Source organism: Bradyrhizobium australiense, from assembly GCF_013114825.1.
In the GTDB taxonomy this organism is placed as follows: Bacteria; Pseudomonadota; Alphaproteobacteria; order Rhizobiales; family Xanthobacteraceae; genus Bradyrhizobium; species Bradyrhizobium australiense.
In genome coordinates, this window is the sequence record NZ_JAAVLX010000005.1 from 115343 (window position 1) to 173013 (window position 57671).

At 62.9% G+C, this 57671-nt stretch carries 45 protein-coding genes and 1 pseudogene (2 of these 46 running past the window's edge); 30 read left to right on the top strand and 16 right to left on the bottom strand.

Going from position 1 to position 57671, the window contains the following annotated elements:
• The 7 genes from HCN58_RS16700 to HCN58_RS16730 form a co-directional block, all read left to right on the top strand.
• Positions 1 to 33, top strand: the 3' end of a protein-coding gene (locus HCN58_RS16700; protein ID WP_171580495.1) for a mannose-1-phosphate guanylyltransferase/mannose-6-phosphate isomerase. Its footprint begins 1380 nt before the window's first position; 33 of the gene's 1413 nt are visible here — the last part of the coding sequence; the start codon falls outside the window, past its left edge; it ends in the stop codon at positions 31 to 33.
• 161 nt (positions 34 to 194) lie between these two features.
• Positions 195 to 1211 (top strand): Gfo/Idh/MocA family protein, encoded by a 1017-nt coding sequence (locus HCN58_RS16705; protein ID WP_171580496.1) that lies wholly within the window; start codon positions 195 to 197, stop codon positions 1209 to 1211.
• Positions 1212 to 1240: 29 nt separating this feature from the next.
• Positions 1241 to 2392: a DegT/DnrJ/EryC1/StrS family aminotransferase gene (locus tag HCN58_RS16710; protein WP_171580497.1), complete on the top strand. Its 1152-nt coding sequence runs from the start codon at positions 1241 to 1243 to the stop codon at positions 2390 to 2392.
• 95 nt (positions 2393 to 2487) lie between these two features.
• Positions 2488 to 4038 (top strand): murein biosynthesis integral membrane protein MurJ, encoded by a 1551-nt coding sequence (gene murJ / locus HCN58_RS16715; RefSeq protein ID WP_171580498.1) that lies wholly within the window; start codon positions 2488 to 2490, stop codon positions 4036 to 4038.
• Positions 4039 to 4197: 159 nt separating this feature from the next.
• A complete protein-coding gene (locus HCN58_RS16720; protein ID WP_171580499.1) occupies positions 4198 to 5034 on the top strand; it encodes an outer membrane protein in 837 nt (278 codons plus the stop codon).
• 196 nt (positions 5035 to 5230) lie between these two features.
• Complete coding sequence (locus HCN58_RS16725) at positions 5231 to 7540, top strand: xanthine dehydrogenase family protein molybdopterin-binding subunit (protein WP_171580500.1); 2310 nt, start codon at positions 5231 to 5233, stop codon at positions 7538 to 7540.
• Positions 7541 to 7660: 120 nt separating this feature from the next.
• Positions 7661 to 8110, top strand: a complete 450-nt coding sequence (locus tag HCN58_RS16730) for a c-type cytochrome (RefSeq protein WP_171580501.1) — start codon at positions 7661 to 7663, stop codon at positions 8108 to 8110.
• Between the two features lie 73 nt (positions 8111 to 8183).
• Here HCN58_RS16730 and HCN58_RS16735 read toward each other — a convergent pair whose 3' ends face one another.
• On the bottom strand, positions 8184 to 8603 hold the full coding sequence (locus HCN58_RS16735; RefSeq protein WP_171580502.1) for a CHRD domain-containing protein: 420 nt from the start codon (positions 8601 to 8603) through the stop codon (positions 8184 to 8186).
• A gap of 158 nt (positions 8604 to 8761) precedes the next feature.
• On the opposite strand from HCN58_RS16735, the gene HCN58_RS16740 reads away from it, so the two are divergent.
• Positions 8762 to 9694, top strand: coding sequence for a c-type cytochrome (locus tag HCN58_RS16740; RefSeq protein WP_171580503.1), 933 nt, complete (start codon positions 8762 to 8764; stop codon positions 9692 to 9694).
• A 22-nt stretch (positions 9695 to 9716) separates the two neighbouring features.
• Here the strand turns inward: HCN58_RS16740 and HCN58_RS16745 are convergent, their stop codons facing one another.
• Both HCN58_RS16745 and HCN58_RS16750 read right to left on the bottom strand, forming a co-directional pair.
• The gene (locus HCN58_RS16745; RefSeq protein WP_171580504.1) at positions 9717 to 10514 is read right to left on the bottom strand and encodes a J domain-containing protein; all 798 of its coding nucleotides are present in this window, start codon (positions 10512 to 10514) and stop codon (positions 9717 to 9719) included.
• 616 nt (positions 10515 to 11130) lie between these two features.
• Positions 11131 to 11376, bottom strand: coding sequence for an Lrp/AsnC ligand binding domain-containing protein (locus HCN58_RS16750; protein ID WP_065730617.1), 246 nt, complete (start codon positions 11374 to 11376; stop codon positions 11131 to 11133).
• Between the two features lie 132 nt (positions 11377 to 11508).
• On the opposite strand from HCN58_RS16750, the gene thiD reads away from it, so the two are divergent.
• From thiD to HCN58_RS16775, 5 genes are all read left to right on the top strand, one after another.
• On the top strand, positions 11509 to 12306 hold the full coding sequence (gene thiD / locus HCN58_RS16755; RefSeq protein WP_171580505.1) for a bifunctional hydroxymethylpyrimidine kinase/phosphomethylpyrimidine kinase: 798 nt from the start codon (positions 11509 to 11511) through the stop codon (positions 12304 to 12306).
• Positions 12307 to 12543: 237 nt separating this feature from the next.
• Positions 12544 to 13356, top strand: coding sequence for a UDP-2,3-diacylglucosamine diphosphatase (locus tag HCN58_RS16760; RefSeq protein WP_171580506.1), 813 nt, complete (start codon positions 12544 to 12546; stop codon positions 13354 to 13356).
• On the top strand, positions 13353 to 14411 hold the full coding sequence (locus HCN58_RS16765; protein WP_171580507.1) for a glycosyltransferase family 4 protein: 1059 nt from the start codon (positions 13353 to 13355) through the stop codon (positions 14409 to 14411). The genes HCN58_RS16760 and HCN58_RS16765 overlap by 4 nt, the downstream gene beginning before the upstream one ends.
• Before the next feature lie 52 nt (positions 14412 to 14463).
• On the top strand, positions 14464 to 15453 hold the full coding sequence (locus HCN58_RS16770; RefSeq protein ID WP_171580508.1) for a threonine ammonia-lyase: 990 nt from the start codon (positions 14464 to 14466) through the stop codon (positions 15451 to 15453).
• A gap of 179 nt (positions 15454 to 15632) precedes the next feature.
• Entirely contained in the window at positions 15633 to 16859 is a 1227-nt protein-coding gene (locus HCN58_RS16775) for a Vgb family protein (RefSeq protein ID WP_171580509.1), read from the top strand.
• A 66-nt stretch (positions 16860 to 16925) separates the two neighbouring features.
• Here HCN58_RS16775 and HCN58_RS16780 read toward each other — a convergent pair whose 3' ends face one another.
• Complete coding sequence (locus HCN58_RS16780; protein WP_171580510.1) at positions 16926 to 18551, bottom strand: caspase family protein; 1626 nt, start codon at positions 18549 to 18551, stop codon at positions 16926 to 16928.
• A 171-nt stretch (positions 18552 to 18722) separates the two neighbouring features.
• On the opposite strand from HCN58_RS16780, the gene HCN58_RS16785 reads away from it, so the two are divergent.
• On the top strand, positions 18723 to 19757 hold the full coding sequence (locus HCN58_RS16785; protein ID WP_171580511.1) for an AI-2E family transporter: 1035 nt from the start codon (positions 18723 to 18725) through the stop codon (positions 19755 to 19757).
• Here the strand turns inward: HCN58_RS16785 and HCN58_RS16790 are convergent.
• The 3 genes from HCN58_RS16790 to HCN58_RS16800 all read right to left on the bottom strand — a co-directional run bounded on the left by HCN58_RS16790 (position 19754) and on the right by HCN58_RS16800 (position 23741).
• Positions 19754 to 21532 (bottom strand): metallophosphoesterase family protein, encoded by a 1779-nt coding sequence (locus tag HCN58_RS16790; RefSeq protein ID WP_171580512.1) that lies wholly within the window; start codon positions 21530 to 21532, stop codon positions 19754 to 19756. The two genes, HCN58_RS16785 and HCN58_RS16790, sit on opposite strands and share 4 nt — an antisense overlap.
• Positions 21533 to 21570: 38 nt before the next feature.
• Positions 21571 to 23133 (bottom strand): AbgT family transporter, encoded by a 1563-nt coding sequence (locus HCN58_RS16795; protein WP_171580513.1) that lies wholly within the window; start codon positions 23131 to 23133, stop codon positions 21571 to 21573.
• An 89-nt stretch (positions 23134 to 23222) separates the two neighbouring features.
• The gene (locus HCN58_RS16800; protein WP_171580514.1) at positions 23223 to 23741 is read right to left on the bottom strand and encodes a DUF1269 domain-containing protein; all 519 of its coding nucleotides are present in this window, start codon (positions 23739 to 23741) and stop codon (positions 23223 to 23225) included.
• A gap of 526 nt (positions 23742 to 24267) precedes the next feature.
• Between HCN58_RS16800 and glsA the strand changes: the two genes are divergently transcribed.
• The 5 genes and pseudogenes from glsA to HCN58_RS16825 all read left to right on the top strand — a co-directional run.
• A complete protein-coding gene (gene glsA, locus HCN58_RS16805; RefSeq protein ID WP_171580515.1) occupies positions 24268 to 25266 on the top strand; it encodes a glutaminase A in 999 nt (332 codons plus the stop codon).
• Positions 25267 to 25339: 73 nt separating this feature from the next.
• Positions 25340 to 26992, top strand: a complete 1653-nt coding sequence (locus tag HCN58_RS16810; RefSeq protein ID WP_235983674.1) for an MFS transporter — start codon at positions 25340 to 25342, stop codon at positions 26990 to 26992.
• A 410-nt stretch (positions 26993 to 27402) separates the two neighbouring features.
• Positions 27403 to 27966 carry an HdeD family acid-resistance protein gene (locus HCN58_RS16815; protein WP_171580516.1) on the top strand — a complete coding sequence of 188 codons (564 nt, stop codon included), beginning with the start codon at positions 27403 to 27405 and terminating at the stop codon, positions 27964 to 27966.
• 161 nt (positions 27967 to 28127) lie between these two features.
• On the top strand, positions 28128 to 29501 hold the full coding sequence (locus tag HCN58_RS16820; protein WP_171580517.1) for a metal-dependent hydrolase family protein: 1374 nt from the start codon (positions 28128 to 28130) through the stop codon (positions 29499 to 29501).
• A gap of 213 nt (positions 29502 to 29714) precedes the next feature.
• A pseudogene (locus HCN58_RS16825) lies at positions 29715 to 30342 on the top strand (linear amide C-N hydrolase); the annotation flags it as partial.
• A 152-nt stretch (positions 30343 to 30494) separates the two neighbouring features.
• On the opposite strand, the gene HCN58_RS16830 reads toward HCN58_RS16825, so the two are convergent.
• Both HCN58_RS16830 and HCN58_RS16835 read right to left on the bottom strand, forming a co-directional pair.
• Positions 30495 to 30701 (bottom strand): hypothetical protein, encoded by a 207-nt coding sequence (locus HCN58_RS16830; protein WP_171580518.1) that lies wholly within the window; start codon positions 30699 to 30701, stop codon positions 30495 to 30497.
• A 49-nt stretch (positions 30702 to 30750) separates the two neighbouring features.
• Complete coding sequence (locus HCN58_RS16835; protein ID WP_171580519.1) at positions 30751 to 32040, bottom strand: hypothetical protein; 1290 nt, start codon at positions 32038 to 32040, stop codon at positions 30751 to 30753.
• A 76-nt stretch (positions 32041 to 32116) separates the two neighbouring features.
• On the opposite strand from HCN58_RS16835, the gene HCN58_RS16840 reads away from it, so the two are divergent.
• Positions 32117 to 33316, top strand: coding sequence for an MFS transporter (locus tag HCN58_RS16840; RefSeq protein WP_171580520.1), 1200 nt, complete (start codon positions 32117 to 32119; stop codon positions 33314 to 33316).
• Here HCN58_RS16840 and dgcA read toward each other — a convergent pair.
• Positions 33286 to 34281 (bottom strand): N-acetyl-D-Glu racemase DgcA, encoded by a 996-nt coding sequence (gene dgcA, locus HCN58_RS16845; RefSeq protein ID WP_171580521.1) that lies wholly within the window; start codon positions 34279 to 34281, stop codon positions 33286 to 33288. The two genes, HCN58_RS16840 and dgcA, sit on opposite strands and share 31 nt — an antisense overlap.
• A 138-nt stretch (positions 34282 to 34419) precedes the next feature.
• Here dgcA and HCN58_RS16850 point away from each other — a divergent pair, with 138 nt between their 5' ends.
• The 3 genes from HCN58_RS16850 to HCN58_RS16860 all read left to right on the top strand — a co-directional run bounded on the left by HCN58_RS16850 (position 34420) and on the right by HCN58_RS16860 (position 37332).
• Positions 34420 to 35553, top strand: a complete 1134-nt coding sequence (locus HCN58_RS16850) for an MlaE family ABC transporter permease (RefSeq protein WP_171580522.1) — start codon at positions 34420 to 34422, stop codon at positions 35551 to 35553.
• A 2-nt stretch (positions 35554 to 35555) separates the two neighbouring features.
• Positions 35556 to 36326, top strand: coding sequence for an ABC transporter ATP-binding protein (locus HCN58_RS16855; RefSeq protein WP_171580523.1), 771 nt, complete (start codon positions 35556 to 35558; stop codon positions 36324 to 36326).
• Between the two features lie 118 nt (positions 36327 to 36444).
• Positions 36445 to 37332: an MlaD family protein gene (locus tag HCN58_RS16860; RefSeq protein WP_171580524.1), complete on the top strand. Its 888-nt coding sequence runs from the start codon at positions 36445 to 36447 to the stop codon at positions 37330 to 37332.
• 24 nt (positions 37333 to 37356) lie between these two features.
• Here HCN58_RS16860 and HCN58_RS16865 read toward each other — a convergent pair whose 3' ends face one another.
• Positions 37357 to 40014 carry a putative bifunctional diguanylate cyclase/phosphodiesterase gene (locus HCN58_RS16865; protein ID WP_210266038.1) on the bottom strand — a complete coding sequence of 886 codons (2658 nt, stop codon included), beginning with the start codon at positions 40012 to 40014 and terminating at the stop codon, positions 37357 to 37359.
• Between the two features lie 337 nt (positions 40015 to 40351).
• Entirely contained in the window at positions 40352 to 45613 is a 5262-nt protein-coding gene (locus HCN58_RS16870; RefSeq protein ID WP_171580525.1) for an apolipoprotein A-IV repeat region-like domain-containing protein, read from the bottom strand.
• A 387-nt stretch (positions 45614 to 46000) separates the two neighbouring features.
• Between HCN58_RS16870 and HCN58_RS16875 the strand changes: the two genes are divergently transcribed.
• Positions 46001 to 46378 (top strand): Hpt domain-containing protein, encoded by a 378-nt coding sequence (locus tag HCN58_RS16875; protein WP_171580526.1) that lies wholly within the window; start codon positions 46001 to 46003, stop codon positions 46376 to 46378.
• A 136-nt stretch (positions 46379 to 46514) separates the two neighbouring features.
• Positions 46515 to 46835, top strand: a complete 321-nt coding sequence (locus tag HCN58_RS16880; RefSeq protein WP_028348595.1) for a 2Fe-2S iron-sulfur cluster-binding protein — start codon at positions 46515 to 46517, stop codon at positions 46833 to 46835.
• A gap of 14 nt (positions 46836 to 46849) precedes the next feature.
• On the opposite strand, the gene HCN58_RS16885 is transcribed toward HCN58_RS16880, so the two are convergent.
• Both HCN58_RS16885 and HCN58_RS16890 read right to left on the bottom strand, forming a co-directional pair.
• Positions 46850 to 47314: a hypothetical protein gene (locus tag HCN58_RS16885; RefSeq protein ID WP_171580527.1), complete on the bottom strand. Its 465-nt coding sequence runs from the start codon at positions 47312 to 47314 to the stop codon at positions 46850 to 46852.
• 13 nt (positions 47315 to 47327) lie between these two features.
• Positions 47328 to 47783 (bottom strand): acyl-CoA thioesterase, encoded by a 456-nt coding sequence (locus tag HCN58_RS16890; RefSeq protein ID WP_171580528.1) that lies wholly within the window; start codon positions 47781 to 47783, stop codon positions 47328 to 47330.
• A gap of 159 nt (positions 47784 to 47942) precedes the next feature.
• Between HCN58_RS16890 and HCN58_RS16895 the strand changes: the two genes are divergently transcribed.
• Positions 47943 to 48971, top strand: coding sequence for an NAD(P)/FAD-dependent oxidoreductase (locus HCN58_RS16895; RefSeq protein ID WP_171580529.1), 1029 nt, complete (start codon positions 47943 to 47945; stop codon positions 48969 to 48971).
• Between the two features lie 124 nt (positions 48972 to 49095).
• Positions 49096 to 49704 (top strand): DUF2147 domain-containing protein, encoded by a 609-nt coding sequence (locus tag HCN58_RS16900; RefSeq protein WP_171580530.1) that lies wholly within the window; start codon positions 49096 to 49098, stop codon positions 49702 to 49704.
• On the opposite strand, the gene HCN58_RS16905 is transcribed toward HCN58_RS16900, so the two are convergent.
• Together HCN58_RS16905 and HCN58_RS16910 are read right to left on the bottom strand one after the other, a co-directional pair.
• Entirely contained in the window at positions 49701 to 51689 is a 1989-nt protein-coding gene (locus HCN58_RS16905; protein ID WP_171580531.1) for an SGNH/GDSL hydrolase family protein, read from the bottom strand. The genes HCN58_RS16900 and HCN58_RS16905 overlap by 4 nt on opposite strands.
• Before the next feature lie 97 nt (positions 51690 to 51786).
• Positions 51787 to 52842, bottom strand: coding sequence for a lysylphosphatidylglycerol synthase transmembrane domain-containing protein (locus tag HCN58_RS16910; protein WP_171580532.1), 1056 nt, complete (start codon positions 52840 to 52842; stop codon positions 51787 to 51789).
• A 385-nt stretch (positions 52843 to 53227) separates the two neighbouring features.
• Here HCN58_RS16910 and HCN58_RS16915 point away from each other — a divergent pair, with 385 nt between their 5' ends.
• From HCN58_RS16915 to HCN58_RS16925, 3 genes are all read left to right on the top strand, one after another.
• A complete protein-coding gene (locus tag HCN58_RS16915; RefSeq protein ID WP_171580533.1) occupies positions 53228 to 53734 on the top strand; it encodes a YciE/YciF ferroxidase family protein in 507 nt (168 codons plus the stop codon).
• A gap of 150 nt (positions 53735 to 53884) precedes the next feature.
• Entirely contained in the window at positions 53885 to 55324 is a 1440-nt protein-coding gene (locus tag HCN58_RS16920) for an MFS transporter (RefSeq protein WP_171580534.1), read from the top strand.
• A gap of 188 nt (positions 55325 to 55512) precedes the next feature.
• Positions 55513 to 57671: the 5' portion of an EAL domain-containing protein gene (locus tag HCN58_RS16925; protein WP_171580535.1), read on the top strand. Its footprint extends 244 nt past the window's final position; only the first 2159 of its 2403 coding nucleotides appear in the window; the start codon lies at positions 55513 to 55515; the stop codon falls past the right edge of the window.

Below are 57671 nucleotides of genomic sequence, written 5' to 3' on the forward strand. Positions count from 1 at the left end.
ATCCGCATCGAGGACGACTACCAGCGCAGTTGAGCCGACCGTAGTTTACCAGGCGGGCAGTTGTAATTCTTTGAATCAAAACGTGTCCGAAAACCGTCGATCGCGTTCGCCACATCTGTGATGGCGTGCTAGAGAACCGCCGGGGATACTACCGGCGCAAATCTGCCTGAATTCTGCTTGGGGGTCGACGAATCATGAGTTCCAAAAGGTCCGCATTTGATGCGAAGGCCGACGTAAAACGCGGCCTGCGCGTCGGCGTGGTCGGCGCGGGCGTGATGGGCAGCAACCATGCCCGCGTGCTGGCCGGTCTGCCCGGGGTGACGCTGGTCGGCATCGTCGATCCGTTGCCCGAACACCGCGCGCGCGCCACCGCGCTCGCCGGCTGCCGCGCCTTCGCCGAGCTCGACGAGCTGTTTGACGAGGGCGTCGATGCCGTGACGATCGCGGCGCCGACCCATCTCCATCACGAGATTGCGCTCGCCTGCATCACCCGCAACATCCACATCCTGGTCGAGAAGCCGGTGGCTTCAACCGTCGAGGAAGGGCAGGACATCGTCAATGCCGCGCGCAGCGCCGGCGTGACGCTGATGGTCGGCCATGTCGAGCGCTTCAATCCGGCGGTCGCCGCGATCAAGCAGGCGATCTCGGGCGAGGACATTCTTTCGATCGGCATCACCCGCGTCGGTCCGTTCCCGCCGCGCATGTCAAATGTCGGCGTCGTGATCGATCTCGCCGTGCACGATATCGACCTGATCCGCTGGTTCACCGAGTCCGATATCGTCGAGGTGCAGCCGCAGCTTTCCAGCGCAGTCGCCGAGCGCGAGGACATCGCGCTCTTGCAATTCCGCACCGCCTCCGGCGTGCTTGCCCATATCAACACCAACTGGCTGACACCGTTCAAGGCGCGCAGCGTCACGGTCGCGACGCGTGGCAAATATGTGATGGGCGATCTCCTGACGCGGCAGGTCACGGAGTGCTTCGGCTTCAAGCCCGACGGCAGCTACTCGATGCGGCATCTGCCGGTCGGCCATGACGAACCGCTGCGTGCCGAACTGATCGCATTTCTCGATGCCGTCCGCACCGGCAATGTGCCGGCGGTTTCCGGCGACGAAGGCGTCGCCAGTCTCGAAATCGCGATCCGCTGCCTCGAGCAGCCCGCCAAGCCCGCCGCCTCCGCTGTGCGCATGGGGCCGCGCCGCATCGCCGGCTGAACCTCTCACTCTGATTTCTGCAAGGCTCCATGAACCAGCACATGCGTCCAGAACCAGTTCCCTTCTATGACCTCGCGTCGCAGCGCCGCCGGCTCGGCGCATCGATTGATGAAGCGATCTCGCGTGTGACGAGCCATTGCCTCTTCATCAATGGTCCGGAAGTGGCCGTGCTGGAGAAGGCCTTGGCCGATTTCTGCGGCGCCAAGCATGTCGTGAGTTGCGCAAGCGGGACCGATGCGCTTCTGATGGTGTTGATGGCCAAGGAAGTCGGCCCGGGGCACGCCGTCCTGTGTCCGTCATTCACATTCTGCGCGACCGGCGAGGCAGTCGCGCTGACCGGCGCGACGCCGGTGTTCGTCGACGTCGATGAAGCAACCTTCAATATGGATGCCGCCTCGCTCAAGCGCGGCATCGCGACGGCCAAGCAGCGCGGCCTGAAGCCCCGCGCCGTGATCCCGGTCGACCTGTTCGGCCAAAGTGCCGACCACGATTCGATTGCCGAAGTTGCCTCGGCCGAAGGCTTGTTCGTGCTCGATGACGCTGCGCAGGGGTTCGGTGCGAGCTACAAGGGCCGCCGTATCGGCTCTTTGGGACTTGCCACCGCGACCAGTTTCTTCCCGACCAAGCCGCTCGGCTGCTTCGGCGATGGCGGCGCCATCTTTACCGATGATGACAAGCTTGCCGAGACGTTGCGCAGCATTCGCGTTCACGGGCAAGGCGCCGACAAATACGACAACGTACGCCTTGGCTTGACCGGACGTCTCGACACCATGCAGGCGGCGGTGCTGATCGAGAAGCTAAAGATATTTGACGACGAGATCGCGGCGCGCAACCGCGTCGCGGGGCGCTATGCGCGGGGTCTCGGCAATTTCGTAACGGTGCCGCGGTTGGCTTCCGGATGCGCATCGGTCTGGGCGCAGTATACCATCCGACTGCCGAAGGGGACCGACCGCGACGGTTTTGCGGCAGCGCTGAAGGCGCAGGGCGTTCCGACGATGGTCTATTATACGAAATCGATGCATCAGCAGACGGCTTACCGAAATTTTCCGGTTGCAGAGGGCGGGCTTCCAGTGAGCAAAATGCTATCGGACGACGTCATCAGCCTGCCGATTCACGCCTATCTTGACGAGCCGACGCAGGATCGCGTCATCGAGGCGGTACGCGGCGCGCTTCAGGCATAATTCCGAAAAATGGCATTCCGGTTTTCTGACCGAATCATGCCTGAACGGTCAGCTGCCTGATTTCCCCGTCTCGCGATATGCGCTAGAAGCGGCGCATGCTCAGACGCATCTTCACCGTCGGCGGTTACACGCTACTTTCGCGGTTGACCGGATTCGCGCGCGATATCATGCTTGCCGCGATTCTCGGCGCAGGTCCCGTCGCGGACGCGTTTTTCGTGGCGCTGCGCCTGCCCAATCATTTTCGTGCGATCTTCGCCGAAGGCGCCTTCAATGCCGCCTTCGTGCCGGCCTATGCGCATCTGCACGGCAAGAGCGAAGCGTCGGCAAAGCTGTTCGCCGATCGCATCTTCACGCTGCTGTTTGCCGCCCAAGTCGTGCTGCTTGTCGTGGCCTGGGTGTTCATGCCGGAAGTGATCGCCATCCTGGCGCCGGGGTTCAAGGACGATCCGGCGCGCGGCGAACTGGCGATTTCGCTGACGCGGATCACGTTTCCGTATTTGCTGCTGATCACGCTGGTGACGCTGTACGGCGGCATGCTCAACGTGATGCATCGGTTCGCCAGCGCTGCCGCCGCGCCGATCTTTCTGAACCTGTCGATGATGGCGACGCTGGCACTGGCCGCGTTCTTTCCGGGCGCAGGCTACGCCGCCGCATGGGGCGTTCTGCTCGCCGGCATCCTTGAATTCGTGCTGCTGGCTGGTGATGCGGCAAGGACCGGAATCCTGCCGAAATTCGCTTCGCTCAAGTTCGACGAAGACGTGCGTGCGTTCTTTCGGGCGCTGGGGCCTGCGACCATCGGCTCGATGGGAACACAGATCGCGTTGTTCGCGGATACGATCATCGCGACCTTTCTGCCGGCGGGCGCGCTTTCGGCGCTGTATTACGCCGACCGTCTCAACCAGTTGCCGATCGGCGTGATCGGGATTGCGATCGGCACCGTGCTGCTGCCGGAAATGTCGCGGCGGCTCACGGCGAACGATATTGCCGGTGCATCAGCCGCGCAGCGGCGGGCGTTCGAATTCTCGCTGCTGTTCTCGGTGCCGTTCGTCGCCGCCTTCCTGACCGTGCCTGATGTGATCATGCGCGCGATGTTTGCGCGTGGCGCGTTCTCAAAGGCGGATGCGGTGGCCGCCGGCGCCACATTGGCAGCCTACGCAATCGGACTCATCCCGTTCGTGACCATCCGCAGTGCGGTGGCGACCTTCTATGCCCGCCACGACACCGCGACGCCCGTGAAGGCGGCGCTGACCGGCGTTGCCGTCAACGTGGCGCTGAAGCTCGCGTTGATGGGCGCGCTGGCGCAAATCGGCCTGGCGCTCGCCACCGCCATCGGGGCCTGGGTCAATCTTTTGCTGGTGCTCGCCTTCGCGGTGCGGGCGGGCTATCTCGAACTCGACCGCGCCTGGATCTCGTCGCTGGCCAAATTTGCCGCGGCCGGTGTCGTGCTCGGCGCCGCGCTGTGGGCCACCGCGCGATTCGCGAATGTCTATTTCGCGCAAATGCACGTCTTCCGCGAAGAGACCGGGTTGCTGTTGCTGATCGTGACCGGTGCATTCGTGTACGGGGTCGCGATCCTCCTGCTGTTCGGCAGGGGATGGTTGTTCACGCTGGTTCGCGACCGGCAATCTGCTCGTAAGCGACTGTGAATACAGAGCAAAACCAAATTTGGCATATGTGGCCGTATTCGGGCATTTTTGCAACAAGTGCCAGAAAAGCGCCATCCACGGCCGATCAGGGCATGATTGGGGTTCCACACCGCGCTAGAACATTACCCAGATTCAACCAGTTCATTTCGAGAGGCTTTCATGCGCGCTTCGATTTTCAAAGCAATTGCGGCTTCCGCTCTCGCAGCCATGGCTGCGACTTCCGCCGCATCGGCGGCCGATCTTGCGGCGCGTCCCTACACGAAGGCACCTGCGATGGTGGAGCCGATCTATAATTGGACGGGCTTCTATATCGGCGGCAACGTCGGGTACAGCTGGGGACGCTCCAGTGACACCTCGACGCTGACCAATGGCGCCGGAACGGTGCTCTTCACCAGCGCCGATCGAGCCAACATGGATGGCGTGATCGGCGGTGGTCAGATCGGCTATAACTGGCAGGTTCAGAATTGGGTCTGGGGCCTTGAGGCGGACATCCAAGGCTCCGGCCAGAAGGGCGGCCGGGACTTCCTCTGCCCGACCGGTGTCTGCACGCCGCCCTTCGGCGTCATCGCCGTTTTCCCGGGACCGGCCGTTCCGGTCAGCCTCGATCAGAAGCTTGAATGGTTCGGCACAGTCCGTGGACGGGTGGGCGTGCTCGCAACTCCGCGGGTGCTGTTCTACGCCACCGGTGGTCTGGCATACGGAGAAGTGAAAACCACTGAGACGATCGGGTTGGTGCCGGTCACTTTCTCAAATTCGGATATCAGGGTCGGATATACAGTCGGCGCAGGTGTCGAGGGCGTCATCGGCGGCAACTGGACTGCCAAGCTGGAATACCTCTGGGTCGATCTCGGCAGGACGACGGGCTCGTTCGTGACCACGATTCCTGCCTTGGGCGGCGGCGTCCTCACCAGCAACTACAGCTCTCGCATCACCGACAACATCGTGCGTGTAGGCCTCAACTACAAATTCGGCGGCCCGGTGGTCGCGCAGTATTGATCTCGGCTTAGCCTTCTCCCCAAATCGAAAGCCCCGGCATCGTCCGGGGCTTTTTTGTTGTGCAGGCGCGAAAAGGGTCGTGGTGCGCGGCGATGCGCTTGCGCCGGTGTTGTGGCTATTCGGGCGAAAGCGGTTTGCGCTGGGCCGGCAACCGCTGCAATATGGCGCCGCTCGAAAACCGGGAATTGGAGATACGATGGCAGCTCCCATCAAGTTCGGCGTCGGTCAAAGCGTTCTTCGCAAGGAAGACGACGCGCTCATTCGCGGCAAAGGCCGCTATACCGACGACCATTCGCCGCAGCCGGCGTTGCATGCGCTGATGCTGCGCTCGCCGCATGCGCATGCGAAATTCACCCTTAACGTCACCAAGGCCCGCGGGATGCCGGGCGTGTCGTTGATTCTGACCGCGGCCGAAGTCGCCGATCTCGGTGATCTGCCGTGCCTGTTCAACCTGGAAACCGATCCGTTCACCGGCCCGCCATACCCGATCCTCTGCAAGGACGAGGTTCGCCATGTCGGCGACGCCGTGGCTTTCGTGGTCGCCGATACCATTGACCAGGCGCGCGACGCGATCGAGGCGATCGACGTCAAATGGACGCCGCTTTCATCGGTCATCGGCGTCGTCAATGCGGTGAAGCCGGGCGCGCCCCAGGTCTGGCCCGACAAGCCCGGCAACGTGCTGTTCGACGTGTCGATCGGCGACAAAAAGGCGGCTGAGGCGGCCTTTGCCAAGGCGCATGCGGTTGCCGAGATATCGATCGTCAACCCGCGTGTCATCACCAACTTCATGGAGACGCGCGCTGCGGTCGCCGAATACGACGCCAAGCGCGATCACCTGACGCTGACCATCGGCAGCCAGGGCAGCCACCGCCTGCGCGAAATCCTGTGCGGCATGGTGCTGAAGATTCCGATGGAAAAGATGCGGGTGATCTGCCCCGACGTCGGCGGCGGCTTCGGCACAAAACTGTTTCCCTATCGCGAATACGCGCTGATTTCTGTGGCGGCGCGCAAACTGCGCAAGACTATCAAATGGACCGCCGATCGCTCCGATCACTTCATGGGCGACGCGCAGGGCCGCGACAACGTTACGACTGCGAAGATGGCGCTGGCCGAAGACGGCAGGTTCCTGGGCATGGATGTCGATCTGATGGGCGACATGGGCGCCTATCTCTCGACCTTCGGGCCCTACATCCCCCATGGCGGCGCCGGCATGCTGCCCGGTCTCTACGACATCCAGGCCTTCCATTGCCGCGTGCGCACCGTGTTCACCAACACCGTGCCGGTCGACGCCTATCGCGGCGCCGGGCGCCCCGAAGCGGCGTATGTGGTCGAACGTCTGGTCGATGCGGCGGCGCGCAAGCTTGGGATGACGCCGGATGCGATCCGGCGCAAGAATTTCATTCCGCCGAAGGCGATGCCTTACAAGACTGCAACCGGCAAGGTCTACGATTCCGGCGACTTCACCGCGCATATGAAGCGCGCGATGGAAGTCGCGAATTGGAAGGAATTTCCCAAGCGCGCCAAGGCGGCGAAGAAGCAAGGTCTCGTGCGCGGCATCGGCATGTCCTGCTATGTCGAGGTATGCGGCACGATGGGCGAAGAGACCGCCAATGTCGCGCTCGATCCCAACGGCGACATCAACATCCTGATCGGCACCCAGTCGAGCGGGCAGGGCCACCAGACTGCCTATGCGCAGCTCGTTGCCGAGCAGTTCGGCGTGCCGCCCGAGCGCGTCCATATCCTGCAGGGCGACACCGACAAGATCGCCACCGGGCTCGGTACCGGCGGCTCGGCATCGATCCCGACCGGCGGGGTCAGCGTCGAGCGCGCCACCCGCGAACTCGGCAACAAGCTAAAGGAGATCGCGGCGGAAGCGCTGGAGACCAGCGCCGGCGACCTCGAGATCAGCAATGGCGTCGTGCGCATCGCCGGCACCGACCGCTCGATCAGCTTCGCCGACCTCGCGAAGCGTCCGGACATCGATCCCTCGAAACTGAATGCGAGTGCGACGTTTGCGCAGGCCGACGGCACCTACCCGAACGGCACGCATCTCGCCGAGGTCGAGATCGATCCCGCCACCGGCATCATCAGAATCGTCAATTACGTCATCGTCGACGATTTCGGCGTCACGCTTAATCCGCTGCTGCTGGCCGGCCAGGTGCATGGCGGGGCGATGCAGGGCATCGGTCAGGCCTTGATGGAGCAGGCGGTCTATAGCGCAACCGACGGCCAGCTCGTCACCGGCACCTTCATGGATTACGCGGTGCCGCGGGCTTCCGACGGCCCGTCATTCCACTTCGAAACACACAACGTGCCGTGCACGACCAATCCGCTTGGCGTCAAGGGTGCGGGCGAGGCGGGCGCGATCGGCTCCTGCCCCGCGGTGGTCAACGCGATCATCGAGGGGCTGTGGCGCGAGTACAAGATCGATCACATCGACATGCCGGCCACCGCCGAGCGGGTCTGGATCGCAATCCGCGAGGCGCAGCGTCATCACAATCTCTGAAATTTTGCCGCGCATGGGGGAATAAAGCCCCATGCGCGGGATTCGAACGAGAGATGGCCGCGACCGCACCTACGGTCGCGGCGTCGTTTTGGAAACTCTTGCGAGACGGAGAATTGGCCGATGAAGCGGATCGTGATTGCCGTGGGGACCTTGTTGCTCGCGACCGGCGTCGTGCTTGCACAGCAGGATGTAGCCGTCCGGCAGCAGAACCAGATGAAGTCGCAGGGCAAGGCCATGTACGGCGTCATCCTCAAGATGGTGAAGGGCGAAACGCCGTACGATCAGGCCGCGGTCAACGCCGCCCTCACGGCGCTCGAGGCCGACGTGAGCAAGATTCCCACCGCCTTTAACGTGAATCCGAAGGAAGACGTGGTAAATGCCAGCTTTGGATCGTCGCAGAAGATCTGGCAGAACAAGGCGGATTTCGACGCGAAGGTGCCGCCTGTTAGCAAGGCGATCGCGGATGCCAAGGGAACGGCCAAGGACGCCGCCAGCCTGAAGGTCGCGTTCGACGCCATCCAGGCGAAGTGCACCGACTGCCACGAGACCTATCGCATCAAGCTCAAGTGATTCATTAAGCAGCTAAACAAAAGGGGGACGGACGTTTGAAACGTCCGCCCCTTCGTCGTTCAGGCGGTGAGGCTTACTTGGTCACCTGACCGCGGATTTCGCCGCCCGGATTGGCTGCGGTGTGGATGTTGATGTAGTACTTGCCGGCCATAAGATCGGCGGCCTGCGCATCGGTGAGCGTGGCGCTGCCCTCGACCGGGCTCGATGTCGCATTGGGAATGGCGACTGCGACACCGGCGTTCTTGCCGGCTTCGGCGGGACCATGGAAATGCGCGGCAGTGGCAGGGCCGGACAGGCCGGAGTAGTTCAATTTCCAGCTCAGCTTCTTGCTGGCGGGATCGTAGTCGAGCTCGGCGGTGCCCTTGCCGGCACTGGTGTTCGGCGGCACTTCGGCCTTGCCGTCGAGCGTCGCCTTCATCTTGTCCGCGAAGGCTGAGCCGGCAAATAACACCGCTACACCGAGCGCGAGCGTGGCAATCATCGTCTTCGACATGGCGTTTCTCCCTGTTGACGTCGACAGTCTCAAAACAACATTTTCCCGGATTTATTCCCTGAACGCGGCCAAACGCCCGAAAATTTGATGGCAGCTTATGACGTAAAGTGCGGCCATACTGGCCACTGATTTTGCAAACCGTGACAATGGATCGGTGAATGCTGCGACGAACTCTCCTAGGGCTAATTTTGGTAGGCGCCGCGGGCGCCAGCATCGTCTGGTGGCTGACGATCCCGGCGGTCGTTGCCCCGGTTTCGCTTTCTTCCCGCACGCCGAACCTTGCCAATGGCCTCACAACGTTCAATGCCGGAGGCTGTTCCTCCTGCCACGCCGTTCCCAACCAGCCCGATCGGCTGAAACTGGGCGGCGGGCTCGCAATGCGATCGCCGTTCGGGACGTTTTACGTTCCCAATATCTCGCCTGATCCTACCTACGGTATCGGCCGATGGAGCGAAGCGGATTTCGTGACCGCGGTGCTCAAGGGTACTTCGCCGGAAGGCGTGCATTATTTTCCGGCATTTCCATACGTGTCCTACCAGAACGCGACCGTCGACGACGTTCGCGACCTCTTTGCCTATCTGAAGTCGCTTGCGCCGGTGGCCGGCAAGCCGCGCGACCACGACGTGCCATTTCCGTTCAATATCCGCCGCAATGTCGGCATCTGGAAATGGCTGTTCATGGACGACAGGCCTTTCACGGCGGACCCTTCGCGTTCGGCGTCATGGAATCGCGGCGCCTACCTCGTCAACGGTCTCGGCCATTGCGCCGAGTGCCACAGCCCGCGCAACTTCCTCGGCGGCATCGTCGAGGCGCAACGCTTCGCAGGCGGGCCCAATCCGGAAGGTGAGGGCTGGGTACCCAACATCACCCAGAAGACATTGGCCGAGTGGAGCGCGAAGGACATCGCCTACTTTCTCGAAACCGGGCAGACGCCGGACGGCGACACCGCCGGCGGCCCGATGGCGCGCGTCATCAGGAACACGTCGCAATTATCGCCGGAGGATCGTGCCGCCATCGCGGAATATCTGAAGTCGCTGCCGCCGGTCGAGGGACCGCCGCGGCCGAAGAAGAAGGACGCAGAAAAGTCGTGACGGAAAATAACGTCGCGCGCCGTTAGGGCGTCAGAGCCGCGGTAATCGGCTCGCGCCTTTCCGGCAGGGTGGGCACGATCGTCAACGGCTTGCGCGGCACGGGCGGCGACGTGGCGCTTTTGCTCCGTCGCAAATCCGTAGCACGCTTGGTGGCCGCGATGTCGGCCAACGGGCGATCGGAATCGGCCATGCGGTACAGCACCAAGCCGCGATCGAAATAGGCGGCGGCGAAGCGCGGATAATATTGAACACCCAGATTGTACGTGGCGAACGCCGGTACAGGCTCGAAGCGGCCGAGGGCGGCGGTGGCCAATTCCTTCGCTGCGGAGGCCAGTGCGACCGCTCCGCCGGTTGAAGCCTCTCCATCACGCTGGATGCGTACTTCGTCCTGCGCCGGAGCATCGGGCTGCGCGGCCGCAACTTCTTGCGCGCCGCTGGCAGTTCTGTCGGCCAGCATTTCGGCGGCGCCGGGCGGCTTTGAAAACAACCCGAACACGGTGTAGCCGCCGACCAGCACCGCGGAAATGACCGTTGCCGCCATCGTGTTGGAGGCGACCTTTCGTACGGTCTCGTAGGTGCGGATCGCATTCGTGGCAGGTGGCTGCAGCGCAATGGCCAGTAGTTCATCGTAGGTCGCGCGCTGCTCGGCATCAGTCAGGATATCATAGGCGCGCACCAATTCCCTGAATCTCAGCGCAGCATCGGGATTGTCGGGATTGACATCGGGATGGGTCGACTTCGCGGCCTTGCGGAACGCCTTCCGCAATTCCTCCGCGTCATCGCTCGGAAGCGCTCCGAGCAAATCGTACAGCGTCCCCATGGTGGTACTCGCGACTGTTTCCCCCTCGGAACGTGCCCCGCCGCGGAGCTTCCGATTGACGACGCCCTAGGTAATGAAAAATATCAAGGCGGTAGGATGATCCTCTTATGGCAAAAGCATGCCATGGTTAACGCCGTTAACCATTTGGGTCGCTCAATTGGCGTGGGGAGGCGGGCAGGGCCAGACCTATCGTCCGCGCCAGGACGCCGCGTAAAGCGCGATGTAGGTTGAGGAGGCACGCTCCAATCCCCGTCATCTCCGGGATGAACGCAATTGCGTTCACCGTGGGAGCGCGAAGCGCGTCTCGAAGGATGAAAGCCCGACTGTGGCCGATTCATTCCTTCGAGCTCACTTCGCGCGCACTTTATAAGCGCGAGTGCGCTTATTCCTGAGATGACGGATTTGGATTAAATGCGCCGCTTCGACTCAGTGTCGCTCGCGCTAAGCGAGCCGCGCAATCCCAAGATCGTGACAACCCCGTTCAACACACGCATTCGCCGGCTCCCTCGGAAATCGCGCACCAGCGCATCGATGCTTCTCTTGAACAATGCGACGTCGCCCCGGCGCGGCCATGCGTGGGCGTAGGATTTCGAAAGGCGGGGAGGCGGGTCGATGCCTAACCCGTGCCGAACGCCTTGAAGGTGATGATGGTATGGGTGTCCTGGATGCCCGGAATCACCTGCACCTTCTCGTTGACGAAATGGCCGATGTCGGTGTCCTTGTCGACGTAGAACTTGACCAGCAGATCGTAATCGCCGGCGGTGGAGTAGATCTCGGAGGCGATCTCGGCCTCCGCGAGCGCATTGGCGACGGCATAGGATTGGCCGAGCTTGCATTTGAACTGGACGAAAAAAGGAACCATCGCTGTCGTCTCCGAATTGGTTGGTCCCAATAGGCCAAAAACCGTCGATAATGGCAAGCCAGCTTGCTGCCCATGCCATGGCGCGGTAGGACAATCCATGGCCTTCAACCTACGATTTGCGCGAGTCTTGCGATGACGCCGATCGCGCTGACCATCGCGGGCTCCGATTCCTCTGGCGGGGCCGGCATCCAGGCCGACCTGAAGACCTTTGCCGCACTCGGCGTCTACGGCGCCTCCGTGATCACGGCGCTGACCGCACAGAATACCCTGGGCGTCAGCGGTATCCATCAGATGCCAGCGGAATTCGTGACCGCGCAAATCGATGCGGTGTTTTCCGATCTCGACGTCGGAGCGGTCAAGATCGGCATGGTGGCGCAGGCATCAGTTATCGACGCCATCGTTGCCGGCCTCAAGCGCTGGTCGCCGAAGCATGTCGTGGTCGATCCCGTGATGGTGGCAACCTCCGGCGACCGGCTGCTGGCTGCGGAAGCGGTCGAGGCGCTTAGGACAAAACTGATTCCGCTTGCTTCGGTCATTACGCCCAATTTGCCGGAAGCCGCCGCGCTGCTCAACGAACCGGTGGCTGCGGGTGAGACCGCCGTCGAAAGCCAGGGCAGGCGATTGCTGGCGATGGGATGCAAGGCGGTATTGATCAAGGGCGGCCACGGGGAGGGCGCCGAGAGCACCGACTATCTGGTTGGCGCGAACGGCACGATCGTGCTGGCCGCGCCGCGTGTGGCAACGAAGAATACGCACGGCACCGGCTGCTCGTTATCGTCGGCGATTGCGGCGGAGCTCGCGAAAGGTGAGGCCATGGAAACCGCCGTGCGTAACGCGAAGGCGTGGGTCAGCACTGCGATTGCGGCGGCAGACCGGTTCAGCGTCGGGCATGGCCATGGTCCCGTGCATCATTTTCACAGATTTTATTAGCTGTCGTCGCGTAGCCCGGATGGAGCGAAGCGCAATCCGGGTACGGTCAATCCGCATGTAAGACGGGCCCCGGATTGCGCTTCGCTCCATCCGGGCTACGCATACATGCTCCCGTGTCGCTTGCCTGTCGCATCGCGCTGCTATCCGCGAGAGAAGGGCGCGGCATTGATTCTCGTGGGGCTATCGGTCGCGTGAACAGTCATCGCCCTGTCACAGAAATCTGTTAGGTGCACAGGTATGGGCAGTGACTCCTTGAGTGAAGAGAGCCCCGAACGGCGCTTTCGTACCTTGTTTATCTCCGACGTCCATCTGGGAGCCCGCGGCTCGCAAGCCGACCGTTTGCTGGACTTCCTCAAGAGTCACGACGCCGACACCATCTATCTCGTCGGCGATATCGTCGATGGTTGGGCGTTGAAGTCGAGCTGGTACTGGCCGCAATCGCACAATGACTTCGTGCAGAAGATGCTGCGCAAGGCGCGCAAGGGCGCCAAGGTCATCTACGTGCCGGGCAATCACGACGAGTTCCTGCGCAACTATTACGGCACGCATTTCGGCGGCATCGACGTGGTGGAAAACACCATCCATGCCGGCGTCGATGGCAAGCGCTATCTCGTCATCCACGGTGACATCTTCGATCTCGTCGTGCAGAACGCGCGCTGGCTCGCGCATCTCGGTGACAAGGCCTACGACTTCGCCATTCAGATGAACCGGCTCGTCAACTTCTTCCGGCGCATGTTCGGCGTGCCCTATTGGTCGCTTTCGCAATGGGCGAAGCTGAAGGTCAAGAACGCCGTGAACTACATCGGTGCGTTCGAAAAGACCTTGGCTGGCGAGGCGCGACGGCACGGCGCCGACGGCGTCATCTGCGGCCACATCCACTATGCCACCATCCGAGATGAGCACGGCATCCGCTACATGAATTGCGGCGACTGGGTGGAAAGCTGCACCGCGCTCGCCGAGCACGAGGACGGCCGGTTCGAGATCATCACCTGGACCGATCCGCTGCGAAGGACGGCGCCCATTCCCCGTGTCGCGGCGCGCGCTGCATGACGCATATCCTGGTCGCGACCGATGCGTGGCATCCCCAGGTCAACGGGGTGGTGCGCACGCTGACTGCGATGGCTGAGGCGGCCAGGGGGCTTGGCGTCGAGGTGAGTTTCCTGACGCCGCAATCGTTTCGCACGTTTGCGATGCCGAGCTACCCCGACCTGCGGCTGGCTCTGCCGCTCCCCGGCAAGATCGCGCAACTGATCGAGCAGGCAAAGTCCGACAGCATTCATATCGCGACCGAAGGCCCGATCGGGCTTTTGGTGAGGCGCTATTGCCGCAAGCGCGGCCTGCCGTTCACCACGAGCTTTCACACCCGGTTTCCGGAATATGTCTCGGCGCGCTCGCCGATTCCGGAATCCTGGGTTTGGCGGGCGCTGCGTGCCTTCCACCGGCCGAGCCGGGCAGTGATGGCGGCGACGCCGGCGCTGGCGGCCGAGTTGCGTATGCGCGGTTTTCGCAATGTGGTGCTGTGCTCACGCGGCGTCGATACCTCGCTATTTCATCCGCGCAGCGTCGATCTCTGTTTACCGATGCCGGTCTATCTCAGCGTCGGCCGTGTCGCGGTAGAGAAGAATCTCGAAGCCTTCCTCGACCTCGATCTGCCCGGCACCAAGCTCGTCGTCGGCGATGGTCCAGCGCGAATGGCGCTGGAGCGGAAATATCCGGACGCGGTGTTTCTCGGCGCGCGCCACGGCGAGGAATTGGCCGAAATCTACGCGGCAGCCGATATTTTCGTCTTTCCCAGCAAGACCGACACGTTTGGCCTGGTGCTGCTGGAAGCGCTGGCCACCGGGCTGCCGGTCGCAGCTTTCCCGGTCACCGGTCCCCGCGACGTCATCGGCTCGGCGCCCGTCGGCGTCCTCAACGAGGATTTGCGCACCGCCTGCCTGGAAGCACTGCAGATATCGCGGCAAGCCTGCGTCGAATTCGTCGCTGGCCACACTTGGCGGGCCTCAGCACGGGTTTTTGTCGAACAAGCCCTGTATAGCCGCGCGGTCGAGCCGGCAGGCGAGGTGGCCGAATTTGTGGCGGAAGACCCGCATTTCGCCGCCTGACATCACCTGAAACTGTATTGCCCGCCGGTCGTCTTGCGCGATACAAGTGTGCATGACGGAAAAAGCCTCAACGGCACCGGTCGGTGCCGCAGATATCGATGCGGCGGCGCGGGTTGTAGCCCCGTTCGCGGTGCGGACGCCACTGCTGTCGTTCCCCGTTCTCAACGAGCGCGTCGGGACCAAGGTCTTTCTGAAGCCCGAAATGCTGCAGCGGACCGGATCGTTCAAGTTCCGCGGCGCCTTCAACAAGCTGGCCTCGATCCCGCAGGACAGGCGCGGTGGCGGGGTGGTCGCATTCTCTTCCGGCAACCACGCCCAGGGCGTGGCGGCGGCGGCGCAGATCCTCAACATGCAGGCGACCATCGTAATGCCGGCGGACTCTCCGGTCACCAAGCGCGAGCGCACCAAGGGCTATGGGGCGGAAGTGGTGCTCTACGACCGCGACAAGGAAGACCGCGAAGCGATCGCCAACGGCATCGCCGACAAGCGCGGCGCGACGCTGGTGCGGCCCTATGACGATCCCTTGGTGATCGCAGGGCAGGGCACTGCGGGCCGGGAAATCGCCGAGGACATGACGGCGCTCGGGCTCGTGCCCGATATCGTGGTCGCGCCAGCCTCCGGCGGCGGGCTGATCGCCGGCGTCGCGACGGCGGTGAAGGCAAAATTTCCGCAAGCGCAGGTGATTGTCGCCGAGCCCAAGGACTACGACGATCACGGCCTCTCGCTCCGCGCTGGGCACCGCGAGGCGCATCACGCCGCGGGCCGCACCATCTGCGACGCGCTGATGGCGGCGATGCCGGGCGAACTCACCTTCTCGATCAACAGCAAGCTGCTCGCGAATGGCGTGACCGCATCCGACGAGGAAGTTGGCGCGGCGGTGGCCTATGCCTATCGGGAATTGAAGCTGGTGGTCGAGCCCGGCGGCGCCGTCGGCCTCGCCGCCTTGCTGGCCGGCCGCATCGATGCCAGGGGAAAGAACGTCGTCATCGTGCTTTCCGGCGGTAACATCGACGCGGACCTGTTCGCCAGCCTCGTGGCCTGACCAGAACGCAGACGTCGGCACAATTTCAGCATCGCCGCGAACGGACTCCTGCGCGCTCCCGCCGTTCAATAACGATTGAACGGCAGAACCTTGACGGATGCGACAACGACAGCGAGGTTGCGCGCAACGAAGGTCTTTGAAAAGATCTGGATCGAACCAGGTCTGCCGGGAGAATGGCAATGCGGGCCGCGCTGACTGTTTTGTCTCTCGTGGTCGTGTTCGGTACGCCCACTGCTCACGCCCAGTACACCGCGAAGGAATGGCCCGAAGGGCCGAGCAAGGCAAGGTTCGCTGCGGTCTGCGATAGTTGCCACGACATCAACCGCATCCGCGTCGGCTATACGGCGGAGGGCTGGCTCTCGGTCGTGCGCATGATGCAGAACGTGAACGCGCCGGTTCCCGCTGAAGAGTGGGGTGCCATGACCGATTATCTCATCAAGAATTTTCCCGAACGGCCGCGGCCACCGGCCGCCATCATCGACGGCCCGGTGAAGGCCGAGATCAGGATGTGGGATGTTCCAACCCTCGGCTCGCGCCCGCACGATCCGCTTGCGGCGCGGGACGGTTCGATCTGGTGGACCGGACAGCTCGCCAACAAGCTCGGCCGGCTCGACCCGAAGACCGGCGCCATCCGGGAATACACGCTCAAGTCGGCGTTCACAGGGCCGCACGGGCTGGCCGAGGACAAGACCGGCAATATCTGGTTCACCGGCAACAGCGCCGCGTTGATCGGCAGGCTCGATCCGTCGACCGGCCTCGTCTCCGAATACCCGCTGCCGGATCCCAGCGCAAAGGATCCTCACACGCTCAATTTCGACCAGAGTGGAATGCTGTGGTTCACCGTCCAGCAGGCGAATATGATCGGGCGGCTCGATCCTGCAACCGGCGAAATCAAGCTCGTGACCTCGCCGACGCCGAAGTCGCGGCCCTATGGCCTCAAAATAAACGGCCAAGGGATGCCTGTTGTCGTCGAGTTCGGCACCAACAAGATTGCAACCATCGATCCCCAGACGATGGCGATCAAGGAATATGCGCTGCCGAACCCGGCCGCCCGGCCGCGGCGGCTTGCGATCGATCCCGACGGCATGGTCTGGTATGCCGATTTTTCGCGCGGCTATCTCGGGCGGCTTGACCTTGCGACGGGCGACGTGAAGGAGTGGCCTTCGCCGAGCGGCGCGAAGTCGGAACCTTACGGCATCGTCTTCACGAACAAGGCGGTGTGGTACAGCGAGTCCGCGGCCAAGCCAAACACGATCGTGCGGTTCGATCCGGCGACCGAACAATTCCAGAGCTGGGCGATTCCCGGCGGTGGCGATATCGTGCGCAATATGGATGTCGCACCCAACGGCAATCCGGTTATCGCGGACAGCCTGACGAACCAGATCGGGCTGGTCGACATCAAGTAGGAGATCAAACAGAACCGGGCAGCGCAGGCGCTCTGCCCGGATTTTGGCTGCACGAGGCTGTTTGAGTTAGCGCCTGAAGCCGCCCATCCTCCCGAACGAACTGCGGGCCGGACTCGCGGCGAAGCGCTGGCTGAAATTCCCGCCGCCCATGCCGCCGCCGAAACGGCGCGGCGCGGTGTTGAAAACCGGCCTGGAGGTGTTCACGGGCCTGTTGACGATCCGGATCGGATGGCTGTTGATCCTGCCGGGCAGTCTCGTGACCTTGCCGGGGTTGCCGCTGTTGCCGGCATTGACGGGGAGGGAGTTGATCTTGCCAGGCAGGGTCGTGACCTTGCCGGTGTTGCCGTTGTTGTTGCCGCCATTGGCCGCGTTGATTTGCGACATACCCTTGGCGGGAAACGTGACGATCTTCGACGGCACCGGCCTGTGACCATGGGCGCCGAGATTGCCATTGAGGTTGCCCTTGGAAATCCCAGGGATGGGCGAGTTGCCAATGTTGCCCGGCTTGAACGTCGGCGACTGCTTCGCCAGATGCGTGAACTGCATCAGCGGCACGGCCTTCGGCGCGACCTGCAGCTTCAACGCGGACTTGGCGTATGGGCTGTTGGAATAATTGTCATGGAACGTCTTGTAGGCGAATGGCGAGTTGGCGATTACCGCTTTGTGCCACGCCGTCGCCACCCGCAAATTGCCGAGCAGCAGACGGATATGGTCGCACAGCGGATCGTGCGGGTAGAGTCGGATGAATTCTTCATAGTACTCGGGCGAGCCTTCCGACAGCACGTAATCGTAGGCCTGGCGTACCGAACGCGACGGCAGATTCGCGGTGGTCTGCATGATCGGGCGGCGATCCGGCGCGCGGCCTGCGGCGACCGCGGTATCGCCGAAGAAGTAAAAGTCGGAGGTCAGCGACGAACTTTCCCACGGCGTCTGCCTACCGGAGGTGGTGTTGTTCACTTCGAGCCGGACGCGCTTGAACAACTGCTCGATCGGAAGATTCGGCTCGCGTGCGACATTCAGGAAAGCTGAAGTATACGGGCTGTGGTTGCCGTCGCCGTCCTGCGCCTCCATACCCGGCGCGGTCGAGTAACCGACGATCGAGCCGTTCGGCGCATCGACGATGGCAAGGCCTCGCCCGGCGTCGTTGATCTCGGGGAACGGATTGTTGCGGCAGGCATCGAGCACCACGATGCGCATCCGGCTCGGGATCGATTCCAGCGTGCCCATCATGTCGACCAGCCGGACCGAATTGCCATCAAGATCGGAGGGCGAAGCGATCTTCGCATCGACCGGAAGCAGATAGTTCTCACCCGCCACCTGCACGCCGTGACCGGCATAGTAGATCATCGCGACGGTGCCGGGGCCGCGCTCGGCGACCCTGGCGGAGAAGTCCCGCACGACTTTGACCATGTCGCTGCGCGTCAGGTCGGTGGCCTGGGTGACCTCGAAACCGGCAGAGTTCAAAAGCTGCGCCATGGATTGCGCGTCGTTGCCGGGATTGGCGAGCTTTGGCGCGATCTGGTAATTCGAATTGCCAATCACCAGTGCGACGCGCTGGTCCGCCGGCGGCGCTTGCATGCCGTTGCGGATGTCGACATTCGGGGCTTCCGCCAACGCCGCACCAGTAACGGCGAAACTCAACAGGCTTGCCAGCAGGCTGGCACCCAATAGCGATAGCTTAAAACGGGACATGGCTGCCTCCTCAGGCGGACCTCGTTGCGAGATTTGCTGCTGGGACGCTAAGCCGGGTGCGGGTTGTCGTACGTGACCGCGATCACGGTTGCAGCGCACGGCGCTTCCACGCTTGCCGCCGCGCGATACGGCTGACAATCTCGGGTTGCTGAACGGTCGAAGGAACCCAAAATGAGCTTCGGGCTAAAGACCACCACAGGAATTATCGCGGCGGTGCTGGTGACGGCGGCGCTGGCTCAGGCGAGCAAGGTGTTCGCGCCGCTTGCGGCGGCATTGTTCACTATCGCGATTGTGTGGCCGATCCAGAAGCAGTTGCAGTCCTGGATGCCGAAGCTTGCCGCGCTGGCGATCACTATCATCGCCACCGTGGCAATCTGCCTCGGCTTCGCCTCGCTGGCGGCCTGGGGATTTGGTCGGGTAGGGCAGTCACTTGTCGCCGACCTGGCGCGCTACCAAGCCCTTTATGCGGCGACGGTAGATTGGCTGGACGGCCACGGCGTCTCGGTTGCCGGCTTGTGGGCTGAACATTTCAACGTAAGCTGGCTGTTGCGCGCCACGCAATATGTCACCGGGCGGGTGAACACGACGCTCAGCTTCTGGGTGATTGCGCTGGTTTACGTCATGCTCGGGCTTCTCGAAGTCGAGAACATCAGACGAAACATCGAGCGGCTGGATAACCGTACCGCAGCACGCGTGCTGCTCGACGGCAGCGCGGCGACCGCGGCGAAATTCCGACATTACCTCTTGGTGCGGACGCAAATGAGCGCTGTCACCGGCCTTTTGGTCGGCAGCTTCGCCTGGATTACCGGGCTGCCATTCGCGTTCGAATGGGGCGTGATCGCTTTCGTGCTGAACTATATCCCGTTCATCGGCCCGTTCGTGGCGACGCTGTTTCCGACCTTATTGGCGATGACGCAGTTCGAGAGCTGGCCGGCGGTGCTCGGCGTTTTCATCTGCCTGAACATCATTCAGTTCGCGGTCGGCAGCTACATCGAGCCGCGGGTGGCCGGCAGTCTATTGTCGATCTCGCCCGTGGTGGTGCTGTTTGCGATCTTCTTCTGGACGTTCCTGTGGGGCCTATTCGGGACTTTCATCGGCGTGCCCATCACGCTCGCCATACTGACCTTCTGTGCCCAGCATCCATCGAGCCGATGGATTGCTGATCTGCTCGGCGGACCGGACCCGGAGAAACCCGGCAAGCTCTAGCCGGCTGTCTCTCCCTCAATCACTACGCGCTCCGGCGGCAACAGGTCTAGCCGCCCATCGGGGCCGGCTATCAGCGAATGAATATAGAAGTATGTCGCGGCAGCGTCGCTTCCGCCCATCACCGGCGACGGAGCGGAGATGATCTTTAACCCGCCGCATGCGCCGATCCAGTCGATGTGACGGTGGCCATGCATCACGACGGCGCGATCTCCCAGCTCCTCCAATCGGCGGACGAACCAAGTGCCGTTGATCAGCGCCGTTCCGATGCGCTCGGAAAATGCTTTCACCGGCATGGGATATTCCAGCAGGTGGTGGTGCAATGCGACGATCCAACGCGCCCGCGGAAAATATCCGATGGCTGTCTCGAGGCGATGCGCCTGTTCGACGGATACCAGTCCGAGCGCGTTGGTGAAGGAAAAGTGGGTCTTTGCATTTGAGTTCAAAATAGCTATTCCGAGACCATCTTCCGGTTCCGGCGGCAGGATCATCGGAAACTGGTCGTCGAAGAGGCTGCGCAGCGCGGCGGCACGGCGCAAACCTCCACACTCCGCGACGGCCACCATCGCATCGCAGTACGGCGCCAGCGCCTGTCGCAGCGTAGCGGCCGGTCTTCCCTTGGCATCGACGACGTGCACCCGTTCGCCTTGCACGGACACCATCGCCGACAGAGTCCGGATTTGCCGCAGCCGCTTTCCCGTACTGAACGGCAGGTCGAGCCGGGCCGGATTGGCGCGGTCGACGATGTTGACGTCGTGGTTGCCTGGCAACAGGATCGTGCGCGCGGCAAGCTCCGGGTAGCGCGACAGCGCTTCTAGGACCAATGCCCATTCGCTGGCGCGACCGGCGTCGGTCATGTCCCCTGTGACCAGCACGTGGTCGAGCGGATTGCTGGCGTGGATGGCAGCGAGGCGCGCGAGGATTCGGTCGAGCCGGCCATTGCCGCGCGGACCTGCCCGTCCGCTTTCGATGCGAAACCCGTACTGTTCGCCGACCACGTGCAGATCTGACAGATGCGCGACGCGCCAGCTCCGACGTTCGGATGGCGCGGCATCGAACACGGCAAGATCGACCGGTTGAGGCATGCTGGCATCGGCAAAACCCCAAACCAGCGATGCGACCGCCAGATAGCCCGCCATCAGTACGACGGCATTCGCAAGCGTGGGCACGGCGAGCCGATGCAGCAAGAGCAGATCGCTCCAGTTACCAGCCCAACGCGACGCAGGCCAGGCGAGTATCGCGATCACCGCCGCACATGCGGATAACATGATACCGGCGCCAACCGAATTAGCGCTGCGCAAGCGAGCCCGGCCGGCAGGGGTGACGTTTTTCCCTACGATCAGTTCCGTCAGATGACGCAAGGCTTCGCGCGCAAACGCATAGCCGGGCTGGACCGCGAGCGCATTGAGCGACCAGAAATTGATCTCGGCGATCCGAAGCAGCGGGCGCCATCCGATCCATCCCACCGCGACGATTGCGGCCAGCAACAGCGCCGTGCCGACCTCAGTCAGAGCTGCAAGCTGTTCCGACAAGCTGGAAAACCAGGCCGAGACGAGCAACGGCGCCAGACCGAGTAGCACCGACGGCAACAACAGCAAGACCGTCCAGGCGAACAAGAGCTTCGGCAAGCTGATTTCGACCAGCAGGCTTCCGGCAATTGTGAGCAGCGACCGCTGTCCCGGACTGGCGGCATCGTCCTCGACATCGCCATCGCGCGGATCGACCAGCATGTTCTCTGCGGCCTTGAGGACGTGTCGCTCGGAGATCGGCTTCGTCATTACTCAATCCCGCATCCTGCCGCTCGCGCCGTCTCCGGCTAAACGCCCCAGGGGAGGCCCAACAGGTACCACGCGACAAAAAGAACTATCCAAAGCGCTGACATCCAGAACACGTAAGGCAGCATCAGAGCGATAACGGTGCCAACGCCCGCGTGTCGGTCGTACTTCTGGGCAAACCCGACGACGAGCGCGAAGTAGGGATTGAGCGGGGTGATCGAGTTCATCGGCCCGTCTCCGACCCGGTATGCAGCCAGCACTGCCGCCGGATCGACGGCCAACTGCACGAATAGCGGGACGAACACCGGTGCAAAGATCGCCCATGTGGCGATAGCCGGCGTGAAGACCAGATCGAGGACGGCAACCACGACAATAAGTCCCAGCAACAGCCACAGCGGTCCGATGCTCGCATCCTTCAGGATATCGGCCATCTTGACCGCAAGCAGCGTCGGAATGTTGCTGTAGGTGAAGTAGTCCACGAACTGGCTGATGACGACGAACAGCAGGATCGTGCCGCCCATTCCGGAGACCGCCTTGGTCATGGCATCGATGACGTTGGTTGCCTGCCTGATCGTTCCTGCGCCGATGCCATAGGCGATGCCGGTCACCAGGAACACCGTCATGACGAGGCCGATCAGCCCGTTCATAAAGGGTGAATTGCCGACCAGCGCGCCGGTCGCGGGATCGCGGAGAGGGGCCCATGGCGGCAGCGTCAGCAGGCAGAACAGCAGTATAACTGCCAGCAGCCCCGCGCCGGCATAACGCAGTCCACGTGTTTCCTGAGCGGAGAGCCTCCCGCCCTCGTGCGGCGGCAATGTTGCGCTTGCCTGGTCCTCGCGATAGGCGCCCAGGCGCGGCTCGATGATGCGCTCGGTGGTGAGCGCAATCACGATCGTCAAGACGACGACCGATACGATCGAGAACCACAAATTGGCCGTCACCTCGATCGACAGCGACGGGTTGACGATGTGGATGGCGTCGTTGGTCAGTTCGGTGAGAACGGCATCGAGCGGCTTGATCAGCATGTTCACGCTGAAGGCGCTGGCCACGCCGGCGAAGCCGAGCGCAAGTCCCGCCAGCGGATGCCGGCCGACGCTCATTAGCGCCGTGCCGGCCAGCGGGATCAGCACGAGATAACCCGCATCCGAGGCAACGCTCGACAGGATGCCGACGAAGGCGAGAATGTAGGAAAGCGTCCAGGGCGGTGAGACTACAACGAGTTTGCGGATGCAAGCGTTGACCAGCCCCGACTCCTCGGCGACGCCGACGCCGATCATCGCGATGATCAGCAGTCCAACCGCGCTGAAGCCCATGAAGTTCGGCACCAGCCGCGTGTAGATGTGCCGGATGCCCTGGGCCGTCAGCAGGCTGTTGGCGCGGGCGGTCACGGTTTCCATGCCGTGGGTCGCCGGATTGATGACCTGGTAGGAAATCGAAGAGTCGAACAAATAGAGCAGGTGCGACGCGATCACGGCAGTGGCGATCAGGATCAGGAAGATCAGAACCGGGTGGGGGACGCTGTTTCCGATCCGCTCGATGGCATCGAGGACGGCCGGCGTGGTTGCCGTGGTCGTCTCAGCGCTTGCTTCGGCTGCGCGGCGCATGGAAGCCGTCCTTTCCGAGCGCGTCCTTCGAGTCCGGCCAAGCTATCGTCACCGCCGCCGGCCGGGCCTACGGGCCTCGTCCGTCAGAGCTAGGCGGCGTTCGTCTGTGTTGACTGCTCGGCACTCGCCTTTGCGAGCGCTTCGCGGAGCTTCTGCTCCTTGCTGTCATCCAGCGACGTCTTGAGCACGGTACCGCCAGCATCCTGGATCTCGCGCAGCACCTTGTCAGCGGTCATGTTCTTGACGAGCACGAACAGCGCAGCGTTGCCGGGCTGCAGGCTTGTCGAGAGTTCCTTCATGAAGGCGTCATCAATCCCGTAGTCGGATAGCGCACCGCCGAGCGCGCCGGACGCCGCACCCAGGGCGACGCCCAGTATGGGATTGAGAAAGAGCACGCCGATCAACAGTCCCCAGAAGCTGCCGGAAACAGCGCCAATAGCCGTCGTGTTGACGAGCTGGTTCAGTTTGACGGGGCCGGCTTCCGTCTTCGTCGCAATCACGGCATCGCTAATCGTAATCAGATATTCCTTCTGCAGCTTGAACAGGCGCTGCCGTACTTCTTCTGCTTTTGCTTCGGATGGATAGATGATTGCGATCAGATCTGACATCTCCGTATCCTCCAACTTGATGTGATGGATGGTCCGAGCCATACGCGGCGTTCGAGGGATCGACACCTCTCTGCAGCAGTGGAGCGAAAAACGCTTCTATCGGGAAATCGGCCGACGAGGACGATCCCGCATAGTCGTGCTTTGCCAACGGCAGGCAGCTTCGCCCGGCAGCGTACGGCATGGTGTGACCGTATCACAACCTGCGAGCGAGCGGATCACGGTTCGCTGATCGCGCTCATCAAACCGTGACGACTCTCGGTCAAATTGGTCGCTAATTCGCGGAGGTTTGTCGATGCCGCGCCATTGGCGTTCTCGCGATTTGTCACAAAATTTTGTAGCGAAACACACCCGACGCAAACGTACTTTAAGGTTGTGTGATTGACTCGATGCACTTTCGAGCGTTACGGTGCGTGCAAGTCAGAAGAAGCTGAGGCGGTCAGAGCAGATCGCTTATCAGCGTGTAACTCGTGTTGCCGAACGGCTCGATCATCTGGGCGCAGCATGTCGAGTCGGATGGAGGAGTCTGATGGACTCACCCTCGATTTCGGAACCAATCGAACGCCCGTACATCTCGACAGGACACCTGCCAGAACCCGAACTGGTGCAGAAGCTGGTATCGGACGCCCACCGGCGTTTCAAGTCGAACGGAGATGGACAGAACTCACAAGTCTATCCGGCGCTCGCGCGGGTTCCGCGAGAACTGTTCGGGGTTTGTGTCGTGGGGACTAGCGGGCGCGTCTACGAGGCCGGCGACACCGAATATGAATTCTCGATCATGAGCGTGTCGAAGCCGTTCGTGTTCGCGCTCGTCTGCGAGACGATCGGCCCGGAAGAAGCGCGCGAACGGCTCGGAGCGAATGCAACCGGACTACCATTTAATTCCCTGGCAGCTATCGAGCAGGGCGGTGGCCGCACCAACCCGATGGTCAACGCGGGCGCGATCGCGACCACCAGCCTCGTCCCCGGACTGACGGTGGATGGCAAATGGCAATTCATTCACGACGGGTTGTCGCGGTTTGCCGGGCGCAAGCTCGCGCTCAACGAAGAAGTCTACGCGTCGGCTTCGCAAACGAACTATCGCAACCGCAGTATCGCCCGGCTGCTGCAGAGCTACGACCGCATCTATTGCGACGCCAAGCAGGCGACCGATCTCTATACCAGACAGTGCTCGCTGAATGTGAGCGCGCGGGATCTGGCTGTGATGGGCGCGACGTTGGCGGACGGCGGCGTCAATCCCGTTACCCGGCAGCGCGTGGTCGATGCCGCGGTCTGCCACTACGCGCTGACCGTGATGATTACCGCCGGCCTGTACGAAACATCGGGCGACTGGCTGTACGACATCGGCCTGCCCGGCAAGAGCGGGATCGGCGGCGGCATCGTCGCGGTCTCTCCGGGGAAGGGCGGTTTCGGCACCTTCGCGCCGCCGCTCGATGCGGCCGGCAACAGCGTGAAGGGGCAGCTCGCGGCGAAATTCCTATCGCAGCGGCTGGGAATGGATCTGTTCGTATCGCAACCGGAAAACTGAAGCAGATGCAAAGAGCGGCTTGATTGAGCTGATGGTTTGATCGATCCGGAACCGAGCAACTCGGGAGAACACCATGGCGACGCACTCGATGTCGATCGGAGCAGTCCGGGAAGAAGCGCGGGAGTCATGGGTGCCGATGATCGCGATCGCGCTCGGCCAGATGATCATGTCCTTCAATGTCGCTTCGCTGCCGGTCGCACTCGGCGGGATGGTGAAGAGTTTTGGGGTGCCACCGACGACGGTCGCCACCGGCATCGTGGCCTATTCCATGCTGGTGGCCGGCTTCGTCATGCTGGGTGCAAAACTCGCGCAACGGTTCGGCGCGTTGCAGGTGTTCCGCTTCGCCGTCGTCCTGTTCTGCGCGTCGCAGATATTGATGACATTCAGCCCCACGGCGACTTTGATGATCACCGCGCAGGCGCTTTGCGGCGCGGCCGGCGCCGTGATCGTGCCGTCACTGGTGGCGCTGATCGCCGAGAACTACACGGGGCGCCAGCAGGCGACGGCGGTCGGGGCGCTCGGCTCTGCCCGCGCGGCGGCCGGCGTGCTGGCGTTCATTATCGGCGGCGTGCTCGGTACCTATATCGGCTGGCGCCCCGCATTCGGAATCCTCATTGCCGTTTCTGCCATCGTTTTTCTGTTGAGCTTCCGTCTCAAGCGCGACTACGGCCGCCCGGATGTACATATCGATCTCTTCGGTGTGGTTCTGGCCGCATCGGCGATCGTTCTCATCAGTTTCGGCTTCAACAATCTGAACGGATGGGGGCTTGCGCTGGCCACCGCCAATTCGCCGTTCGACGTGCTTGGCCTTTCGCCGGCGCCGATCATGATCGTTCTGGGCGTCGTGCTCGGGCAGGCATTCCTGATGTGGACACATCGACGCCAGACCGCCGGGAAGACCCCGCTGTTGGCGCTCGAGGTGATCGACTCGCCGGAGGAACGCTGCGCGGTTTACGCGCTGTTTGCCGTGGTCGCGCTGGAGGCGGCGCTTAATTTCTCGGTCCCGTTGTACATTCAGATCGTGCAGGGCCGTTCGCCGCTTGCGACCGCTATCGCAATGATGCCGTTCAATTTGACGGTGTTCTTCACGGCGATGCTTATCGTCAACGTCTACGACCGGCTGACGCCGCGGCAGATCGGCCGCTACGGCTTCATGCTGTGCACGGTTGGTCTGGTTTGGTTGGCCGTTGTCGTGCGCAACGACTGGAGCGAGGTTCCTGTCCTGATCGGCCTGGTTCTGTTCGGGATCGGGCAGGGCTCGCTGGTGACGCTGTTGTTCAACGTGCTGGTCACCGCCTCGCCCAAGGAGCTCGCAGGCGACGTCGGGTCGCTACGCGGCACCACGCAAAATTTGGCCGCTGCGGTTGGAACGGCGGTGGCGGGTGCGCTTCTCGTCGGCCTGTTGAGCACGATTGTGCTCAGCAACATCGCAGCCAACCCGGTGCTGCCGAAGGAAATCCAGAGCCAGGTCGATCTCGACAACATCACCTTCGTCAGCAACGACCGGCTGCGGAGTGTGATGGAAGGAACGACCGCGACGCCCCAGCAGGTCGAGGAAGCAGTGCGCGTCAATACCGAAGCGCGGCTGCGCGCCCTGAAGATTGGCCTGCTGATCATGGCCGGCCTTGCGTTGCTGGCGATCATCCCGGCGGGCCGGCTTCCGAACTACCTGCCGGGCGAGATACCGAGCGATGCGCCGACAGGTAATCGAGTGAGATCGAGCTGACTGAATGGTAGGAGGCTCGAAGGAGAACAACAATGGATGGAATTGATCGCCGCAGCGCGCTGCGGAGTCTGCTCTACGGTGTTGTAGCCGCAAGCGTGGGTGTGGACCTGCTAGCAAATTCGGCCGAGGCGATGCCACTCGCCATGGAGAAGGGGCTCGGAAAGAAGGCGGACGATCTCAGGGAAAAAGCCGAGCCCGTGCAGATGCGGCCGCCACACCGGCCCATTCACCGTCGCCACTGGCGCCATCGTCGGCGTCCCCGCCGCGTCTGCTGGTGGCATCGCGGTCGCCGTGTGTGCCGGTGGCGATGACGATCATTGAACCGGCAAGCGCGGCGTCGCCCCAAGTCTGAACTTCGGGCGAACCGCCAGCTACCCTCGCGGCTTCGCTCCAAAATGAAGGAGGCTGACATGACCACAATTGACAACAGCTCGCCGATGGGCGTCACCAACCTGCCTGCGCCGCCCTTCTGGGTCTGCGTTCTGCTTGGACTCGGCATGATTCTGGCCGGCTTCCTGGTTCTCGGCGACGTCATGCTTGTCACCGTGATCAGCACGATTTTTATCGGCTGGGTTTCGATCGTCGCCGGCGCCTTTGAGATCGTCCACGCGTTCTGGACCAAGGGATGGGGCGGCTTCGTATGGCAGGTGCTGCTCGGCATCCTGTACATCGCCTTTGGCGTCGTGCTGGTAGGCCAGCCGGTCGCCAGCGCCTTGATTCTCACCTACGTCCTCGGCTTGGTGTTGCTGATCTCCGGTTTCGTTCGCATCCTGCTCGGTATCAGCCATTGGCGCGAGGCGGGATGGATCATGCTGCTGTCCGGCGCGTTCGGCGTGCTGGCCGGCCTCGTGATCCTGACGGGATTTCCGATGACGGGCTTTTGGGTCCTCGGATTCCTCCTCGGCGTCGACCTGATATCGCACGGGATAGGGTGGCTGGCTTACGCATGGCAGCCCACCACCCGCAGCGCATAGCTCCTCCCTGCCTACTAGAGCGAGATTGCTTTTCTTCGAATTGTTATCTCGCTCTTTTTTCTGTTTGAGCATGACGTCCGGGCAAACACCTCCCAAATCGCTCGTAACGGTCGCGATGTTTCTGGTGCCGAAACCCCTGCGTTGTTCAGCCGAGGCCTTCCATGTCCTGGCATCGAGTCGTCAAAATCCTCGCAGTCGCTGCGTCGACGGCATTGAGCCTCACGGCGGGTTTACTCCGTGTGCAAGCTCAGCAAGGCGCGGCTGTGCTGTTTCAGAACGTTCGTATCTTCGATGGAAGGAGCGATCTACTTTCAGGGCCGTCCAATGTCTTGGTGAGGGACAACAAGATCCAGAAAATTCTCCCGGCGGCGACCACGTTCAATACTGCGCAAACGGTCGTCATTGACGGCGAAGGACGCGTGCTGATGCCCGGTCTGATCGACGCGCATTGGCACGCGATGATGGTGCGGTTGACGCCGGCCGCCTCCATGGGAGACGTCGGTTACAACAATATCGTGGCGGCTGACGAAGCCGCGGACACGCTGATGCGAGGGTTCACCACCGTTCGCGATCTCGGAGGACCCGCCTTCGGACTGAAGCGTGCCATCGATGACGGTCTGGTAGCTGGTCCGCGCATCTATCCCTCGGGCGCCATGATCACCGTCACCAGCGGTCATGGCGACTTCCGCCAATTATCCGATCTACCGCGAACAATCGGGGGGCTGCTCAGCCGCATGGAGCAAATCGGCGGCAGCATGGTTGCGGACAGTCCGGACGAGGTTCGCATACGCGTGCGTGAGCAGCTCATGCAAGGCGCGTCCCAGGTCAAGCTCACGGCGGGCGGTGGCGTCGCGTCGCCATTCAGCCCGCTCGATGTATCCACTTTCACCGAGGCCGAGTTGCGCGCGGCCGTCGAGGCCGCTGAAAACTGGGGCACTTACGTTGTCACGCACGCCTATACGCCGGTTGCGATCCAGCGATCGATTGCGGCCGGCGTCAGATGCATCGAGCACGGCCATCTGATGGATGACGCAACCGCGAAACTCATGGCCGAGAAGGGCATTTGGCTGAGCACACAACCTTTCTTCGATGATGAGGACGCCACCCCGTTGCCATCGGGCTCGGAGGAGCGGGCGAAGCAATTGCAGGTCATTAGCGGTACCGACACCGTCTATGCCCTGGCGAAAAAATACCGGCTCAAGACGGCCTTCGGCACCGACATTCTGTTTTCCCGTGAATTGGCGAGGCGCCAGGGCGCTCAATTGGCAAAACTGACTCGCTGGTACAGTGCTGCCGAGGTGCTGAAGATGGCGACAAGCGTCAACGCAGAACTGCTCGCTCTCTCCGGACCTCGCAATCCCTATCCCGGCAAGCTCGGAGTTGTCGAGGAGGGGGCGTTCGCTGACTTGCTGCTGGTGGACGGCAATCCAATCGACAACATCAAGCTGATCGAGGATCCCGCCAGGAATTTCCTCGTCATCATGAAGGACGGGAAAATTCACAAGAATCTCGTTGCCAGCGGCAAGCTAAACTAGCTGACGTTCCAGGAACGGCGTCGCGGCGCGTAGTGAAGCCGGTGCTAACAGGTATCCCGAACGGGGACCCACGGCCGCTTGACCGCGGTCACCTCCAGGCGGAACGGCAGCATCGTGACCGGCTGTCAGTCGCGCTCGGGAATTGGAGGATCGTTACAGGAGAGTATCATGCCTACACGCAACAAATCGCTCGCGGCAACTCTGTGCGCGAGCATGTTGGCCGGTTCCATAACTCTGCCCTTGATCCACGCTGAGGCCTGTACCCGCGTCGTCTATCTGGGGGCGAACGATGAAGTGATCACAGACCGATCAATGGATTGGAAACCGATATTGCCACCAATCTCTGGATATTCCCGCGGGGCATGGAGCGCAGCGGAGAAGCCGGGCCGAACTCGTTGAAGTGGGTTTCGAAGTACGGCAGCGTGATAGCCTCTGCCTTTGACATTTCGACATCCGATGGATTGAACGAAGCGGGACTGTCCGCCAATATTCTGTGGCTTGCTGAATCCGAATACCCGGTTTTCGATCAATCAAAGCCAGGACTTTCCATCGCGGCATGGGCGCAATACGTCCTCGACAATTTTGCGACGGTCGAAGAAGCGGTCAACGTTCTTCGACCCGAGCCGTACACGATCGTCACCGATACCATTCCCGGCGACACGCGGCTGGCGACCCTTCACTTATCGATGTCAGACGCTTCCGGTGACAGCGCGATAGTTAAATACATCGGCGGCGAGCAGGTCATTCATTATGGACGCCAACTCACGTTATGACCAATTCTCCGGCCTTCGATCACCAATTGGCTCTCAATGCGTATTGGAAGGAGATCGGAGGCGCGGTCAAGGACGTGAATTTTACACCGGAGACGAGCAAGGTCATGAAGCTCGATCTTGGGAAGGATCAACGAAACGCCTTTGCTGGAACGCCGTGAATCATTTCAAGGAGACGGCACCGTTCAAATTCCAGGGTCTGTAGCGTCCGCGACATGCCCGCCTAGGATCGACGCATCGTCGCCACCTTCAGGTGGACCGGCACTATCGTGACCGACATCGGCGATTGCCCGATGCTTTCGCCGTCGACGTCGGCGCGGACCATGCGGTCGCTGTCGATGGTGATCCGCGTCGGCGTGGCGCCGCGAGACTTTTGGATGCGCCAGATAGCTGCCGTCGCCGAGGTTGGCGAAACATTCCGCAGGTGCAACAAAATGCTGCAGACGCGTCATGGAAGCCGGTAAGCAGGCGGCAGCGCGTTACGAAAAGAACGCGATTTTCTCGGCCTGGCTCATGCGCCGGATCGGCGCCAGCGGGTCGTTAGCCGCCGCGACCGGCTTTCGCAGCATGCCGCTCGCAATGAGGGTCGAGCCTAGCGACACTTCCACCGCCGGCACGAGCGGCGCTGCGGCGACGGGCGGTGGGGTTGGTTGAACGGCCCGTTGGATCGGCGGCAGTGACGGGGAAGCGACCGGTTCGGGAGCTTCAGCGACGATCTTAGGAGCGATTGTCGCCGGCTCCGCTGAACGGACCTGCTCGGCTATCGCTTCGGCGATCTCCTCGTCGCTGATTGGATCCGGCGCGCCCATCTCCATCGCGATCATGTCGAGGACCGCCTCGTCGTGCGCATCGGCGTCCTGCGCATCAGCGCTCTGGGCATCGGCGTCCTGGACGGAGTTATATTGGAAGGTCCCGTGTTGGGCGGCCCCGACTTGCGCAGCGGCATCTTGGATCGAGGCCTCTTGAGCCGTGGCGGTTTCGGCGGCTAGCGGCGTTTCCGCTTCCGTCAGCATGGCTTCCGCCGCGGCAAGCACGGCCTCCGCGGATGCGGCTATCGAAGCGAACGGCGTCTCGGCAGCTTCCCGCGCCGGCGCCATTTCTTGCGCGGCTGGGGAGGGCGCCGCTGCCTCGGGCTCGGCAGCCGGCGCGCTTTCGTCCCCGAGTTCCACAAGCCGGCCCTGGAGGGCGGCAAAGGCGGCACGCAGCGCTGCTCTCGCCTCCTCGGAGGAGAACTGTTCGGTGCCCTTCTCGATGACGGTGACTTGCGAATCGATCAGGTCGCAGATTCGCCCGTCATTGCCGATTTCTCGCAACCGCCAGGCGATTTCGCGCAGCACCCGCGCACCCTTGCGGACCGGCGCCAGCCGCTGCTCAAGCGCGAGGCTATCGAGCGCCTCGACCGCCGATTCCTCGGCTGCCTCGACGGCGCTGCGGATGGCGGCAAGCGCCTCGGTCAGGCGCTCTTGCGCCGCGGCAGCCGCGGCGACGGCCTCGGCCGCCTGCTGCGCGGAAAGGCCTTCCTCCCGCTGCAAGTTTGCTTCCCGCTGAAGGGTCTCTTCCCTCTGGGCGGTGAGGCTTTGCTCGATCCGCGCCACCGCGTCCAGCACCATGCGGGTGTCGGCATTGCGGTTGCGCTTGGCGTATTCGGTCAGGAACCAGCGGCCCCGCGAGGTCTCCATGAAGGCTTCGGCGATTGCAGCATAGTCCTCCTCGCTCGGCAGCGCGGCGCGTGCTGAGATCGGCGAAAGGGCAAATGCTTCGTCGGCCATGTCAAACTCTTCGCGCAAATCGGCGCGCATTGCGATAACGAAACAACACGATATTGACCGAATCGCAATTGAATTGATGCCAAGCGAATCACAAATCCCCATCGCTTCTCAAGGTGCATCGAAGCGATTCGCGACCCGGGTGGCGCTGTTTTACGGCACGCTGTTCGGCATGACCGGCACCCATCTCCCGTTTTTCACGGTATGGTTGAAGGCGGTCGGGATCGATGCGTTTTGGATAGGGCTGATCACAGCCGTGCCCCCGGTGAGCCGATTTACCGCGCTTCCGGTGGTGACGGGCTTTGCGGAACGGCATCAGGCCTTGCGCAGCGGGATCATCGTAACCGCCTTTGCCACCGCGTTGGGCTTTTTCATCCTGGGCACCCAGCATTCGCCGGTGCTGGTGTTCCTGATCTACGCCCTGACGTGCTGCCTGTGGACGCCCATGGTGCCGCTGACCGATGCCTATGCGCTGCGGGGCGTGAAACGCTATGGCCTCAACTACGGACCGTTACGGCTGTGGGGCTCGGCCGCCTTCGTGCTAGGCGCGCTGGTCTGCGGCATGCTGTTCGACCTCATCGCCGCTCGAAATCTGATCTGGATTATCGCCGGCTCTGCCGCGCTCGGGGCGCTTGCCAGCCTCGCGCTCGAGCCGCTGGACGACGTCAAGGCCGCTCGCCCGGCCGCCGGCGATGCGAGCGCGCTGCTGCGTGACGGCGGCTTCATCGCGATCATCGTGGCGTCGGCGCTGATCCAGGGCAGCCATGCCGCCTATTACATTTTTGCATCGATTGCCTGGCAACAAGCCGGGTTCGACGGGCTGACGATTGCAGTTCTGTGGGTGCTCGGCGTGTTCGCCGAGATCGCGCTGTTCGCCTTGTCGCCGCGATTCACCCTGCAGCCGTCAATGCTGGTGGTGATTGCGGCGCTGAGCGCGGCCACGCGCTGGGTGTTAACGGCGCAGGACCTGCCGCTCGCTATCCTCGCGATCGTTCAGCTCGCGCATGCGCTGAGTTTTGGGCTGACGCAGGTCGGCATCATGGGATTGATGCTGCATCACGTGCCAGGACATGTGATGGCGCGCGCGCAGGGTTATCTGACCGCCTGCGGCGGTATCGTCGCGGGCATCGCCTCGGTCGCGTCGGGCACGATCTACGAGACCTGGGGACAGGGGATCTATTACATGATGGCGGCAATGGCCGCTCTCGGCGGGCTGGTGGTCTGGCTGGCGCGGAAGCGGCTCTCGCATCAGCCCCACAAGCCCGCTTCCGGCGGATAGACCAGGCTGCCGTCATAACGCAGGCCGCCGTGGCGGTCGCGCTCCAGCAACAGGGGGCCGTCGAGATCGACGAACCTTGCCTGTTGCGCGAGCAGCATGGCTGGCGCCATCGCCAGCGAGGTCGCGACCATGCAGCCGATCATGATCTCAAAGCCGAGGGCTTGGGCGGCATCCGCCGTTGCGAGTGCCTCCGTCAGCCCGCCGGTCTTGTCGAGCTTGATGTTGACGGCGTCATAGCGCGCGCGCAGGCCTTCAAGCGAGGCGCGGTCATGCACACTTTCGTCGGCGCAGACCGCGATCGGGCGCTTGATGCGCGCCAGCGCCTCGTCGCGCCCGGCCGGCAGCGGCTGCTCGACCAGCGTGACGCCGGCATTGGCGCAGGCGGCGAGGTTGTATTCGAGATTGTCCGGCGTCCAGGCCTCGTTGGCATCGACGATCAGTTCGGATTCCGGAGCGGCCTTGCGGACCGCTGATATCCGCGCGTCATCGCGATCACCGCCGAGCTTGATCTTTAGGAGCGGCCGATGCGCGGCCTTTGCGGTTGCCGACGCCATCGCCTCCGGCGTGCCGAGCGAAATCGTGAAAGCAGTGGTGCAGGGGCGCGGCGGCGGGCGGCCGAGCAGGGTCCAGACCCGCTGGCCGGAGCTCTTGGCCTCGAGGTCCAATAGCGCGCAATCCAGCGCGTTCCGGGCAGCGCCTACGGGCATCGCAGCCTGCAGGGCCACTCGGTCCAGTCCCCTGGCAAGCGGTTCCTGCATGGCATTAAGTGCTTCCAGCGTCGCTTCCGGAGTCTCGCCGTAACGGGAGTAGGGCACGCATTCGCCATGGCCGGTCTGGTCGCCTTGGCTCGCGGTGGCGACGACAGTCACGGCCTCGGTCTTGGCGCCCCGGCTGATGGTGAAAGCGCCTGCAATGGGCCAGCGTTCAATACTGACGGCAAGCTTTCGAGATAGGCTGGAAGTCATTTTAAAATCTGGCAATTTCCTGAACCGCGAGCTTGCCCGCCGCTACCAACTATGGCTGGTTAGGGACAGATTCGACAAGGCAATACGGCATGCGAAACCCAGCCGTTCTGCATCGGTATGGGCCGAGGGGTGGGCATTTTGAGCGGCGACCCGACATTGGAGCGGATAGCCAGGGGCAACGGGCTGGCGCTGTGCGCGGCTGGCTCCTGGACGGCCCGCTTTGCGCCGGCGCTGGAACGAATGGTTGCGGAGGCCGAGAAGCTCAGCGGCACTCGCCCCGACATTTTCATCGACATCTCGCAGGTATCGAAGCTCGACACGTTCGGCGCCTGGCTGATCGAGCGGTTGCGCCGCAGCCTGAACCATGGCGGCATCGAGGCCCAGATCGCCGGGCTTTCGGCCAATTATTCGAGTCTGGTCGACGAGGTGCGCCGGGTAAAGGCCGAGCCGATCGTCGAGACCGACAGGGTGACGATCACGGGCATGCTGGAGCAGGTCGGCCGCAGCGTGGCCGGCATCGGTGGCACCTTGATCGGGTTGATCGACATGCTGGGCGCGGTGCTCGCCGCGGCCGCCCATGTCCTCGTTCGTCCCCGTAATTTCCGCCTGACCTCGACCATCCACCACATGGAGCAGGTGTGCTGGCGCGCGGTGCCGATCGTGGTGCTGATCACGTTCCTGATCGGCTGCATCATCTCGCAGCAGGGCATTTTCCATTTCCGCAAGTTCGGCGCCGACATCTTCGTGGTCGACATGCTGGGCGTGCTGGTGCTGCGCGAAATCGGTGTGTTGCTGGTGGCGATCATGGTGGCGGGACGCTCGGGCTCGGCCTACACCGCCGAGCTCGGCTCGATGAAGATGCGGGAAGAAATCGACGCGCTGCGCACCATGGGCTTCGATCCGATTGAGGTTTTGATCCTGCCGCGAATGCTGGCGCTGGTGCTGGCGCTGCCGATTCTGGCGTTCCTCGGGGCGATGGCCGCACTTTACGGCGGCGGGCTGGTGGCGTGGCTCTATGGCGGCGTCGAACCCGAGGCCTTTCTCCTGCGCCTGCGCGACGCCATCTCGATCGATCATTTCGTCGTCGGTATCATAAAGGCGCCGGTGATGGCGGCCGTGATCGGCATCGTGGCCTGCGTCGAGGGACTGGCCGTGCAGGGCAGCGCTGAATCGCTCGGTCAGCACACGACATCTTCGGTGGTGAAGGGGATCTTCTTCGTGATCGTGATGGACGGCGTGTTCGCCATCTTCTTCGCGTCGATCGGAATGTGACCATGGCGGGCGAGATTTCCGACGCGATCATCCGGGTCCGCGACATCACCGTGCAGTTCGGCAAGACGCGCGTGCTCGACGGGCTCAACCTCGACGTCAAACGCGGCGAAATTCTGGGATTTGTCGGCCCGTCGGGCGCCGGAAAATCGGTTCTGACGCGCACCATCATCGGTCTCGTGCCCAAGCTTAGTGGACGCATTGAGGTGTTCGGCGTCGATCTCGACGCGGCGAGCGCCGCCGAGCGCCGCGGTGTTGAGCGCCGCTGGGGCATCCTGTTTCAGCAGGGGGCGCTGTTTTCCTCGCTCACCGTGCGGCAGAACATCCAGTTTCCGGTGCGCGAATATCTCAACGTCTCACAGCGGCTGCTCGACGAGATCATGGTGGCCAAGCTCGGCATGGTCGGCCTGCGGCCCGAAGTTGCCGACCGCTATCCGTCTGAGCTTTCGGGCGGCATGATCAAGCGCGTGGCGCTGGCGCGTGCACTCGCCCTCGATCCCGAACTGGTATTTCTGGACGAGCCGACCTCGGGGCTCGATCCGATCGGGGCCGGTGACTTCGACGAGCTGGTGCGCACCCTGCAGCGTACTTTGGGCCTGACCGTTTTCATGGTAACCCATGATCTCGACAGCCTATATACGGCCTGCGATCGCATCGCGGTTTTAGGGAACGGTAAGATCATTGCCGCAGGATCGATTGCCGATATGCAGGCCTCGCAGCATCCCTGGTTGAGGCAATATTTTCACGGCAAGCGCGCCCGCGCTGTGATGGGTTAGAGCGTGCTCCCCAAAAGTGGGCATCGGTTTTCGGTTCAGATCATGCTGCAAACAAGCGATAAACGACGGGTCTGATCGGCGAAGCTGAACAGATCCTGATTTCGGAGTACCTTGAGTTATGGAAACGCGGGCGAACTACGTCCTGATCGGGGCCTTCACGCTAGCGGTGATCGCCGCCGCATTCGGCTTCGTGCTGTGGTTTCAGAGCCTGCACGCCACAAAGCAGCGCAGCCCGATCCGCATCGTGTTCGAAGGCCCGGCGTCCGGGTTGCGCAATGGTGGCAGCGTCAACTTTAACGGTATTAGAATAGGGGAGGTCGTCTCCGTCAAACTCGACAACCCGCGGCGCGTAGTCGCACTGGCGATGGTCGAGAACAATGCCCCGATCCGGAAAGACACGCTCGTGGGGCTCGAATTCCAGGGGCTGACAGGTGTCGCGGCGATCTCGCTGAAGGGCGGCGAGGAGACCGCGCCTGCCGTACCGCTCGACGAGGACGGCGTCCCTATGCTGACCGCCGACCCGAGCGCGCTGCAGGACGTCACGGAGTCGATCCGTGCCACATTGCAGAACGTCAACCGGCTTGTCGCCGATAATCAGGAGTCGGTGAAGAACTCGCTGCGGAATCTCGAAACCTTCACGGCAGCGCTCGCGCGCAATTCCGAGAAGATCGACAATGTGATGCTCAGGGTCGATAGCGTAATGGGCAAGGCCGACAGCCTGATGCTCGGGCTCAACACGATCGCGGGCGGAGCCGCCGGCGGCGAGCTGAATCTTATGGTGAAGTCGATCAAGGAACTGGCCGAGGATTTCGACAAGCGGTCGGGCGCGCTGATGGCCGACGGCCGCCGCACCCTCTCCGACATCAGCCGCGCCGTGAACAATTTCGACCGCAATCCGACCCGGGTGATCTTCGGCGGCGGCAACAGCCAAGCGGCCGCGCCACCGCCGGCAGCACCGGCAGCAACGGCGGCCCCGAGGGCGCCGAGCGGGCAGAAGCGGCAGTAGAACCGCGAGTCCGCGGCGGACTTCTCAGCTAGCCGTCTTGAGCAAGGGGCCCGCGCCGGCTTTCATGTACTCGGCGTACAGCTCAGCCTTGTGCGGGCGTCCGATCAAATAGCCCTGTAGATCGTCGCATCGCTCGCGCATCAAGATCGAAAGCTGTTCGTTGGTTTCGACGCCTTCGGCAAGCACCGGCACATTGAAGCCGTGAGCGAGCCCGATCACGGCGCGCACGATCGCCAGTGAGGGCGCATTGGACCCCAGCGACATGACGAAGGAGCGGTCGATCTTGATGCGGTCGAGCGGAAACGCCTGCAGATAGGACAGTGACGAGTAACCGGTCCCGAAATCGTCGAGCGCGATCATGACGCCAAGTGATTTGAGAGATTTGAGGGTCTGGCTCGCGCGCGAGATGTCTTCGATCAGGACACCCTCGGTGATCTCCAGTTCGAGCCGCGATGGCGGCAGGCCGCTCTCGCGCAACGCCGTTCGCACCTGCTGTTCGAGATTTTCCCGGCGAAACTGCGCGGCCGAGACGTTCACCGCAATGCGCATGGTTTCATCCCACGATGACGCCTGCCGACAGGCTTCCATCAGAACCCATTCGTCGATTTTCGCAATCGAGCCGCTATCCTCGGCGACCGGGATGAACTCGCCGGGCGTCACCAGCCCGCGCAGCGGATGCTGCCAGCGAACCAGCGCCTCAAAGCCGGTTATCTTGCCATCCCGGTGACGCTGCGGCTGATACTCCAGGTACAGTTCACCATTGTCGACCGCGGAACGTAGATCGTGCTCCATGGCGCGACGGTCCCGCAACTGCCGATCCATCGCGTTAGTAAAGATACGCGTCAGCCCGCGTCCTTCGTGCTTGGCGCGATAGAGCGCCGCGTCGGCGTTAGCCAGCAGAGTAGCCGGGTTGTCGCCATCGCGTGGGTAGAGTGCCACGCCGATGCTGAGGTCGATCTCCAGGGCGTGGCCGTCGATTTCGATCGGACGCCTGAACGCGTCGCGCATTCTGGCCGCCAGCAGTTCCGCGGCTCCGGGCAGGGGCACCTGCTCCGTGATGGCAATGAATTCGTCACCGCCGACGCGCGCGACATAGGCTCCTTGGGCGGCCTGCCGCAGCCGGCGGGAGACTTCCCGCAACAGGGCGTCGCCCATCGAATGGCCGAACAGGTCGTTGACCTCCTTGAAATGATCGAGATCGATGCAAAGCACGGCAAAGCTGCCGCCGGCTTCTCCCGAATCTTGCATCAGCGCGGAAAGGCGAGCATCGAACGAGGCGCGATTGGGCAATTCGGTGAGGAGATCGTGCGACGCCAGATATCTGACCTTCTGTTCGGCGCGGTTGCGCTCCGTTATGTCGAACGCCACCGAAACCATGCCGGCCTTGCCGTGATACGACAGCGGCCGCGATTCAATCACGACCTCGATGAGGTCGCCGCCGGAAGTCTTGTGGATGACAGGCTCCTGCGATGTGCGGGCCGGCTCCGCCGGAGAGCAGCCGTCTGCGCTGAGGTCGTGCTCCGACATCGAGAGCAGTTCTTCGCGGGAATAGTGGTAGTGGCTGCACATCGCGGCATTGACCGCCAACAGCCGCCTTGTGTCCGCATCTGCCACCCACATTGGCAGCGGGTTCTCCTCAAACAGCAGCCGGAACGAAGCCTCGCTGCGTTTGAGGTCGGTAATATCGACACGAATCCCGATGCTGCCGCCGTCCGCTGTCCGCCGCTCCTCGATCCGGCTCCATCTGTCGCCCGGCAATTGTTGCTCGTGGGAGCTTTGCGGCAGGGCATGGCGGGCCATGCGTTCGCTGAACCATTCCTCCTCCCGCCCGACGGCGTCGGCATATTGCTGATGCGTCAGCCCGGCGCGAAGAATATCTTCGAAGCGAGCGCCCTGAACGATGGCCGCCGTATTCGATGCATAGAGCTTGGGGTATTGCCGGTTCCACAAGACCAGCCGATCGTCCTTGTCGAATATCGCCAATCCCTCTGGCACGACGTCCAGCGCTTCGGTCAGATAGGTATGCGCGGCGCGGGCTCGCTCTCCCTCTTCGGCAAGTCGGGCCTGAGTTTCGATCAGCCGGACGAAATTGCCGAAATTCGTGTTGATCATCCGAATGAACAGAACCAGCAGCAGGCCGAGGTTCATACCGATGCAAACCAGAAGCGGCTCGCCGGAAGCGAGCAGACGCAGAGCGAGCGGCAGTCCCGCAATGAGCAGCGTCAGGCGGGACGCCGGTGGGAAGCTGCCAAGACAATAGGCGGCGCCGATGCAGCCCATGAAGACGAGAAGCGAGATCGGCGCGCGAAGCGCGGGGTCCACCGATTCGATTAGCGCCAAAGTCCAGATGAGAAATCCGGCGGGCAAGGTGGCGGAAAGAATCCGCATCCGCGCTAGAAACCGATAGGAGTCTTCCGGCGTGAGCTCGACGCCGCGCATCCTGATCCACTGGATCATGCGAATGACACTGACGATCAGAAGCGCACCGGGCAGAGCAAATCTCAGCCACCCGTTTACGGAGGAGGGCAGAACGAAGCCGACGCTGATGCTGTCCAGCAGCAGCACCGCATAGAGAATCGGAACCTGGTTGGTGAGGATGCGGAACTGTTCGCTCACGAGCGCGCGGCCGTGCGGCGTCGCGCATTCGCCGACGGCGAACAGGCTTCGCGCCCTGGAAATCAAGTTTATGCCATCTCTTCCCGACACGGGTTCGGAAGCTAAGCGGCAATCAAGAATCTCTCGTAAAAACTCTTGGTAGCAATGAACTTAATCAACGCGGAATCGCATGCTGTTCCGCCACATGCACGTCGGAATCCGGCAAATCTTCTGCTCGCGCTGCGGATAACACCGTGGTTCTACGGAGAGGCGTCTGGCCGATCAGATTGCGCGGACGCGGCAGCGGAATGCACGCGCGCAGGCGTGGTAAGCACGCGAGGCCGCCGCTCGTACGCTCACCCATGCAGGAAGGAAAAACGGAGGCATCATTGCCTCCGTTTCGTGTTCTGCAATCGGTCTCGCTCTACCCCAGCCGTCCCGCCGCGTGCGCGAGCAGGGTGTAGACCAGTCCGGTCTCGGAGGTGAGGTGGCCGCGTAGCGCCTGCGGTCCGCGATCCTCGCGTGCAACTTCGTCCAGGAGCCGTTCGAATTCGGCGATATAGCGGTCGACCGTCTGCTTGAAGGCGCGGTCGGCACGATATTTGCGGGCGACTTCATCGAACGCCTTCTGGCCGGCCGGCGTGTAGAGGCGCTTGCTGAACGCCTTGCTCTCGCCGCGCTGGTAGCGATCCCACATTTCGGCGGCGAGATTGCGATCCATCAGCCGGCCGATGTCGAGTGACAGCGACTCCAACGGATTGACCGCGGCCTGCGGCGTGCGGCCCCGGGGCGCCTGTCCCGCACCTGCGTCGGTGCGGTGGAGCAGGTCCGACAGCCATCCGTCCCGGCCGGCGTCCTGGCTCACCGGACTGACCGGCGGAGCTTCGGCGCGGCGCGGCGCTGGCATGCCGAGATCCGGCGGCGGCAGGGTCGATGCACTGCCGGCGTCGCGCATGCGCACCTCGTTGCGGCCGCCGGCGGCAGCTGCCATCACGGGCTCTTCCTGGCGTTGCACGCTGGCGCGGCCGGAGGTCACGACGTCGAGACCTCGGCCATGATGCGCGACGATCCGGTTGAGCTCGGCGAGTGCCTCGATCTGGTCGACGATCACCTTGCGCATCTGCGCGGTGTTGTCGGCCGCCTCCTGCGGCATCTCGAGCACGCCGCGGCGCAGCTCGTTGCGCGTCGCCTCGAGCTCCTGATGCATCTCGGCCGCCATCTGCTTCATGGACTGCACCATCGCAGCGAACTTCTCGGTCGATTGCTTGAACATCGCATCGGTTTCATGCGTGCTCTGCTGGTACAGATCGTTCATGGCGTCGAGGGTCTGCTGCCGCTCGTTCTCGGCCGCAGCGCGCACGGCTTCGAACTGGCGGCTGATCGCGGCCGATCCGGCGCCGGCGGTTTCCGCCACGACGCGCGCGATATCGCGTGCACGTTCTTCCGCCGCGGCGAGCGATTCATCGAGCAGGCCGGTAAAGCGCGACAGGCGCTGGTCGAGGTCGGTGGTGCGCAGGTCGATGGTGGTGACCAGCGATTCAAGCTGCGACTTGCGATCGGCGACCGACGCCGTGGTGGAGCGGTTGGCCTGTTCGACCATGCCGGCAGCCTCGACCAGCGACTTGCCGTGCTTCTCGAACTCGCCCGACAGCGCGCCGAGATCCTCCAGCGCCTTCGTGGTCTTCGAGTTGAATACGGTCAACTGGTCTTCCAGCGTCTGGGTAGCGACGCCATTGCGGGCGGTGACGTCGTTCATGGCGGATACGAAGTCGGCCACGCGGGTCACCAGCGCGCGCTCCAGCGAATTGAGATTGTCGTGGGCGCCGGTCAGCACTTCCTGCAGCAGGATGTTGCCTTCGCGCAGCCGCTCGAACAGCGCCACCGTGTCGGTGCGCAGGATCTTGCTGGTCTCCTGCATTTCGGTGACGGCGGCGATCGATACCTGGCGCGACTGGTCGATGGCCGAGCGCGATGCCTGTTCGAGGTCCTTCAGCGACTTGGCCACCGCGCCGGTGGCGAGGTCGCCCGCGGTGGTAATCGTGCGCGCGACCTCCGAACCGTGGGTCGACATCGATTGCGAGAACGCCTGGCCGCGGGTTTCGATCGATTTCAGGGCGTCGGCGGTGACGCGATCGATGTCGGTGGTCAGTTGCGTGGTCCTGGTGCTGAGCGCCTCGACCAGCGAACCGCGGCGGCTGTCGACGATCTGCGCCAGACGATCGGTCTGCTGCTGAACGTAGGTGACGATTTCGTCGGTCTTGCCGGTCATTGTCGAGCCGAAATTGCTGCTCGCGGCGAGCACCGAACGTTCGATATCGGCCGAGGTCGACTTGACCTTGGAGCTGACCTCATTCGTTGCGGCGACCAGCGCGCTCTGCGCGTTCTGCGCGGTGGTCTGGATGATATCGGTTGTGCTGGCGGTGACGGTGCCGAGCGAACGCTCCATATCTGCGGCGATCGCCTTGATCTGGTTGGCGGTCTCGGCAGAGGTCGCAGACAACGAGTTCTGGGCTTCGCGCGCGGTGCCGAGGATGGATGCCGCGGTATCGGTGCCGACCGCGGTCAGCGTGCGTTCGACGTCGATCGCCAGCGACTTGACGTGGTTGGCAGCCTCCGTGGACGCCGTTATCAACGTGTTCTGGGCTTCGCGTGCGCCCGTCGTGATCGACTCGGCGGTGGCATTGCCGGCCATCGAGAGCGAACGCTCCATGTCGGCGGCAAGCGCCTTGACCTGGGTCGATGCGTCAGCGGACGCGTTCATCAGGGTATTCTGGGCCTCGCGGGCGCCTGCCGTGATCGCTTCGGCGGTCGCCGTTCCGGCGATCGACAGCGAACGCTGTACGTCGGCCGCAAGCGACCTGACCTGATTGGCGGCCTCGGTAGAGGCGGCGACGAGCGTGCTTTGTGCTTCACGGGCACCTGCGGTGACGGCCTCGGCGGTTGCCGTGCCGGCCACCGACAGCGAGCGCTCAACATCGCTGGCGAGCGACTTGACTTGGCTTGCGGCGTCGGCGGACGCGGTCACCAGCGTGCTCTGTGCCTCGCGCGCGCCGGCGAGAACCGATGCGGCCGTGGCATCGCCCGCAGCCGAGAGGGTGCGCTCGACGTCTGCGGCGAGAGATTTGATCTGGGCGGCGGCCTCGGAGGAGGCCGACACCAGCGTGGTCTGGGCATCTTTGGCGCTGGTCAGGATCGAATTGGCCGCGCCGGTGCCGACGGCGGTGAGGGCGGCCTCGACCTCAGCCGAGGTCAGCTTGAGTTGTGCGCCGACATCGGAGGAAACTGTCAGCAGCGCCTGCTGCGCGGTGCGTGCGCCGGTCTGGATGGTCTCGGAGGTATTGACCACGAGGTTGGTCAGCGAGCGTTCGGCGTCCTCGACATGCGACTTGATGCCGGAGGATAGCATTTCGGCGCGCGACATCAGGTCTTCGCTGGCTTGGCGGCCACTGCTTTCGATCCGGCCTGCGACTGCCTCGATGCGCGAACCGAGCAGATCCTCGAACTGCGCGACGCGGGTGTCTATGTCGGTCGCGATGGCGCCGACCCGGGTCTCGACGCCGTTGGCAATGTCGCCGACGCGGGTTTCGAGGCCCTGGTGGATTTCCTGGAAGCGCGCCTGGATGGTGTCGGTCAAATGGGCGCTGCGGCCGTCGATAGTCTCGGTGACGTTGGCAACACGATGGTCGATCGCGGCAATCGCCTGTGCGGTGCCCTCGGTGAGCGAGGAGGTGAGCAGGCTGAGCCGCTGGTCGATCGACTGGATCGCCTGCGCCGCGCCGTCGGTCAACGAGGTTGCCAGCGTACCGAGGCGGCCATCGATGGTTTCGGTCACGGATCTGGCGCGGGTGTCGAAGGTCGTTTCCAGCGATTTGAGGCGGCCGTCGATGGTCTCGTCGAACGACTTGATCTTGTTGTCGAGCGAAGTGTCGAGGCTGCTGACGCGGGTGCCGAGCTGAGTTTCGAACTGCAGCAGCCGCTGATCGAGGGAAGCGGTGATCTCGCCGCTGTTCGAGACCAGGCGGGTGTCGAAGGTGTCGACGTAATTCTTCAGGCTGTCTGATATCTCCTGGGTCCGCTGGCCCATGCGTTCGACGATCTCACCGCCGAAGGTTTTGACCGTGCGGTCGAACTCCGAGATATGCCGCGTGATCAGCGCGCCGAGCGTGCCGCTGTCGCGGGCGAACTTTTCCGCCAGCTCGGAGCCCTGGTTCTTCACCAGCTCGTCGAAGGCACTCATCTGCAGTGCAAGGCTGTCGTGCGCGCTCTCGGTCTGGCTGATCACCTTGGCGACCAGCGTGTTCACGGTCACGTCCAGCGCGTCGCTGGCCTTGTCGCCCGAGGTGAGAATGCGGCTCGCGAGGCGGTTGCCGGCATCGTCGATCTTGCTGACGAGATCGCCTGAGCGCAGCTCAAGTTCGAGCAAGAGCGAGTCGGAGGAATTCTTCAGGGAGTCGTGGACCTGCTCGGTGCGGTCGGAGATGCCGTCGACGATGGTCGAGGAGCGCTGCTCGAATTCGCTGGTGATGCGGTCGAGACGCTCGTTCAGCATCTCATGGACGCGATCGGCCAGATCGACGAATTCGTCATGGACGTGCCCGGTCTTGAAGTTGAGGCTGGTGGTCAGCCGCTCGGATGCGTCGAGCACGGCACGCGTGGTCTCGGCGCTGGCTTCTTCCAGACGGTCGAGCAGGTCGCCGCCGCGCTCGCCGAGCGCGAGGATCATGTTGTCGCCGGCATGGCTCAGGGCGCTCGTGATGTGTTGGCCGCGCTCTTCCAGTGCGCCGGTGATGCTTTTTGCGACCTCGTCGACGCGTGAGGCGATCGCGTCCGAGATCAGCGCGATGTCGTGGCGCAGATCGATCTGGACGCCGGAGATGGCGCTGCGAACCTGCTCGGCCTGGCCAACCAGATTGTCGCGCTGATGGGCGATGTCCTGCAGCAGCGCGCGAATGCGCACTTCGTTGTCGCTATAGGCGCGCTCCAGCGCTGCGACTTCATTGGCGACCAGCGTTTCCAGTTCGCCGGCGCGCGCGATCGCGCGCTCGACGCCGTCGCCCATCGCGGCGACTTCGCGGCGGATCGCCTGACCGACGGTCACCATCGAATCGGAGGCAGCACCCTCGGGCTCCGAGAAACGCATCGCAACCTGCGCCATCGACTGCGCGATCATCCGCATTTCCTGGCCGCGCCAGGCAAGGCTGGCGAGGAAATAGAACAACAGCACCGGTGCAAAGAACAACGCCGCGAGGCCGGCGAGCACCAGCACGCCGCCGCTCTGTCCGATCGCCGCCTGCAGCGAGGGCAGGAAGGCAATCGTCAGCAGAGCACAGCCGACGATCCAGACGCCGCCAAAGATGCTGGCAAGCGTGTAGACGCTGCGGGCAGGGCGGTTCTTCTGGATCGCCTGCAGGATCTGTCCGATGGTTTCGCGATCGTCATTGGCGGCACGGCGGGGGCTGCGCGGCTCTTCGATCGGATCGAACACTGCGCGCTCGGCGCTTCCGCGCGTGTCGAACGGCGTTTCGGAATAGGCGGGCGCGGCGGAGGGCATGGTCGGCGGCGGGAATTCGCCGCCAATCGAATTTCGGCTGTTGTCGACGCTCGTATCGCTGATGTTGAGCGCTTCCTGAATGGCGGAGAGCGCGACTTCAGTGGGATCTTTGACCTTCTTGGGATTGTTCGCCATGTTCAGTCCGAGCCCTCATAAACTTATGCATCCAGCCGCTCTTGCAAAAAGCCCCCGCAAGCTCGAAGCCGGATTCATAACCCCCGCGGACCGCAAGCATGCCCGCCGGCAGCTTGTCCGCTACATCCGCGAACATCCTATTGGTTGAGCGATACGAATGAAATGGCCGCGATTAAGACATTCTTAATCATCGTTAACAGCTTTGTTCCTTAAGGCCTTAAGGATGCACAGATTTTTGGAACCGAATCTGGGATCGTGGCAGATTATCGGTAAAAACAAGGCGAGCTTGCGGCAAAATCCGAGAACGTTCCGTTAACCGCTGTCGTGTTTGGCTGGCGAGCATGCCCCCCCGGGAATCGGTGCGGCGGGGCGATCCGGACCTTGCTCATGCCGCTTCATCTCGAACGGGTAGAATGGATGCCGTCGCCACCGCTGGCTCCCGGTGACGGGCTGATCGATTTCGAACATCTCAACCGCATGACGTTCGGCGATGCTGGCCTCGAGCGGGAGGTATTGACGATGTTCTCGGCCCAATCGGCAAGACTGGTGCACAGGCTCGCCGCCCTGCCTGCGGATGCCGGCGCGCTGGCGCACACGCTCAAGGGCTCAGCCCGTGCGATTGGCGTGTTTGCTGTGGCCGATGCCGCGGCCCGGCTGGAGGCGGTAATTGCCGGTGGCTCCGACGCATCAGCCACACTCGCCGAACTCGGCGAGGCGGTTGCGCAAGCGCGGGCAGCGATCGAAGCGGTTCTGCACCGTTCCTGAGCGGAAAGCGATCCGGATCTGCCAAAATCCCGGTAAAATGCTGCCTCAGGATTTCGTCCCGAGCGCTGGCGCTGTGCGGATCGACCCGTTATAGGACTGCCGGGACTCCTTACCTATTCCGGCAGCACGAGCGATCATGGCCAAAATCCACTTTATCGACCACACGGGCGAAAAACGAACCATTGAAGTCGAGAACGGCGCGACCGTGATGGAAGCCGCGATCCGCAACGCCATTCCAGGCATCGAAGCCGAATGCGGCGGTGCCTGTGCCTGCGCAACCTGTCACGTCTATGTTGACGAGGCCTGGCGCGAGAAGGTCGGCGCTCCGACCCCCATGGAAGAAGACATGCTGGATTTCGGCTTCGACGTGCGGCCGAACTCGCGCCTGTCGTGCCAGATCAAGGTGAGCGACGACCTCGACGGCCTCGTAGTGTCGACGCCGGAACGGCAGGCTTGAAGTCCGGAAGACGTTCAGCGCGATCCGGCGTTCGCGGTCTCCGCGAGATGGTCGTCAACGGCATATAGCGCGCAATCGGGCACGTGCTCCGCGCAGGCGGCGAGGGCAGCCTCCGCCTCGCGCGCCGACCGGCGGCCGGTGCGGAAAGTGAAAGCCCACTTTGGCGAGACGGCACAGGCCCTCAGAGCGGTATCCCGCGCGAAAACAGAGAATGGCCCTCGTCGCGTGCGGCGGGAAATCGATGACTGGGCCCACCCGCCGGCGCCAGTAAACGCTGCGTGGATTCTGCGCACCAGGTCGGGCCCGAAGAACTTGTCGTTCTGTGCGTAGATCCACAGCGTCGGAATCCGCGAAGGCCGCAACAGCATCGCTTCAAGTCCGCGCGGGCCAGCGGCCTCCATCGGAATACGCAGGTCCTCGCGATAGAACGGCTCGGCAGCAGCAGGCGGCATCGCGATGCCGACGATCAGGACAGCCAAGTCGCCGCGCACTTCATGTCGACTTTACTCCGCGGCGAATCCAGCGCTGGAAATTGGCCAGGATGTCCGGCGTCAACGGCGTTGGCTTGCGCGTGGCTTCGTCCAGCAGCACCGATACCGATTGCGCCGACGCAACGCATTTGCCTTCAGAGAAAACCACCTGATCGAAGGTGACGGAAGTTCGCCCGAACTGGACGACGCCCAGTCCCATTTCGATTGTGCCAGGCCAGCGCAATTCGGCGCGGAAATGCATGTCGAGCCGGACCATGATCCAAATGACTCCGTCCGGCATCAGCCCGTAGCTGCGGTCCTTCATCAGTGTGACGCGGCCGGTTTCGAAATAGGTCGCGTAGACTGCGTTGTTGACGTGCTGGTTGGGGTCAAGGTCGGCAAATCGCACATTGTCCGACAGACGATAGGGAAAATCCTCCAGACGCGGGGTCGCATCGGGACGCAAGTGGGCGTTCACGGGTTATCTCCGAAAATCTCGGCTCCCTTACAGCCCATTTGTCGAATGGCGGCAAGAGGTTGTCGCCGTCCCCAACGCCATATTATGGCTTTCCTGTTGCCGTCGGGTTGGCTAGACAGATGCGGCCTTCTCGCCAGGTTCAACCGAAAAGAAGCCGATATGAGCGAAGCGATCAAAACTGATGTGCTGATTATTGGAGCGGGTCCGTGCGGCCTGTTCGCCGTCTTCGAACTGGGCCTGTTGGACATGAAGGCGCATCTGGTCGACATCCTCGACAAGATCGGCGGCCAATGTGCCGAGCTCTACCCGGAGAAACCGATCTACGACATTCCCGGCATTCCCTTTGTCACTGGGCAGGGCCTCACCGAGGCGCTGCTCGAGCAGATCAAACCGTTCGGCCCGACCTTCCATCTCAACGAGATGGTGGACACGATCGAGAAAATCGGCGATCCGCTGTTTCGCGTGACGACCGATGCCGGCAAGATGTTTGAGTGCAAGGTGGTGGTGATTTCCGCAGGTGGTGGCTCGTTCCAGCCGAAGCGTCCTCCGGTGCCGGGCATCGAGGCGTATGAAGGCACTTCGGTATTCTATGCCGTGCGTAAGATGGAGCAGTTTCGCGACAAGAGCATCCTGATCGTCGGCGGCGGCGATTCCGCTCTCGACTGGACGCTCAATCTGCACCCGATCGCGAAGCGCGTGACGCTGCTGCACCGGCGCGACGATTTCCGCGCCGCGCCGCACAGCGTCGAGCAGATGCGTGCGCTGGTCGCGAGCGGCAAGATGGATCTGAAGATCGGTCAGGTGACGTCGCTCGAAGGCGAGGGCGGCAAGCTCTCGGCGGCCATGATGAAGGGCAACGACAACGCGATCTCGAAGATCGAGTGCGATACGATGCTGCCGTTCTTCGGGCTGACGATGAAGCTCGGCCCGGTTGCGAATTGGGGCGTCGCGCTCGAGAACAATCTGGTGCCGGTCGATACCGCGGCCTTCGAAAGCAATATTCCCGGCGTCTTCGCGATCGGCGATATCAACACCTATCCCGGCAAGCTCAAGTTGATCCTGTCCGGATTCCACGAAGGCGCGCTGATGGCGCAGAAGGCGCACCGCTACGTCTATCCGGACAAGCGGCTGGTGTTCCAGTACACCACCTCGTCGTCGAGCCTGCAGAAGAAGCTCGGGGTCAACTGAATCCCAAAAAGTGACAGGTGGGCTCGCGAAGCTTTGTCGGGGCGCGCGGCGATCGTCGCTGGAACCGTCCGCGAAATGGCCTTAGTCTGCGGCCATTCATTTGGGAATTGATCAGGTGATGACGATGCGCAAGCTGGCTGGATTTCAACTGATACTCCCGATCGTAATCGGGCTCGCGTTTGCCGGTGAACTCGCCGCACAGCCGGTGGAACCTTCTGCAGCCGGGCTCTGGGAGAAGGTTGAGAAGGGCAAGCCGGTCGGATGGTTTCTCGTTGTCGATCGCAATGGCGCCTTCGAGGGCGTGTTCGCCAAGCTGTTTCTCGAGGCCGGCGATGCTCCCAATCCGATCTGCTCGAAATGCACCGACGATCGAAAGGATGCGCCGTGGCTCGGGCTCTCCTTCATCCGGGACATGAAGCGTGACGGATTGAAATACGAGAACGGCAACGTGCTCGATCCGCGCGATGGCAAGATCTACAAGGCCAAGATGACGCTCAGTCCCGATGGGCAGACGTTGACGATGCGCGGCTATCTCGGCATCTCGCTGCTGGGCAGGGATGAGGTCTGGACGCGCCTGCCTGATACAGCGCTGGCGCAGGTCGATCCCGTGATCATCGCAAAATATCTGCCCGCTCAGGCCGCGGCGATGAAGCCACCCGCCGGTGCGGCAAAGGCTCCCGCAGCGCCCAAGAAGACCACGGCGCCAGCACCGGTTCCTGCACCTGCGCGCTAGTTCAATCCGGTTCTGCCCGGTGGGCGCGGCGCGTCCGGCACAACCGGTATTGGCTGCATTGGCTGCGACGTGACTTCAGGCACCGCCGCATCGAGCTGCAGCACGGCGGCGGCGGCCGGCACGGCGGCATCTGCCATCGCGGCGTGGCCCTCGGCGCTTGGATGCACCGCGCCGCCATAGACCGCGGACAGGACGCCCCAGGTCGCGTCATGGATATCGGACGGCTGCTGCGATGCCGGCAGGCCTTGCGGGTAGGTCATCGCCGCGAAGTAGCTATCGTTGGCGTCGCGAATCCAGCGCGCGCGCGGCAGATAGGCGCGGTACTCGCCGGCGCTGCGGCCGCACAGCATCGGCTGGTTGGCGGCCGTCACGATATCCGGATCGAAACTGTCGCCGGTCGCCGAGAAACACTGCCGGTCAAATTCGGGGTCGCTTTCGGCGCGTGCGCAGAAGCCGTGGCTGGCAAAACTGGGTTGATGGTTGTCGACGAAGGTCATGCGGTCGGCGCGCGGATTGCGGCACAGGATGCCCCCCTCACAGAGCGCCAGCGCTCGCAACTGCGGCAGGAATTCGCTCTCGACAAAGTTCGACACAGCGGCCAGCCGCTGCGGCTGGGCGTTGAAGGAGGGATGAATGTCGAAGCCGGCGCGTCCGCCGGGGCACGGCGCGCCGCCATTCGACAGCGTCGGATTGGCATAGGAGGTGTAGACCACCCGCGACAGGTCGCCGCCGAGCAGCGGCTTCAGCGCCTCGCGCAGCTTGGCAAACCCCTGCGGCAGGTCCCGCGTCATCGCACTGCGCGCGTCGTCCACCGAGGCCATGACGCCGCTGCGCCGAAACAGCGCGCGTTCGGTTGCCGTGTCCACGATGACATCGGCGACAAGGCCGGAAAAATAAATGTCGTTGGCGCCGATCGACAGCAGCACCAGGTCGAGCTTGCGATCCGGTTGGCGGCGTTTCGCGGCGGCGACGGCTTCACGCAGTTCGGCCAGTTGCCCGTTGACGCTGCCCTGGCACGCACTGCCCGATTTCGACGGCAGGCAGTCGCGTGCGCGCTGCGAGCCGAACAGCCCGTCGGCAATCGTGGCACCGGTGCAGGCCAGCGGCAAATAGGTCACCGCGATGTGCGGATATCGTACGGCAAGGGCCAGTGCGGTCCGGGTCTGATAACTGTAGAGCGAACGGTGGCAGGCAGGGTTGAACCAGAGCGCACTCTGCCGCTGCCAAACCGCCAGCAAATCGGGCGCCTCGCAAGCGCGCCCGCCTTTGTAGCCCGCGCGGCTCGGCCGGTAGTATTGCGCGGCTGCCGTTCCGAGATAGGAGCGAAAGCAGAAGCCTTCATCGGCCAGCGCAATGGGACGGTCCGGATTTCCCTCGCCGGAAGCGATGCTGTCGCCGAGGCCGGCGATGAAGATATCGCGCACCGCGATCTCGGTGAAGACGCGCTGACTGCCCTCCGAGCTGGATACGTCGGAGGTCACGACTGTGGTGCGGCCGTAGCGGACCCGGAGATTGACCGGTTCGGCGCAGTCGAAGGTGGAGGTTTGCGGGCCATCGCCGTCATCGACGGTCCAGGCGCAAGTCGCGCCGACCGGCACCGGGCCCGTCAGGCGGATCACGACCGGATGATCGATCGGCGTCAGATAGCTTTCCTTGACGTTGTCGCGCGTGCAGGGCTCGTTGACGCGGCCGGCGAGATCGATACATAGCCGATTCACGGTGTTGCGCGCCCAGCCGCGGCCGTCGCTCTGGATCGCCAGCACCTGCTCCGAAGCGAGCACGCTACGGCCGCGTCCGCTTTCGGCATGCAGCAGGAAATCCCGCTCCTCGCGGAACAGGCGGAAGCGGTTGCGCACCTCCCAGGAAATCTGGAGCGGCCCGTAGACGCCGGCAGTCTGGGCTTCCGCAGCGGGCGTGACTATTCCAATCAGCACGGCGGCAACCAGCGCGGCCGACATCATCGAACGTAGGAAAATTCCAGCCATGGCGTGGTTTGACGTTAGCGGTAAGGCAGAAATAAGAGAATGAGGCAGCCCCGGCCCAAAAGACCAGACGGCGCAGATAACGACGCCGTTACCAGCCTCAGGATTGTCGGCCCTTGATCGGTGGTCGCACCCGGGCCTTGGCTGTACAGGCTTCGCCGAGCCGGCGCCGTTCCAGCCAGGGCTGCAGCACGCTGAGCCAGAGTTCGCGCGTGCCCATGATCCAAATCGAGATGCCGAAGGGAATCAGGAAGTACAGGATCCGGAACACCACCAGCGTCGCCAGCAACTCTTCCCTGCTGAACTGCGGCAGCGCCACCAGCATCGCCGCGTCGAACACGCCGATGCTGCCGGGCGCATGGCTGGCGAAGCCGAGCAGCGTTGCCAGGATGAACACCACCGCCAGCGAAACGAAATCGATGTGCGGCGTCATCGGCATCAACAGATACATCGCCAGCGCGCAGAAGCCGAGATCGACGACGCCGATCAGGACTTGCAGCAGCGTCAGCCGGGCGGAGGGCAACACGACCTTCCAGCCGTTCTGGCCGAGTTCGCGGCGGCCCTCACCCATCAATAGCCAGACGAAATAGGCGGCGATGCCGGCAAGGCAGCCGATCGCGATCAAGCGGTTCATTGCTGGCGGCAACAGGTCCATCGCCGATGCCGCCTCGGGATGCCAGGCCATCCCCAGGCCGAGCACGAAGAGATTGCCGAGCCAGAAGGTGAGGCCCGAGAGGAAGCAGATTTTTGCAACATCGATTGCCGTCAGGCCATAGTCGGAATAGATCCGGAACCTGATCGCGCCACCGGTAAAGACCGTCGCGCCGATATTGTGGCCGATGGTGTAGCTGGTGAAGCTCGACATCGCGGCTATGCGATAGGGCACGTGCGTCTTGGCGATGGTTCGCAAGGCAAAGAAATCGTAGAAGGTCAGCGTGCAAAACGCCCCCACCACGCACAGCGCAGCCAGCGCGATGCGATGCGGTGCGATCTCGGTCAGCGCGGTCAGGATAATTCCGGTGTCCACCCCCTTCAGGGTGCGAACCAGCGTGGTGACCGCAAAGACGATGATGAGGAGGCTCGCAGCGATCCCCAGCCGTTTCCAGCCGATTTTTTCCTTGAAGCCACGCCCGAGCGCGGTCAGCAGCCGATGCATTCATCCTCCCGGCGGGGCGGCAACACGTAAAGATGGGACCTGTCACGACGGGCGACAGTCGACGGTCAGAGGCACCGTGCGCGAAACCCATAAGCCAAAACCGGGCCGTTGTGCAGCCCTTGACAAGCATGCCTTTTGGCGTCGTTCGCCGCCTTTGTCATACGCCATACATATGTCGCCGCGTTAACGATTTTGAGTCGCAACGAGGTCCGTTCCGCGGGTTCTTTTTGCCGCGCCGTTCCGTCCGTTCCATCGCGGCGTTTTTGGGGCCTTCAGGAACGTCCTTTTCGCAAGCAAGTTAGCCCTTAATCAGCATCGAACATGAAGCGCGCGCTCGGCCGGCACGCGGCCTGCGCCTGCGTGTTCCCAAACAAGGAGAACCGCAATGGGACTGTTCACTAAAGACATCAAGACGATGAACGACCTGTTCATCCATCAATTGCAGGATATCTACTATGCTGAGAAGCAACTCGTGAAAGCACTGCCAAAAATGGCCGGAAAGGCCACCGATAAGCAGCTCAAACAGGGCTTCTTGAGCCATCTCGACGAAACCAAGGCGCATGTGCAGCGCCTCGAAGAGATATTCCGCATGCACGGCACCGAGGCGAAGGCAGTCGATTGCCCGGCGATCGACGGCATCATCGAGGAAGCCGATGATGTTGCGGGCGAGATTGTGGACAAGGACGTGTTGGACGCAGCCCTGATCAATGCGGCCCAGGCTGCCGAGCACTATGAAATCACCCGTTACGGTAGCCTGATCGCGTGGGCGCGGCAGCTCGGCCGCAATGATTGCGCCAGCATTCTGCAGCAGACGCTCGACGAGGAAAAGACGGTCGACAAGAAGCTGACCTCGCTGGCGGAAGGCAAGGTCAACCTGCGCGCCGCAAGCTGATCATCGGCAAATTGAGGCAAAACGCCGCGCTCGCGCGGCGTTTTTCCTCCCGCGGAAGCCGGGCCGCAGGCATGCTTCGATATCTACCGAAATATCACGTCGAAACAAACGTGATTTGAGTGGCGTTGGATCCCAAGACCGAGGAGATCCATGCGCAATATCCCCCTCGCATACAAGCCGGCTTGCGGCATCGATCGCCGGGGATCTGGTCCTGCGCCGTCGAGGTTGGCCACATCGCTGACGCTCGCGGCGATGAGTCTCGGCTATGGCGTGGTTCAACTCGACGTCACCATCGTCAACACCGCGCTCAATGCCATCGGAACCTCGCTTGGCGGCGGCGTCGCCGAATTGCAATGGGTGGTGAGCGCCTACACCATCGCTTTTGCGGCCTTCATCTTGACGGCGGGCGCGCTGGGCGATCGGATCGGCGCCAAGCGGATATTCATCGCGGGTTTTGCGCTGTTTACGGCAGCCTCCGTTGCCTGCGCACTGGCGCCCAATGCGGCGGCCCTGATCTCCGCGCGCTGTGTCCAGGGCCTGGCGGCCGCCATTCTGGTGCCGAACTCGTTGGCGCTGCTCAGTCATGCCTATGCCGACGAAAAAGCTCGCGGACGTGCGGTCGGTATCTGGGCCGCCGGCGCAAGCGTTGCGCTGACGGCCGGGCCATTTGTCGGCGGTGGCTTGATAACGCTGGTTGGCTGGCGCTCGATCTTCCTCGTCAATCTGCCGATCGGCCTTGCGGGCCTCTGGCTGGCGTGGCGCTTTGCCGGCGAGACCACGCGATCTGCGCAGCGCGGGATCGACTTGCCGGGTCAGGTCACCGCGGTCGCGGCACTCGGTTTTCTCGCCGGTGCGATTATCGAGGGCGGGTCGCTCGGATGGAGCAGTCCGTTCGTCATCGCTGGGTTTGCAGTGTTTGCGATTTTTGCGGTGCTGTTTGTCTGGCGGGAAGCGCGCGCGCCACAACCCATGCTGCCGCTGCGGCTGTTCAAGAACCGGATGTTCGCACTGACGTCGCTGATCGGCCTCCTTGTCAACGTCGCGATCTATGGCTTGATCTTCGTGCTCAGCCTCTATTTCCAGCAGATCAATGGATTGTCTCCGTTCGAAACCGGGCTCGCGTTCGTGCCAATGATGGGTGCGGTGCTGCCCGTGAATCTGATCGCCCCCCGCGTTACCGAATATGTCGGAGCGCCCGCGACCATTGCCGCCGGTGCGGTGCTCTCCGCGGCCGGATGCGTCGCGACACTCGGTATCGCGGCCGATACGAGCTACTGGGCGATTTGCCTGCAGCTGATTGCGATGAGCACTGGTCTCGGGTTGCTGGTGCCGCCGTTGACATCGACGCTGCTCGGCAGCGTGGAGAAATCGCGCGCGGGCATCGCTGCAGGCGTGCTCAACGCAACCCGGCAGACCGGCAGCGTCCTCGGCGTCGCCTTGTTCGGATCTCTGGTCGGTCAATCTGCAGCGTTCATGGCCGGCCTGCACGCATCGCTGGTGATTGCAGCGGGCGTTTTGTTGACCGCTGCGGTGGCCATCCTCTGGAGCACGTCGACGAACCTGTCCAGGGTCGGTAGACCCGATTCGTGAAGCGAGTTCGCCGAACAGCCCTGTCGCAGCGGATTCGGGATGTTTGGATAACGCGAATTAACGATCGGCGAGGGTTTATCTGCGGCTGAGCTTTCAAAAACTTTTGTTCACCATCCGCGCAACCAAACCGCGGTGGTTACTCCAAATATACGAATAGGGCTGCTGTTACGGGCCTTCGGGGGTCTGTAATGTATCGCGTCCTAACTTGTCTCACTTCCGAGCATGACTGGCGCCTGGTCGTGCTTGCCGGCACCATTTGCTGGCTGGCCAGCGCGGTCGCCATCAGCCTGTTTCATCGTGCCAGGGCTTCGCGCGGCCGTACGCGCGCGATCTGGATCAGTCTCGACGCAACGATCGGCGGCTGTGGAATCTGGGCCACCCATTTCGTCGCGATGCTGGCCTACGATCCCGGCGCCGGAGCCGGATACAGCATTCCCGTTACGCTGTTGTCGCTGGTCTTCGCGATAGGCATTGTCGCCGTCGGTCTGTGCACTGCGCTGTCGAGCGCACGGTGGCCGGTGGTTGCGATTGGTGGCGCCGTGATTGGCGCGGGCGTCGCAGCGATGCACTATACCGGCATGGCGGCACTCGAGCTTCCGGCGTTCATCGTATGGTCGCCCGGCATCGTTGCGGCCTCGATCGTGTTTGGCAGCGTGTTTGCGGCCATGGCGCTTCTTGTTGCCGTGCGTCGCGACGATCCCGCCCATACCCTGGGCGCCACCGGGCTGCTGACGGTTGCGATCGTTTCGCATCATTTCACGGCGATGGGCGCCGTTACGCTGATTCCAGACCCGACGCTCGGGACCGACGGGCTGTCGATTTCGCCGACCGCACTTTCCTTCCTGACCGCGGTCGCAGCGTTCGCCATCCTCGGGCTATCGCTGCTGGCGGCCATGATCGATCGCCGCGCCAAGGGCGAATTGCATCAGCAGAAAGTCCTGCTCGATACAGCACTCGACAACATGTCGCAGGGACTTTGCATGTTCGATGCGGACGGCCGCATCCTGCTATTCAACCAACGCTACGCCGAAATGATGGGACGGACCGGCATGACTCTGCAGGGTCGGTTGCTGCTCGATGTCCTCCGGCAGCAGAAGGCGCTTGATCGATGGGACGGCGATCCCGATCAGTTCGTCGCCAGCGTGATCGCTGCTGCCAAGGCCGGCAACAGCGTGACCAGAACGATGAGCCGCAACGGACGTTCGCTTCGCGTCGTCGATCACCCGATGAAGGGCGGCGGATGGGTCGCTACCTACGAGGACATCACCGAATGGCAGGCTGCCCAGGAACAGATTTCCCACATGGCGCGCCATGACGCGCTGACCAATCTGCCAAACCGGACATTGTTCCGCGAGCAACTCGAGAAGGCCTTGCGGCTCGCCAAGCGCAGCGATCAGCTTGCGGTGCTCTGTCTCGACCTCGACCATTTCAAGGACATCAATGATTCGCTCGGTCATCCGGTCGGCGATGCACTCTTGAAGGAAGTCTCCCGCCGTCTCGGCGAATGCATCACCGAGAATGACACGGTGGCGAGGCTGGGTGGGGACGAATTCGTGATCGTGCAGTTCTGCAACGATTGCGACCCGTCCGCCGTTGCCTTGCTCGCCAGCCACGTGGTCGAGAAGGTTTCCGCACCCTACGAGATTGCCGGCCACCAGCTCGTCATCGGGGTCAGCATCGGCATTTCGCTGGCGCCGGAGGACGGCAAGAATCCCGATGAACTTCTCAAGAAGGCCGACCTCGCGCTCTATCGCGCCAAGGAGGACGGCCGCGGCACCTACCGTTTCTTCGAGACTGGGATGGACGCCCGCGCGCAGGCCCGGCGGCTCTTGGAACTCGACTTGCGCGCGGCGTTGCAGCGCGGAGAATTCGAGGTCTATTACCAGCCGATCCGCGACGTAGCCAAAGATGTCGTCGTTGCTTTCGAAGCCCTGGTGCGGTGGAATCATTCCCTGCGCGGCATGATCTCTCCGGCCAATTTCATTCCGCTGGCGGAGGAAACCGGCCTGGTCGTGCCGATCGGCGAGTGGGTGTTGCGCCAGGCCTGCATCGACGCGATCCGCTGGTCGCGGGAGGTCGGCGTCGCCGTCAATCTCTCGCCCGTGCAGTTCAAGAATCCCAGTCTGGTGTCGACGGTGAAGGAGGCGCTGAAAGCCTCCGGTCTTCCGGCGCACCGGCTCGAGCTCGAGATCACCGAATCGGTGTTGCTGCAGAACAGCGAGGCGACGCTTTCGGTACTGCACGAGCTTCGCGGCTTTGGCGTTCGGATTTCTCTCGACGACTTCGGAACCGGATATTCGTCCCTGAGTTACCTGCGCAGCTTCCCGTTCGACAAGATCAAGATCGA

Coding starts and splice junctions, on each gene's coding strand:
- HCN58_RS16870 (WP_171580525.1), bottom strand. CDS start 45,613: ATGGCGAACAATCCCAAGAAGGTCAAAGATCCCACTGAAGTCGCGCTC.
- HCN58_RS16840 (WP_171580520.1), top strand. CDS start 32,117: ATGCCAAGCGAATCACAAATCCCCATCGCTTCTCAAGGTGCATCGAAG.
- HCN58_RS16810 (WP_235983674.1), top strand. CDS start 25,340: ATGGCGACGCACTCGATGTCGATCGGAGCAGTCCGGGAAGAAGCGCGG.
- HCN58_RS16785 (WP_171580511.1), top strand. CDS start 18,723: ATGAGCTTCGGGCTAAAGACCACCACAGGAATTATCGCGGCGGTGCTG.
- HCN58_RS16765 (WP_171580507.1), top strand. CDS start 13,353: ATGACGCATATCCTGGTCGCGACCGATGCGTGGCATCCCCAGGTCAAC.
- HCN58_RS16900 (WP_171580530.1), top strand. CDS start 49,096: ATGCGCAAGCTGGCTGGATTTCAACTGATACTCCCGATCGTAATCGGG.
- thiD (WP_171580505.1), top strand. CDS start 11,509: ATGACGCCGATCGCGCTGACCATCGCGGGCTCCGATTCCTCTGGCGGG.
- HCN58_RS16745 (WP_171580504.1), bottom strand. CDS start 10,514: ATGGGGACGCTGTACGATTTGCTCGGAGCGCTTCCGAGCGATGACGCG.
- HCN58_RS16905 (WP_171580531.1), bottom strand. CDS start 51,689: ATGGCTGGAATTTTCCTACGTTCGATGATGTCGGCCGCGCTGGTTGCC.
- HCN58_RS16760 (WP_171580506.1), top strand. CDS start 12,544: ATGGGCAGTGACTCCTTGAGTGAAGAGAGCCCCGAACGGCGCTTTCGT.
- HCN58_RS16860 (WP_171580524.1), top strand. CDS start 36,445: ATGGAAACGCGGGCGAACTACGTCCTGATCGGGGCCTTCACGCTAGCG.
- HCN58_RS16915 (WP_171580533.1), top strand. CDS start 53,228: ATGGGACTGTTCACTAAAGACATCAAGACGATGAACGACCTGTTCATC.
- HCN58_RS16880 (WP_028348595.1), top strand. CDS start 46,515: ATGGCCAAAATCCACTTTATCGACCACACGGGCGAAAAACGAACCATT.
- HCN58_RS16775 (WP_171580509.1), top strand. CDS start 15,633: ATGCGGGCCGCGCTGACTGTTTTGTCTCTCGTGGTCGTGTTCGGTACG.
- HCN58_RS16720 (WP_171580499.1), top strand. CDS start 4,198: ATGCGCGCTTCGATTTTCAAAGCAATTGCGGCTTCCGCTCTCGCAGCC.
- HCN58_RS16790 (WP_171580512.1), bottom strand. CDS start 21,532: ATGACGAAGCCGATCTCCGAGCGACACGTCCTCAAGGCCGCAGAGAAC.
- HCN58_RS16710 (WP_171580497.1), top strand. CDS start 1,241: ATGAACCAGCACATGCGTCCAGAACCAGTTCCCTTCTATGACCTCGCG.
- HCN58_RS16795 (WP_171580513.1), bottom strand. CDS start 23,133: ATGCGCCGCGCAGCCGAAGCAAGCGCTGAGACGACCACGGCAACCACG.
- HCN58_RS16750 (WP_065730617.1), bottom strand. CDS start 11,376: ATGGTTCCTTTTTTCGTCCAGTTCAAATGCAAGCTCGGCCAATCCTAT.
- HCN58_RS16910 (WP_171580532.1), bottom strand. CDS start 52,842: ATGCATCGGCTGCTGACCGCGCTCGGGCGTGGCTTCAAGGAAAAAATC.
- HCN58_RS16815 (WP_171580516.1), top strand. CDS start 27,403: ATGACCACAATTGACAACAGCTCGCCGATGGGCGTCACCAACCTGCCT.
- dgcA (WP_171580521.1), bottom strand. CDS start 34,281: ATGACTTCCAGCCTATCTCGAAAGCTTGCCGTCAGTATTGAACGCTGG.
- HCN58_RS16730 (WP_171580501.1), top strand. CDS start 7,661: ATGAAGCGGATCGTGATTGCCGTGGGGACCTTGTTGCTCGCGACCGGC.
- HCN58_RS16800 (WP_171580514.1), bottom strand. CDS start 23,741: ATGTCAGATCTGATCGCAATCATCTATCCATCCGAAGCAAAAGCAGAA.
- murJ (WP_171580498.1), top strand. CDS start 2,488: ATGCTCAGACGCATCTTCACCGTCGGCGGTTACACGCTACTTTCGCGG.
- HCN58_RS16740 (WP_171580503.1), top strand. CDS start 8,762: ATGCTGCGACGAACTCTCCTAGGGCTAATTTTGGTAGGCGCCGCGGGC.
- HCN58_RS16705 (WP_171580496.1), top strand. CDS start 195: ATGAGTTCCAAAAGGTCCGCATTTGATGCGAAGGCCGACGTAAAACGC.
- HCN58_RS16770 (WP_171580508.1), top strand. CDS start 14,464: ATGACGGAAAAAGCCTCAACGGCACCGGTCGGTGCCGCAGATATCGAT.
- HCN58_RS16725 (WP_171580500.1), top strand. CDS start 5,231: ATGGCAGCTCCCATCAAGTTCGGCGTCGGTCAAAGCGTTCTTCGCAAG.
- HCN58_RS16735 (WP_171580502.1), bottom strand. CDS start 8,603: ATGTCGAAGACGATGATTGCCACGCTCGCGCTCGGTGTAGCGGTGTTA.
- HCN58_RS16855 (WP_171580523.1), top strand. CDS start 35,556: ATGGCGGGCGAGATTTCCGACGCGATCATCCGGGTCCGCGACATCACC.
- HCN58_RS16875 (WP_171580526.1), top strand. CDS start 46,001: ATGCCGCTTCATCTCGAACGGGTAGAATGGATGCCGTCGCCACCGCTG.
- HCN58_RS16835 (WP_171580519.1), bottom strand. CDS start 32,040: ATGGCCGACGAAGCATTTGCCCTTTCGCCGATCTCAGCACGCGCCGCG.
- HCN58_RS16820 (WP_171580517.1), top strand. CDS start 28,128: ATGTCCTGGCATCGAGTCGTCAAAATCCTCGCAGTCGCTGCGTCGACG.
- HCN58_RS16895 (WP_171580529.1), top strand. CDS start 47,943: ATGAGCGAAGCGATCAAAACTGATGTGCTGATTATTGGAGCGGGTCCG.
- HCN58_RS16920 (WP_171580534.1), top strand. CDS start 53,885: ATGCGCAATATCCCCCTCGCATACAAGCCGGCTTGCGGCATCGATCGC.
- HCN58_RS16780 (WP_171580510.1), bottom strand. CDS start 18,551: ATGTCCCGTTTTAAGCTATCGCTATTGGGTGCCAGCCTGCTGGCAAGC.
- glsA (WP_171580515.1), top strand. CDS start 24,268: ATGGACTCACCCTCGATTTCGGAACCAATCGAACGCCCGTACATCTCG.